This window comes from Mycolicibacterium vulneris, from assembly GCF_002104765.1.
Lineage (GTDB): Bacteria > Actinomycetota > Actinomycetes > Mycobacteriales > Mycobacteriaceae > Mycobacterium > Mycobacterium vulneris.
The window spans coordinates 55274-95801 of the sequence record NZ_NCXM01000028.1 but is presented as its reverse complement, the minus strand read 5'-3'; the positions used below and the strand labels follow the sequence as shown (position 1 = coordinate 95801).

Sequence of the window (40528 nt, the reverse complement as noted above, 5' to 3'; positions counted from 1 at the left end):
GGGCTTGGGGGCGTTCTCCCACCAGGGCGTCGCCAGCTCGCGGCGCTGGCGCCGGGGCTGTTGTTCGGCGGCCGGGGCGGGGACCGCGGGAACTTCGGTGATGCCGCTGGAACCCGGGTTGCGGCGCGGCAGCAACGTGACGGACGGGCCGGTACGCGCCGCCGGCTCGAGCGTGCCGTCGTCCTGCCCAGCCTCCTCGGCGGGGGCGGCGTCCGCGCTGGCGAGCTTGGCGCTCGGCGAGGAGACGGCGCGGATGTGGCGAGGCGCCGCCGACTCGTCGACGGCCCGGGCGGCGAGCACCGTCGGCGGCAGGTAGATCTCGGCGGTGGTACCCGAGCCCGATTCGTTGGCCGCGGGGCCGCGCAGCCCCACCCGGATGCCGTGCCGGGCCGCGATCCGGCCGACCACGAAAAGTCCCATGTGCCGGGCGTTGTCGGGGGTGACGTCGCCGCCGGCCTGCAGCCGCATGTTGGCCATCCGCCGGTCGGTGTCGTTCATCCCCAGACCGGAGTCGGCGATCCGCACCACCACTCCCCCGTCGCGGCCGCGTGACGCGGAGATCTGGGCGGACGTCGTCGGCGGCGAGTAGCGCAGGGCGTTGTCGACCAGCTCCGCGAACAGATGAATGGCACCGCCCGCGGCCGACCCGATCAGCTCGCACTCCGGCAGCCCGGCGACCTCGACGCGGCGGTAGTCCTCAACCTCGGACACGGCGGCATTGATCACCGTTTCCAGCGGCACCGGGTCGCGCTGGTCGCGGGCGAGCTGCGACCCGGCCAGCACCAGCAGGTTCGCGCTGTTGCGGCGCAGCCGGGCCGCCAGGTGGTCGAGCCGGAACAGGCTGTCCAGGCGTTCGGGGTTCTCCTCGTTGCGCTCCAGCCGGTCGATGAGCGCCAGCTGCTGGTCGACCAGCGAGCGGCTGCGCCGCGACATGGTCTCGAACATCTCGTTGACCAGGAGCCGCAACCGCGCCTCATCGCCGGCCAGCAGCAGCGCCTGCGTGTGCAGCTCGTCCACCGCGTGGGCGACCTGGCCGATCTCCTCGGTCGTGTACACCGGCAGCGGGGTCGGAATCGGTTCGGCCCCACCGGCTTTCACCGAGGCGATCTCCTCTACGAGATCGGTGTGGGCGACCTTGAGCGCGCCGTCGCGCAGCATACGCAGTGGCCGCACCAGGGCGCGCGCCACCAGCAGCACGACGCCCAACGCGATGACGATCGCGGCTAGTACCAGGACGGTGTCCAGGATCGCGGCCGAGCGCCGCTCGTCGGCCTGGGCGTGCACCGACTTGGTCACCAACGCGGTGGCGTTCTTGATGACCTGGTCGGCGATGTCGTCGGTGGTCTGGATGGAGCGCAGCAGGTCGGCGTTGTCGACCAGCACGCTGGCCGGGTCGGACATGATCGCCATCCGCCTCACCATCTGCTGCTGCAGCGTCTTGGCCTCCACCGATCCTGCGCCCAGCACCTCGCTCATGCCGAACAGCGTCGACGGTTCGGTGCCCGCCAGGGTGGCCATCGAGGTCCGCAGCTGCGGCTCGGGAAGGTCGGCCCCGCGGGTGACCAGGATCTTCTGCATCGTCATCTGCCCGCGGGCACCGACCGCCCGGCTCAAGCCCTGCGCCTGCGCGCGGATCTTCTCGTCGGCAACGCGCACCAAGGCGTTGATGACGTCCTCGGCCGTCAGCAGGATCGGCGCGTAGAGCGTCACCCGCTCCCGCAAACCGAGGCCGGCGTCGGCCGCCTTATTCACCAACATCTGGCCGCCGTCGAGCAGGTTGTTCACGCCGGAGCGGACGTCGGGGCTGACGTCGGTGTCGTCCAGCCTGGTCTGCAGTTCGCCCTTGCGCGCCTCGTAGTTCTTCTTGGCCCCGTCGACGTCGTGCCCGGTGGAACTGGCCAGCAGCGCGACGTCCAGCGCCGACATGTACTTGGTGATCACCGGAACCATGTCGGCGCGGGTGGCGGCCAGCCGCAGGTCGGCCGAGTTGGCCATGGCACCGTGGATGCGCAGCACCCCGAAAACCGTCGCCAAAATCAGCGGGACCAGCACGATCGCCAGCACCTTCCAGCGCACCGGCCAGTTACTCAGCGACCAGGTCGGCGGGCGCTTGGCCGGCGCGGCATCGGCGCCGGGCTCCGGTGCGGGCTCTACGACATCCGCCTCGGCCGGGTTGGTCGGGCGGGTGAACATGGTCACGTCATCGCGGCCGGACGACCGGCCGCTGCGCTGACCCTGAGCGCTGAGTGAAACGAGTAACTCATGAAACTTCCTGCTTTATTTCGCCCACCCCGCGCCAGACAGGCGTGTGCGTGTAGGTGTGGCAATCCGACGAGTATGCCAGCCCGCGGCGCATGCCACCACAATCGTTACTGAGCAGACAGGTCCCTCCAAGGTGGCGCCGCCCCCGCGCGGACACCCCTGGCAAACACCATCGAGCGCAAAGGCCTAGGCGGGCCGAAGGAGCGCGACGAGGAAATCGGAGCCCTCGGTGAAGGGCCGCATGTCCCACGTCGACAGCAGCAGATCGGGCGCGAAGTCCGCGTCGACCGCGTCGTTGAGAAACTCGTCGAACTGGTAATCGCGGCCGGCGCCGAAGCCGATCGCCGCCCGCCCGTCGTCGGCGACATGGGCCCGCAGCCTGCTCAGCACCCGGAGACGGGTGCTCGGGGCCAGAAACGCCATGACGTTGCCGGCGGACACGATGACGTCGAACGGTTCGGCGATGCCGCGCGCCGGCAGGTCCAGCTCGGCCAGGTCGCCGACCAGCCAGCGCGGGCCGGGGTAGTCATGCTCGGCCGCTTCGATCAGCGCCGGGTCGACGTCCACGCCGACGACCCGGTGGCCCACGGTGGCCAGGTATCCGCCCAGCCGCCCGGGCCCGCAGCCGGCGTCGAGAATCCGCGCCCCGCGCGGCGCCATGGCGTCCACGAACCGGGCCTCGCCGGCCAGGTCGTCGCCCGCGCGGGCCATGGCGCGGAAACGCTCGATGTACCACTGCGAATGCCCCGGATCGGCAGCGACCTTCTGCATCCAGTAGCTCTGCTCGACCATGCGACCATTATCGGCGTTGTGTTCAAGCTGATGTTCGTGTCCCCGCGGATCCCGCCCAACACCGGCAACGCCATCCGGACGGCGGCGGCGACGGGCTGCGAATTGCATCTGGTCGAGCCGATGGGGTTCGACCTGTCCGAACCCAAGCTGCGCCGGGCCGGGCTGGACTACCACGACCTCGCGTCGGTCACCGTGCACGCCTCGCTGGCGGCCGCCTGGGCGGCGCTGTCACCGCAGCGGGTGTTCGCCTTCACCTCGCACGCGCCCACCTCGTTCGCCGACGTGGACTACCGGGCCGGCGACGTGCTGATGTTCGGCCCCGAACCCACCGGGCTGGACGCGGCCACGCTGGCGGACCCGCACATCACCGCGCAGGTGCGCATCCCGATGCTGGCGGGCCGTCGCTCGCTGAACCTGTCCAACGCCGCGGCGATCGCCGTCTACGAAGCCTGGCGCCAGCACGGCTACGCCGGGGCGATGTAGGCCGGCGACGATGCGCGCCGCGATGCGGCGGGCTGAGGAGCCGGACAATTTGATGTAGTCACCAGGTGTCCCAGTGCGTCACCCGGTCGGCGGGCAGCCGCTTGGCCGGGCGGAAGTCGGTGCCCTTGGTGTAGGCGATCGGGAACAGCCCGCCCTGGCTGTACCGGCCATGCGGGATGCCGAGCACCTCGGCGGCCTGCTTGTCGCCGTCGTTGATCAGGTGCAGCGTGGTCCAGCAGGTGCCCAGCCCGCGCGAGCGCAGCGCCAGGCAGAAGCTCCAGGCCGCCGGGAACAGCGATGCCCAGAACGACGCGCTGAGCCCCAGCGGTGCCTTCTCCACCCGCCCCTCCAGGCAGGGGATCATCAGCACCGGCGCCTCGTGCATGTGCTCGGCGAGGTATATCGCGGAGTCCTTGACCTTGGGCATCCGCTCGCCGCGGGTGTCGCCCTCGGGGTACTCGGCCGACGGCAGGCTCAGGTAGCTGCGGGCGTTGGCCAGGTAGATGTCGGCGATCGCCTTCTTCTTCTCGGCGTCCTCGACGAAAATCCATTGCCAGCCTTGCGCATTGGAGCCGGTGGGCGCCTGCAGCGCCAGTTCGAGGCATTCCATCAGCACGTCGCGGCCCACCGGCTTGTCGAAGTCGAGACGCTTGCGGACCGAGCGGGTGGTGGTGAGCACTTCGTCGACGGACAAGTTGAGGGTCATGTGTGGAGACTACCGAGACGGCGGATCGATCAGCGGAAGTCGCGAGACTTGGAGCCGACCGCCAAGGTGATGCGGCCCAGCCGTTCGGCGACGACGGTGATCGCGCCACTGGCGTTTTGGACCTGCCCGCGCACCAGCAGCGCCGGGGCCGAGTTCGCCAGCTTGCGATGCCGCGCCCACACCCCCGGCACGCAGAGCACGTTGACCATCCCGGTTTCGTCCTCGAGGTTGATGAACGTGACCCCCTGCGCCGTGCCTGGCCGCTGCCGATGGGTCACCGCGCCCGCGATCAGAACGCGGTCGCCGTCGGGCACCGAGCCCAGCTTCGCGGCGGGCACCACCCCCATCGCGTCCAGGTCGGCCCGCAGGAACTGCGTCGGGTAACTGTCCGGCGAGACGCCGGTGGCCCACACATCCGCGGCGGCCAGTTCCAGCTCGCTCATCCCGGGCAGCGCCGGAACGTGCGATGACGACCCCACCCCGGGCAGCCGGCCCGGCCGCTGGGTGGCCGCGGCCCCGGCCGCCCACAATGCCTCGCGCCGGGACATGTCGAAACAGCCCAGCGCCCCGGCCGTCGCCAGCGCCTCTGTCTGCGGCACCGAGAGCTGCAGCCGGGTGGTCAGGTCAAGCAGAGAAGCGAACGGGCCGTTGGCTTTTCGCTCTTCGACGAGTCGTTCTGCCAGGTCGTCGCCGATGTGGCGGACCGCGCCCAGGCCGAGGCGGACCTCGGTGCCGGCGTTCTCCAGCGTGGCGCGCGCCAGGCTGGCGTTGACGTCCGGGCCGTGCACCGTCACGCCGTGCCGGCGCGCATCGGCCACCAGCGACTGCGGCGAGTAGAACCCCATCGGCTGGGCGCGCAGCAGCGCCGCGCAGAACGCTGCCGGGTGGTGCAGCTTGAACCACGACGAGTAGAACACCAGCGACGCGAAGCTCAGCGCATGGCTTTCCGGGAAGCCGAAATTGGCGAAGGCTTCCAGCTTTTCGTAGGTGCGGTCGATCACCTCGTCGTCGGCGCCGTGCAGCGCGCGCATGCCCTCGTAGAACCGGCCCTGCAGCCGTCGCATGCGTTCGGTCGAGCGCTTGGACCCCATCGCGCGGCGCAGCTGGTCGGCCTCGGCGGCCGAGAATCCGGCGCAGTCGACCGCGAGCTGCATCAGCTGCTCCTGAAAGAGCGGCACTCCCAACGTCTTTCGCAGCGCCGGTTCCATCGACGGGTGGTCGTAGACCACCGGGTCCAGCCCGTTGCGCCGCCGGATGTAGGGATGCACCGACCCGCCCTGGATGGGGCCGGGACGGATCAGCGCGACCTCCACCACCAGGTCGTAGAACACCCGCGGCTTCAGCCGCGGCAGGGTGGCCATCTGCGCGCGCGACTCCACCTGAAACACGCCGACCGAGTCGGCGCGGGCCAGCATCTCGTACACCGCGGGCTCGGAGAGGTCGAGGCGGGCCAGGTCCACCTCGAACCCCTTGTGCTCGGCCACCAGGTCGATGGCGTAGTGCAGCGCCGAGAGCATCCCCAGCCCCAGCAGATCGAACTTCACCAATCCGATTGCCGCGCAGTCGTCTTTGTCCCACTGCAGGACACTGCGGTTCTCCATGCGCGCCCACTCCACCGGGCACACGTCGGCGATCGGGCGGTCACAGATCACCATGCCGCCGGAATGAATGCCCATGTGCCGCGGCAGGTTCCGGATCTGGTTCGCCAGGTCGACCACCGGGTCGGGGATGCCCTCGACATCGGGCGAGTCGGCCAGCCCGCTCCAGTGGCTGATCTGCTTGCTCCACGCGTCCTGCTGGCCCTGCGAGAAGCCCAGGGCGCGGGCCATGTCGCGCACCGCGATCTTTCCCCGGTAGGTGATGACGTTGGCGACTTGGGCGGCGTAGTCGCGGCCGTATTTGTCGTAGACGTACTGGATGACCTTTTCCCGCTGATCGGACTCGATGTCCATGTCGATGTCGGGCGGCCCGTCGCGGGCCGGTGACAGAAAACGCTCGAACAGCAGCTCGTTGGCCACCGGGTCGACGGCGGTGACACCCAGGGCGTAGCAGACCGCGGAGTTGGCCGCCGATCCCCGGCCCTGGCACAGGATGTTGTTGTCCCGGCAGAACCGGGCGATGTCGTGCACCACCAGGAAGTAGCCCGGAAACGTCAGGTGGGCAATGACTTTCAACTCGTGCTCGATCTGGGCATACGCGCGCGGCGCGTGCTCGGCCGACCCGTAGCGGTCGCGCGCCCCGGCCATGGTCAACTGGCGCAGCCAGCTGTCCTCGGTGTGCCCGGCGGGCACGTCGAACGGCGGCAGCTGCGGCGCGATGAGCGCCAGCCCGAACGCGCACTGCTCGCCCAGCTCGGCGGCCGCGGTCACCACGTCGGGCCGCTGCCCGAACAGCCGGGCCATCTCCTCACCCGAGCGCAGGTGCGAACCGCCCAGCGGGGCCAGCCATCCGGCGGCCGAATCCAGCGACTGCCGCGCCCGGATGGCGCCCATCGCCATGGCCAGCCGGCGCCGCGACGGCCCCGCGAAATGCGCGCCGGTGGTGGCGACGACGCCGACCCCGAAGCGGGGGGCCAGCGCGGCCAGCGTCGCGTTGCGTTCGTCGTCGAGCGGCTGACCGTGATGGGTGAGCTCGATGCTGACCCGATGCGCTCCGAACCGGTCCACCAGATCGGCCAGCGCTCGCTCCGCGGCCGTGGGACCGCCGGTGGAAAGCGCTTGGCGGACATGACCCTTGCGACAGCCCGTCAGAATGTGCCAGTGCCCGCCGGCGGCCTCGGTCAGCGCTTCGACGTCGTAGCGGGGTTTGCCCTTCTCGCCGCCGGCCAGATGCGCCGCGGCCAGTTGCCGCGACAACCGCCGGTACCCCTCCGCGCCGCGGGCCAGCACCAGCAGGTGCGGGCCGGGCGGATCCGGCTGCTCGGTGCGCGCACCCGTGCCCAGCGACAGCTCGGCGCCGAACACGGTACGCATGTCGAGCTCGGCCGCCGCCTCCGCGAACCGCACCGCCCCGTACAGGCCGTCGTGGTCGGTGAGCGCCAGGGCGCGCAGGTCCAGCCGGGCCGCCTCCTCCACCAGCTCCTCGGGCGTGCTCGCCCCGTCCAGGAAGCTGAACGCCGAATGCGCATGCAGCTCGGCATATGCGACCGACGAGCGGGACGCCCGGCCGTCGCCCGGCGGCTGGTACGTCGCGCGCCTGCGCGACAGGGGGCCCTCCTGCTCCGGGCCCGCCGACCCACCGGCATGGCGCGGCTTACTGTCGAGCACCCGCTCCATTTCCGCCCAGCTCGGCGGCCCGTTAAACCAGCCCACCATCCGAGTATATCGAACAAATGTTCGATTAAACCGCGGCTCAGTACAACCGTTGTTAAACCGATCTTCAACTCTTAAACAAGGTCTTAACGCTGCGGCACTATCGCGGATCGCGAGCTCCACAGATACTGGTACAAGTTCAAAAAAGCGGACTACAGCGGGGGCCGGCATGGCACAGACACTGGACACGGCGTTCCTTCAAGCCCACGATCCGGATCAGCACGCGAGCCTGGCGATCGGCGCGGTCGCCATCGTCGACGGCACCGTACCCGACTATGAACGGCTCAAAAGCCTTCTGGCCGAACGTATCCAGCCGATCAAGCGATGCACGCAGCTGCTGCGGGCGCATCCGCTGAACCAGGAGTGGATCGACTGCCCGGACTTCGACCTGGCCCACCACGTGCGCCGGGTGGCCATCCCCCGCCCCGGCGACGAGTCCGAGCTGTCCCGGGCCATCGCCTACGCCCTGGAACGGCCCCTCGACCTGGACCGCCCCCCGTGGGAGTGCTGGGTCATCGAGGGCCTGCAGGGCAACCGGTGGGCGATCCTGATGAAGACCCATCACGGCCTGCTCGACGGCAACTCGCCCGCGCGCCTGATCAGCAGGCTCTGCGACGACGCCGACGCGGACACCTTCGCCAACGGCGCTGCGGCCAAACCGATTTCGCCACCGGCCGCGGGCAAGCTGGGCTGGGTCGACGCGTTGTGGCGGGCTTCGTCGGCCGCCGGCGCCCTGGTCGGCGCGTTGTGGCCGACGGTGCGCACCGATGCGGTCACCGCCTCGCGGCGCTACAGCACGGTGCGCGTCCCGATCGCCGATGTCGACAGCGTCTGCCGCAAGTTCGGCGTCAGCGCCGACGACGTCGCGCTCGCCGCCATCACCGAGGGGTTCCGCACGGCGCTGCTCGGCCGCGGCGAGGAACCGCGGGCGGACTCGCTGCGCACCCTGGTGCCGATGCCGGTCCGCTCGGCGATGCTCTCGCACCTGCCCGTCGAACACGACGACCCGGTGCGGCGGTTGCAGACGGTGCACACCAGGTGGAAGGCCAAGCTGACCGCTCAGCCGCCGGGCATCGTGGAGTCGGCGATCGGCTTCCTGCCGACGGTGTTGCGCAGCAACGTCTTACAGCTGCTCTCCCGCCTTCCGCAGCGCGCCATCGTCACCTTGGCCACCAACGTGCCCGGGCCACGCCGGCGGCTGCGGGTGATGGGCCAGACGCTGGAACGCCTGCTGCCGATCCCCCCGACGGCCGCGGCGCTGCACACCGGCGTCGCGATGCTGAGCTACGGCGATGAACTGGTCTTCGGCATCACGGTCGGACACGGCGACGCGTTCGACGTCAAGCAGCTGGCCGCCGGGATCGAGCTGGGCATGGCGCGGCTGGTGGCCCTGGGCGACGATTCTGTGCTGCTGTTCAACCGCAGGCGCCCCGCGCGCCCGGTGGTGCGCCCCGTGCCGCCGACGCACCCGTCGGCGCCGGGGCACGCGCGCCGCTGACCCGTTCCGCCGGCGGCCGACCACCGTGAGAAGGTTGGTCATGGGCAAGTTGGGGCCGGTCATCATCGATCCGCGCCGCCACGACGCGGTGCTGTTCGACGACGACGGCGCGCTGGGCTCCGCGCTGGCCGCGCGACTTCGCGAGACCGGGGTGGGCACCGGCGTCATCTCGGCGGACGGCCCGGTGGAGGCGGCCAACCGGCTGCGGGTGCGCCCGGGCCGCTGCGTCGTGGTCGCCGGGGACGCCGCGGGCATCGAGGCCGCACGCGCCGCGGGGTTCGCGCTGGTGATCGCTGTCGACCCGGCCGGGCACGACGACAAGGCGTGCGAGGCGGGGGCGGACGCGGTGGTCGCCGACCTGTGCGACGTCACCGTGCGGACCGGCGACCGCCGGATGTCGCAGCTGCCCGATGCGTTGCAGGCGTTGGCCGATGGGCTCGCCGACCGGCGACCGGCCGTGTTCTTCGACTTCGACGGCACCCTCTCGGACATCGTCGACGACCCGGACTCGGCGCGACCCGTCGCCGGGGCCGCCGAGGCGCTGGACAGGCTGGCCGCGCGGTGCCCGGTCGCGGTACTGTCCGGCCGCGATCTCGCTGACGTGACGAAACGCGTTGGGGTGCAAGGTATCTGGTATGCGGGCAGCCACGGTTTCGAGCTGACCGCGCCCGACGGCACCCATCACCAGAACGACGATGCGGCCGCCGCCGTCCCGGTGCTCGAGCAGGCGGCCGGCCAGCTGCGTGACCGGCTCGGCGCGATTCCCGGTGTTGTGGTGGAGCACAAGCGATTCGGGGTAGCCGTGCACTACCGCAACGCCGAACGCGACCGCGTCGGTGAGGTGCTGGCGGCCGTTCGCGCGGCAGGACGCCGCGACGAGCTTCGGGTGACCACCGGCCGCGAGGTCATCGAGCTGCGCCCGGACCTGGACTGGGACAAGGGAAAAACGCTGCGCTGGGTGATCGATCACCTGCACGAGGCCGGATCGGGTGCGCTGACGCCGGTCTACCTCGGCGACGACATCACCGACGAGGACGCGTTCGACGCGGTGCGTGCCGACGGCGTGCCGATCCTGGTGCGGCACGGCGACGACGGCGACCGCGCCACCGCCGCGCTCTTCGCGCTGGACAGTCCGGCCAGGGCCGGCGAATTCACCGGCCGGCTGGCGGATCAGCTGGCGCGCTAGCGGCGGTCGCAAGCGCGGCGAAGCCGGGCGCAGCGGGCCGCCGCCATCGAGGCTAGCGGCGGTCGCAAGCGCGGCGAAGCCGGGCGCAGCGGGCCGCCGCCATCGAGGCTAGCGGCGGTCGCAAGCGCGGCGAAGCCGGGCGCAGCGGGCCGCCGCCATCGAGGCTAGCGGCGGTCGGGGCTAGGCGTATTCGACCGCGCCGTCGTCGAGCACCACCCGGGTGTCGGCCCCGTCGGGACCCGAAGCCTCGGTGCGGAACACGGCCTTGCCCGGCTCGGTGCGCCAGATCAGCGTGGTCAGCGTCTCGCCGGGGAACACCGGCGAGGTGAACCGCGAGGCGATCGAGGTGATGTTGGCCGCGACGCCCTGGCCCAGCTCGGACACCAGCGCGCGACCCGACACCCCGTAGGTGCACAGCCCGTGCAGGATCGGCTTGGGGAACCCGGCCAGCTCCCGGGCGAACCACGGGTCGCTGTGCAGCGGGTTGCGGTCACCGGAGAGCCGGTAGATCAGCGCCTGGTCCTCGCGGGTGGGCAGCGGGATGCGGGCGTCGGGCTCGCGGTCCGGGAATTCCGGCGCGACGGGCCGCTGGCCCGGCATGCCCCCGAAGCCGCCCTCGCCGCGGATGACCAGGGTGGTGAGCGTCTCGGCGATCAGCTGCCCGGAATCCGGCTCGGTGCCCCGGCCGCGCAACACCAGGATCGCGTTCTTGCCCTCGCCCTTGTCCTGGATGTCGGCGACCTCGGACACCACCGAGAGCTTGCCCGCGGGCGGCAGCGGTGCGTGCAGCCGGATGCTCTGCGATCCGTGTAACAGCATGGCCCAGTTGAACTTTCCGACCAGGCCGGCCGCGCCGAACGCCGGGCAGCAGATCACCGCATACGTGGGCAGCACCTGCTGGTCGATGTCGTGGCTGTTCTCGGTGGTGAACGGCAGGTCGTCGATCCCGGCGCCGACACCGAGCGCGTAGAGCAGCGTGTCCCGGTCGGTCCATTCGAACTGCACAGGTTCGGTCACCGCGCCGACGGCACTCGGATCAATCGCCATGGAAGTCTCCTGATCGTTGAGTAGTGATCCTCGGTCCACTCTGGCATCCGGCGAAACGTCGGTCTCCCCGAGGTCGCGCGGTAACAAACCGTCGCAAACCCTTCCCACCGGAGCCGTCGGCAAGGCAGGCTAATCGACATGCCCAAGCGCAGCATGATCCGGAAAGCCACGATGGCGCTCGCCGCGCTCACCGCCACGATGATCGTCGCCGGCTGCGGCGGCTCACCGCAGGCGCGGTCCATCACGGTGACGTTCATCCGCCATGCCCAGTCCGAGGCCAACGCCAGCGGCACCATCGACACCGAGGTGCCGGGCCCGGGCCTGACGCCGGAGGGCAAGGGGCAGGCCGAACAGCTGGCGCACCAACTCGGCCGCAAGGACTACGACAGCGTCTACGCCTCCACCATGACCCGGGCCCAGCAAACCGCCGCCCCACTGGCCGCCGAGCTCGGCAAGCAGGTCGAGGTCCTGCCCGGCATCCAGGAGATCAACGCCGGCTGGTACAACGGCAAACCCGAGTCGATGGCGAAGTCGACGTACATGCTGGCGCCGGTGAACTGGATCAACGGCGACGTGTCCGACAGCATCCCCGGCTCGGTCAGCGGCAAGGAGTTCAACGACCAGTTCACCGCGGCCATCAACAAGATCTACAACAGCGGCCACCGCAACCCGGTGGTGTTCTCGCACCGGAACTCGATCATGGTGTGGACGCTGTTGAATGCGCAGAACGCCAAGGACAGCCTGATGGACAGCCACCCGATTCCCAACACGGGCCGCGTGGTGATCAGCGGTAACCCGATGACCGGCTGGACGCTGGTCGACTGGGACGGGATCCGCGACTTCCACAACTAATGGCGATCGCAAGCGCGGCACATCCAACTAGCTCTCCCCTGCTGAAGACCGGCAGTTGACGTGCGCGGCTACCACCGCCACCATGTCTTCATGCGGTATGTCGTTACCGGCGGTACCGGGTTTATTGGTCGCCGTGTCGTGTCTCATCTTGTGGAATCGTGCCCTGACGCGCAGGTGTGGGTGCTCGTGCGACGGCAGTCGCTGGGCCGCTTCGAGCGGCTCGCGGAACGCTGGGGCGAACGGGTGAAACCGCTGGTCGGCGCGCTGCCGGAGCTGGAGCTGGGCGACGAGGTCCTCGCCGAGCTGGGCGAGATCGAGCACGTGGTGCACTGCGCGGCGATCTACGACATCACCGCCGGTGAACCCGAGCAGCGGGCCAGCAACGTCGAGGGCACCCGCGCGGTGATCGCGCTGGCGCAACGGCTGGACGCGACGTTGCACCACGTCTCGTCGATCGCCGTGGCCGGTGATTTCGCCGGCGAATACACCGAGGACGACTTCGACGTCGGCCAGCAGCTGCCGACGCCCTATCACCAGACCAAGTTCGAGGCCGAGCTGCTGGTGCGCTCGGCGCCCGGGCTGCGGCACCGCATCTACCGCCCCGCGGTGGTGGTGGGCGATTCACGCACCGGCGAGATGGACAAGGTCGACGGCCCCTATTACTTCTTCGGCGTGCTGGCCAAGCTGGCGGTGCTGCCGTCGCTGACTCCGATGCTGCTGCCCGACATCGGCCGCACCAACATCGTCCCGGTCAACTACGTCGTGGACGCCCTGGTCGCGCTGATGCACGCCGACGGCCGTGACGGGCAGACGTTCCACCTGACCGCGGAGAAGACCATCGGGCTTCGCGGCATCTACCGCGGCGTGGCCAAGGCGGCCGGACTGCCGCCGCTGCGCGGGTCGCTGCCGCGCTCGGTGGCCGCCCCTGTGCTCAAGGTGCGCGGGCGCGCCAGGGTGCTGCGCAACATGGCGGCCACCCAGCTGGGCATCCCCGCCGAGGTGCTCGACGTCGTCGACCTGGCGCCCACCTTTGTCAGCGAGAAGACGCGAAATGCCTTGAAGGGCACCGGGATCAGCGTTCCGGAGTTCGCCGATTACGCGCCCACGCTGTGGCGGTACTGGGCGGAGCACCTCGATCCGGATCGCGCGCGCCGCGACGATCCGCAGGGACCGTTGCAGGGCCGCCACGTCATCATCACCGGCGCGTCCAGCGGCATCGGCCGGGCCGCGGCCATCGCGATCGCCGAGCGGGGCGCCACCGTGTTCGCGCTGGCCCGCAACGGCGAGGCGCTCGATGCGCTGGTCGATGAGATCCGCGCCAAAGGTGGTGTCGCCCATGCCTTTACCTGCGATGTCACCGATTCGGCGTCGGTGGAACACACGGTCAAGGACATCCTGGGCCGCTTCGACCACGTCGACTACCTGGTGAACAACGCCGGCCGGTCGATCCGTCGCTCGGTGGTCAACTCCACCGACCGGCTGCACGATTACGAACGGGTGATGGCGGTCAACTACTTCGGCGCGGTGCGGATGGTGCTGGCGCTGCTACCGCACTGGCGCGAGCGCCGGTTCGGTCACATCGTCAACGTGTCGAGCGCCGGGGTGCAGGCACGCAACCCCAAGTACAGCTCCTACCTGCCGAGCAAGGCCGCGCTGGATGCGTTCTCCGACGTGGTGGGTTCGGAGGTGCTGTCCGACCACATCACGTTCACCAATATCCATATGCCACTGGTGCGCACCCCCATGATCGTGCCGTCGCACCGGCTCAACCCGGTGCCGGCGATCAGCCCCGAGCGCGCGGCGGCAATGGTGGTGCGCGGGCTGGTGGAAAAGCCGGCCCGCATCGACACCCCGCTGGGCACGCTCGCCGAGGCCGGCAATTACTTCGCCCCGCGGACATCGCGGCGCGTGCTGCACCAGCTCTATCTCGGTTATCCGGATTCGGCCGCGGCGCGCGGGCAAACCGCCGAACCCGCTCCGGCTCCGCGCACCGCACGCCGCAGGCCCCGCCGGCCGGTGCGCGCCGTCACTCGGGGCATCCGGACACCCCGTCCGATCAAGCGGCTGGTCCGCCTGGTGCCCGGCGTGCACTGGTAGTCACTTCTGCAGCGTGAACTGGTTGACGTCGATGTATCCGACCCGGAACGCGTCGGCGCAACCGGTCAGGTATTTCATGTACCGCTCGTAGACTTCCTCGGACTGCAGTGCGATGGCCTCGTCCTTGTGGGCCTGCAGCGCGGCGGCCCAGATGTCGAGCGTCTTGGCGTAGTGCGGCTGCAGCGACTGCACCCGGCTCACCGTGAAACCGTTCGCGGTGGCCCGCTCCTCCACCATCGGTATCGACGGCAGGCGCCCGCCCGGAAAGATCTCGGTGACCATGAATTTGATGAACCGGGCGAACGCAAACGAGATCGGCATGCCACGTTCGACCATCTCCGTCGGGTGCAGCCCGGTGATGGTGTGCAGCAGCATGACCCCGTCGTCGGGCAGCAGGTCGTGCGCCAGGGTGAAGAACGCGTCGTAGCGCTCGTGGCCGAAGTGCTCGAAGGCGCCGATGCTGACGATCCGGTCCACCGGCTCGTCGAACTTCTCCCAGCCCTCCAGCAGGACCCGGGCCGAGCGAGAGCTCCCGGACTTCGCGATCAGCTGCTCGACGTGCTCGGCCTGGTTGCGGCTCAGGGTGAGGCCGACGACGTTGACGTCGTACTTCTCCTGGGCGCGCATCATGGTGGCGCCCCAACCGCAGCCGACGTCGAGCAACGTCTTGCCCGGCTGCAGCCCGAGTTTGCCGAGCGCAAGGTCGATCTTGGCGATCTGCGCCTCTTCCAGCGTCATATCCTCGCGCTCGAAGTAGGCGCAGCTGTAGGTCTGGGTCGGGTCGAGGAATAGCCGGAAGAATTCGTCCGACAGGTCGTAGTGGGCCTGCACATCGTCGAAGTGCGGCGTTAGATCAGTTCCCTTGGGGGGCTCCGACGTGGTTGGCATCGTGCCAGCCTAGTCGCCGAATTGAGTATGTTGGAGTCGATGAACTCCCCCGTCTTCGTCGACGTCGATACCGGCGTGGATGACGCGCTGGCGCTGATATACCTGTTCGCCAGCCCGGACACCGAAGTGATCGGCATCGCCTCGACCGGGGGAAACGTTGGGGTGGAGCAGGTTTGCGAAAACAATCTTGGCCTGCTGGCGCTTTGCGAGCGCACCGGCATACCGGTCTCCAAGGGTTCCGGGGAAACCCTGACAGGACCGATGCGGCTGCCGTCAAAAGTCCACGGCCCCAGGGGATTGGGCTACGCCGACCTGCCACCGGGCTCCCACCGGCTCACCGACTACACCTCGGCCGACGCCTGGGTGCGCGCCGCGCGCGCCTGTCCCGGTGAGCTGATCGGCGTGGCGACCGGCCCGCTGACCAACCTGGCGCTGGCACTGCGCGCCGAGCCCGAGCTGCCGGCGCTGCTGAAACGGCTGGTGATCATGGGCGGGTCCTACGACCACCGGGGCAACACCACCGCCGTGGCGGAGTGGAACATCAGCGTCGACCCCGAGGCGGCGGCCGAGGTGCTGGCGGCGTGGTGTCCGGAAAACGTTGGGCGACAGCAGCTCCCGATTCTGTGCGGCCTGGATCTGACCCGCAAGGTGGCGATGACGCCCGATCATCTAGCGCGGCTGGCGGCGGCCGCGGAGTCGACGACGACGCGGCTGAGCGAACACGACGCCGCCGGAACCCGGTCGACGGCGTCCAACCCGCTGATTCGGGTGATCGAGGACGCGATGCGGTTCTACCTGGAGGCCTATCATGAACTCGGCCACGGGTATCAGGCACACATGCATGATCCGCTGGCCGCTGCCGTCGCGCTGGATCCCGGGCTGGTCACGACGCGTCCGGCGACGGTGGATATCGAGCTGACCGGAACCCTGACCCGCGCGATGACGGTGACCGACTGGTCGGACCGTCGAGAACCCAACGCGCTCATCGGGATTGACGTCGATGCGGCGGCATTCTTCGATCGGTTCATCGAACGGGTGGGGCCGTTTGCACGTCGAATAGGGGGCGACGGATGAAGATTCGTGCGATCGAGCTGATCCGGGCGGGGGCGGGGGGTGCTGCCTTTGGCCGCCCCCAACGAGGTGCTCGCGGCCGCGCACACTGTCGGTCCGGGCCTTTCCGGCGCGCAGGTGGCGGCCAGCCCAACCCGGCCCACGACGCCGCGACGAGGGCGTCGGTGACCCCACCGCGAGCGCGGCGCCGGTCGACCACGGCCAGGCCGAGCGCGGTCGCCGAGTGCACGGTGTCGACCCAGACCCCGGCCGCGAGCACCTCCGGGCTGGGGTTGACATCCACGGGGTGCAGGTCGACCGCAAGGCGCTCGTCGTCACCCGGATCCTGGGCGCACCGCGACCGGCTGGCCCGCACCGTGGTGGGCGCCCTGCCCGGCGGCTGAAGGCTGATGGCGCAAGCGGAACGAATTCGATTGAGTCCGCGGTAGCGAAAGTTCGGCCACCAAACGAAAAGTCGAAAGTTTATAGAGTGTCTGCGGCAGGAACGCTAGGTTGATATTTGGTAGAGAGGTGACGCGCAGGGGCGTCAGGCGTTAACGGGCTCTGAGCAGGGAAGGGTTTCGTGAGTCATGACGGAGCTGGTTACCGGTAAAACGCTGCCGAATGTCGTCGTCACCGGCGTCGCCATGACGACCGCGCTGGCAACTGATGTCGAAACCACCTGGAAGCTGTTGCTGGACAGCCAAAGCGGTATCCGCAGGCTCGAGGACCCGTTCGTCGAGGAGTTTGACCTGCCGGTGCGCATCGGCGGGCATTTGCTGGAGGAATTCGACAGCCAGCTCACCCGCGTCGAGCTGCGTCGGACCGCTCATCTGCAGCGGATGTCCATCATTCTGGGCCGGCGGGTTTGGGAGAACGTCGGGGATCCCGAGGTCGACGGCAACCGCTTGTTGGTGTCCATCGGCACCGGTATGGGTCCCTCGGAAGAGTTGGTCTTCAGCTACGACGACATGCGCGCTCGTGGCCTCAAGGCCGTCTACCCGCTCGGGATCCAGAGATTTATGCCCAACGGCGCCGCCGCGACGGTGGGGCTGGAGCGGCACGCCAGGGCCGGTGCGATCACCGCGGCGTCGGCGTGCGCGTCCGGCTCCGAGGGCATCGCTCGTGCCTGGCAGCAGATCGTGCTCGGCGAGGCCGACATCGCAATCTGCGGCGGCGTCGAGGCCAGGATCGAAGCGGTGCCGATCGCGGCGTTCGCCCAGATGGGCACCCTGTTGTCGTCCAAGAACGACGACCCGGTCGGCGCCTGCCGCCCCTTTGATAAGGACCGCGACGGCTTCGTGTTCGGCGAAGCCGGGGCGCTGATGGTCATCGAAACCGAAGAGCACGCCAAAGCTCGTGGCGCCGACATTTTGGCCCGCATCATGGGCGCGGGCATCACCTCCGACGGCTATCAGATGATGGCCCCTGACCCCACCGGCGAACGCGCCGGGCATGCGATGACCCGGGCGATTCAGCGCGCCGGGCTGACACCGGGCGATATCGACCACGTGAATGCCCACGCGACTGGAACCGTGGTTGGCGATCTCGCCGAGGCCAAGGCCATCAACAATGCGCTGGGCAGCCATAAGCCGGCCGTCTACGCACCCAAGGCCGCCCTGGGTCACTCGGTGGGTGCGGTCGGTGCGGTGGAATCCATCCTGACCGTGCTCGCCCTGCGCGACCAGGTGGTCCCACCCACGCTCAACCTGGAAAATCTCGACCCCGAAATCGACCTCGATGTCGTGGCCGGCAAGCCCCGTCCCGGCAACTACGAGTACGCGATCAACAACTCCTTCGGCTTCGGCGGACACAACGTGGCCATCGTCTTCGGACGCTATTGACGGCGGCGTAGGCGGCGGGGCCGGATCCCAGCGCTCGTTTGGTGATCCAGGCACGGGGAAGTCAGCGACTATGGCTTTCGCCGATTATCAAAACGAGCTGTACGACCAGTCGCTGCATGGCAATCAGCCCCAGTATCCGATCAGGTTCGAGGAGCTGGAGAAGAAGGCGTCGGCGGCGATGACCCCGAAAGTGCTGGGATACGTGGCCGGCGGCGCCGGCGACGAACACACCCAGCGCGCCAACTGCGAGGCGTTCAAGCGCTGGGGGTTGTACCCGCGGATGGGGATCGCCCCCGAGGAGCGGGACATGTCGATCGAGCTGTTCGGCATCAGGTTCCCCTCCCCGATCTTCATGGCGCCCATCGGCGTCATTGGGGTGTGCGACCGGGACGGCCACGGCGACATGCTGTGCGCGCGGGCCTCGGTCCGCACCGGTGTGCCGTTTTTCGTCGGGACGCTGTCCGCGGACCCGATGGAAGACCTCGCCGCCGAGCTCGGCGATACCCCGGCGTTCTTCCAGCTCTACACGCCGCCGGACCGCAAGATGGCCGCCAGCCTGGTGCACCGCGCCGAGGCGGCCGGCTTCAAGGGCATCGCCGTCACCCTCGACACGTGGGTCACCGGCTGGCGCCCCCGCGACCTGAAGGGCGGGAACTACCCGCAGGTGCCCAGCGGCTGCCTGGCCAACTACACCAGCGATCCGGTTTTTCGCGCAAACCTGAGCCGCGGCGAAGACGCCACCGAGGCGGCGGTGCGCAAGCTGCCGATCTTCGGCGGGCCGTTCCGGTGGTCGGACCTGGAATGGCTGCGGTCCGAGACCAGCCTGCCGCTGATGGTCAAGGGCATTTGCCATCCCGACGACGTACGCCGCGCCAAAGACATTGGCGTGGATGGCATTTACTGCTCCAACCACGGCGGCAGGCAAGCCAACGGCGGCCTGCCCTGCCTGGATTGCCTGCCCGCGGTGATCGAGGCCGCCGACGGGATGCCGGTGCTGTTCGACTCGGGAGTGCGTGGCGGCGCCGACATTATCAAGGCGCTCGCGCTGGGCGCGACCGCCGTGGGGATCGGCCGCCCCTACGCCTACGGGCTGGCCGTCGGTGGCGTGGACGGCATCGTGCACGTGCTGCGCTCGCTGCTGGCCGAAGCGGACCTGATCATGGCCGTCGACGGGTATCCCTCGCTCAATGACCTGACCCCCGACGTGTTGTGTCGCGTGTAATACGCTGTACCGCAAGACTATTCATAACTCCCCTCCACATACCAGCGTCGCTGGCGATAGCACAGCAGCAGCGCACGCTCGCTCTCCAGCAACACCTGGGCGCGGGCGGTGCGGCCCTTACTCAATTCGGGATCCCACCATCGCTCGTCGACCGGCCAGGGGCCGGACCACCAGCACAGCCGCTCGTCGCGACCGTGGGCGATCATGCGCGCGGGGTCGGCGGAGAACAGCCCCCGGATGGTCACCCGTACCGGGTTTCCTTGGGCGTCAAGCAGTTCCACCGGGTCGTCCAGCAACACCGCCGGTGACGGCTCGGGCAGCCGGCCGGGCCACGGCGGATCGGGATCGGCCCGCGGTACCGGCTCGTCACCGAGCGGGATCAGCGTGATGCGCTCGGCCGGGCCGCGCCCGCCGGACAGCACCGGCACGCGCACCGCCTCCGGGCCAAGCAGGCCCTGCACCCGCACCAGCGCCCGGCGGGCCCGCAGCCTGTCCTCCTCGCCCAGGCCGCCCCAGAGCGGCAACTGCAGCGCCTCGGCGGACACCACCTCAACCGCGTTGAGCCGCAACAGCGTCACCGCGGCCGTGGGGCGGGGATTGTGTGCGGTGCGGCTGCTCAGCCATCCGTCCAGCTGCCAGCGCACCCGGTCGGCGGTGGCGTCCTCGGTCAACGGCTCGGCGCACCGCCACACCCGGTGCAGTTCTTCGCCGTTGGCGGTGACGGCGTGGATGGCCAGCCGGGTGCATCCCACGCCGGCGGCCATCAGCGTCTGGTGCAGCCTGCCGGCCAGTGAGCGCCCGGCGAACGCCGCGGCATCGACCCGGTCGATCGGCGGATCGCAGTCCAGCACGGCCTCGAGTTCGGCCGGCGGCTCCCGGCCGGACGGCGGCCGCTCGGGTTCGCCGCGGGCCAACCGGTGCGCGGTCACCCCGTCGGCGCCGAACCGGGAAGCCACGTCGCTGCGCGACAGCGCGGCGAACTGCCCGATGGTGCGAATCCCCATCCGCCACAACAGGTCCGTCAGCTCTTCGCGGCCGGCGCCGGATAGGCTCGGCTCGGTGGCAAGTTGCCGGATGGACAGCACCGACAAAAACTTCGCGTCACCCCCCGGCTCGACGACCCGGCCCGCCCGCGCCGCGAAGACCGCGGTGGACAGCTGGTCGGCGACCCCGGCCTGACACTCGGCACCGGCCGCGGCAACCGCATCGATCAGCCGTTCGGCGGCGGTGGCCTCGGACCCGAAATAACGGGCCGCCCCGCGCACCGGCAGCACCAGGAGGCCGGGCCGCAGCACCTCGGCGCGGGGCACCAGGTCGTCCACCGCCGCGATCACCGCCTCGAAGAAGCGGGCGTCGCGGTCCGCGTCGGCGGCGGTGACGTGCAGCTGCGGGCACCGAGCCGCCGCCTCCCGGCGTCGCAGCCCCCGTCGCACACCCGCCGCCCGGGCCGCCGACGAGCAGGCGATCACCCGGTTGGCCAGCGTGACCGCGATCGGGGCGGTCGCGGACAGGCCCGCGGCCGTCGCCGCCGCGACCGCGGGCCAATCCATGCACCAGATCGCCAAAACCCTTGAGCCGGAAGGGCCAGAAAGACCAGCCACGATATTTAACCGGCTCGCGCCGGGGACATCACCCGTCGTCCCGCGCACGTCCCGCTGACCTGCAGCCGCACCCCGCCGATCCGGCCGAATCCGGGGCGGCCGTCCGCGGTGATGTCATAGCCACAGACCCGGGCGGCAAGGCGCGTCGGCGCCCCCTGCCAATCGCCGCCGGTGACCAGCAGGGTGCAGCCCTTGTTTCGGGCGCGGGCCACCACCGCCCGCGCCCGGGTGGGCGGCACCCGGCGCCCACCCAGCCCCAGGACCACCAGGTCCATGCCGTCGACGAGCACGGCGGCCACCTCCACCGGATCGGTGCCGGGATCCGGTATCACCGCGAGCCGGCTCAGGTCCGCCCCCATCTCCGCGGCGGCCAGCAGCCCGATGTCCGGCTGGCCGACGATTGCGGCGTTGCCACCGGCCGCCGTGACGGCGGCCACCATGCTCAGCAACAGCGACCGGGCACCGGAGAGCACCGCGACCGTTCCCCGCGGCACCGGGGTGGGCAGCAGGTTGGCCAGCCACGGCGGGAGGGCCAGCTGAGCCTCCGAGTCCGGCAGCAGGTCCCCGGCGGGCGCGGCGGCATGCGGCCCGGCCTTCTTCCCGGAAATGCTCGCCATCCGACGGCGAAGCGATTCTAGCTGCTCAGCGCGGGTTTCCTGGCTGGGGCTGGAGGCAAAAGCCGCGGTCATGACAGCCTCCTATCACCAGCTTTCCGGGAGCTTCCGGGGAGTGTATTCGAATGTATGTTCGATACATTTCGAAGTAAACACCCGCCCTCTGACAACCGTCAAGCGACGTGAGGGACAGCGTTATGCGATCGGTACTGGTGTGGCTGATGGGTGCCATGTGGCCGCATTTTTCGCTGAATACCAGGCCGAGCCGGCTACTCCCATTCGATGGTGCCGGGTGGTTTGCTGGTGATGTCCAGCACCACGCGGTTGACCTCGGCCACCTCGTTGGTGATGCGGGTCGAGATGCGCTCCAGCACCTCGTAGGGAACCCGGGTCCAGTCGGCGGTCATGGCGTCCTCACTGGTCACCGGCCGCAGCACGATCGGGTGCCCGTAGGTGCGGTTGTCGCCCTGCACGCCGACCGAACGGACGTCGCCCAGCAGCACCACCGGGCACTGCCAGATCAGGGTGTCCAGGCCAGCCGCGGTCAGCTCCTCGCGCGCGATCGAGTCCGCATGACGCAGGGTGTCCAACCGCGGCGCGGTGACCTCGCCGACGATCCGGATCCCCAGGCCGGGGCCCGGAAAAGGTTGGCGCGCAACGATTTCCTCCGGCAGGCCCAGTTCGCGCCCGACCGCGCGGACTTCGTCCTTGAACAGCAGCCGCAGCGGTTCGACGAGTGTGAACTTCAGGTCGTCGGGCAGGCCTCCGACGTTGTGGTGGCTCTTGATGTTCGCGGTACCGCTGCCGCCGCCGGACTCCACCACGTCCGGATACAGCGTGCCCTGCACCAGGAAATCGACGTGAGAATCCCCGTCTCCCACAATGTCTCGCACCGCGCCCTCGAAGGCCCGGATGAACTGGCGGCCGATGATCTTGCGCTTGCCCTCGGGATTGCTCACGCCCGCGAGCGCATCCAGGAAGGTGTCGGCCGCGTCGACGGTGACCAAGTGGGCGCCGGTGGCGGCCACGAAGTCGCGTTGCACCTGCGCGCGCTCCCCGGCGCGAAGCAGCCCGTGATCGACGAACACACAGGTCAACCGGTCACCGATGGCCCGCTGCACCAGCGCGGCGGCCACCGCGGAATCCACGCCGCCGGACAGTCCGCAGATCGCCCGGCCGTCACCGATCTGGGCGCGCACCTGCTCGATCAGCACGCCGGCGATGTTGGCCGCGGTCCAGTCCGCGCCCAGCCCGGCGAAGTCGTGTAGGAATCGGCTGAGCACCTGCTGCCCGTGTGGCGTGTGCATGACCTCCGGGTGGTACTGCACACCGGCCAGGCGGCGCTGCCGGTTCTCGAAGCCGGCCACCGCAGCTCCGGAGCTGCTGGCCACCACCTCGAACCCGTCCGGTGCGACGGTCACCGCGTCGCCGTGGCTCATCCATACCGGTTGCGAACTCGGCAATCCCGAATGCAGTTCGCCGCCAATCACTTTCAGTTCGGTGCGGCCATATTCGCTGGTGCCGGTGTGGGCGACGGTCCCGCCCAGCGCCTGCGCCATGGCCTGAAACCCGTAACAGATGCCGAACACCGGCACCCCCAGATCGAACACCGCCGGATCGATCTGGGGGGCGCCGTCGACGTACACACTGGACGGCCCGCCCGACAGCACCAGCGCCAGCGGGTCGCGGGCTTTGATCTCCTCGACCGTAGTGGTGTGCGGAATAACCTCGGAGAACACCCGCGCCTCGCGGACGCGACGGGCGATCAGCTGCGCATACTGCGCGCCGAAGTCCACGACGAGTACCGGTCGGGCCGGCGATCCAGACGCATCGGTTTCAAGAGTTTCGGTGGGGTCGGCCACGCAGGCGAGTCTAGTGGCTGCCCGCGTCGTCTTTGCCCCGCAGGGCTACAGCGCAAACGCGGCGCGCACCGCGCCGACCGCCAACGCGTCGCCGTGAAACTTGATTCGCCGTAGGGCGGCACCGCGCTCGGCGTCGTCGGCCCCCAGCCGGGCGGTGACGAGATCCGCCGCCGCGGCCGTGATCGTCACCGCGGGCTCGCCTCGCCCCGCGCCGAGCCGACCTTGCGTGACGGCGAATTCGAAACGGCGACCGTCGATCTCGACACGGCATGTCGTCTCCACTCCGGCGGCCCTACTTGACTGGAAGCCCAGCAGGATTCCGGCCAGAAACCCGTTGAGCGGGGACGCCGGCCCATCGTCGATCGGGTCCAGGTGGTCGACCCCGAACCACGCGACGCTTTGCAGGATCGGCAGCACCCGCTGCCAGCCGAGATCGCTGAGTGTGTAGACGGTGCGACCGATCGGGGCCGGCAATTCGCTGCGGTCAACGAGCCCGGCGTCCTGAAGCTCCTTGAGCCTTTCGGCGAGCAGATTGGTTGCGATACCGGGCAGTTCGGCCCGCAGGTCGCCGTAGCGACGCACGCCGCCGACCAGCTCCCGCAGGATCAGCAGGGTCCACCGCTCACCCAGGACATCGAGGCCGCGGGCGATCGGACAGTTCTGGTTGTAGTTCCTGCGGGACGCCACCATGCCAGCCTACCCGGCGGCAGACAATTTTTTCAACTGACCACTTGATTTGTTTGTCTTTAAGCTTTACCGTCTTGTTCATGCGTACCGAACCAGCGTTCCGGGATCACCCCATTGCCGCGCTCGCCGTCATCTGCCTCGGCGTCTTCGTGATCAGCGTCGACGCCACCATCGTCAACGTCGCGCTGCCCACGCTGTCGCGTGAACTCGGCGCCGATACCGCCCAACTGCAATGGATCGTCGATGCCTACACCCTGGTGATGTCCGGCCTGCTGCTCTCGGCGGGCAGCCTGTCCGACCGCTACGGCAGGCGAGGCTGGCTGAATTCTGGGCTCGCGCTGTTCGCCGTCACTTCTGCGGTTGCGGCACAAGTGAATTCGGCGGATGCATTGATCGCAGCGCGCGCGGCCATGGGAGTGGGCGCGGCGGTGATATTCCCGACCACCCTGGGACTGATCACCAACATATTCACCGACCCCGTACCGCGCGCCAAGGCAATAGGGCTGTGGGCGGCCATGGTTGGCGTCGGGGTGGCCGTGGGGCCGATCAGCGGCGGCTGGCTCCTCGAACACTTCTGGTGGGGGTCGATCTTCATGGTGAACATTCCGATCGCGGCGCTGGCCATCATCGGCACCACGTTGTTCGTTCCGAGCTCGCGCGACCCGGCGGCGCCCCGCGTCGACGTCCCCGGCTTGATCCTGTCCGCGACCGGGATCACCACGCTCGTCTACACCGTCATCGAGGCGCCGACCTGGGGATGGACCGACGGCCGGACCATGGCCGGATTCTCGCTCGCCGCAATCGTTCTCGCCGCGTTTGCGCGCTGGGAACTGCGCAGCCCCCACCCTATGCTCGACGTCTCGGTCTTTTTGAACCGCCGGTTCTCCGGCGGCAGCCTGGCGGTGACGGCGGGGTTCCTGACGCTGTTCGGCTTCATCTTCGTCATCACCCAGTACTTCCAATTCATCAAGGACTACACCGCCTTTGAGAGCGGCGTGCGACTGCTGCCGGTCGCCGCGTCGATCGCACTGGCCAGCGTTGCGGGCCCCCGGCTGGTGGAACGGATCGGCACCACCGCCGTCGTCTCCACAGGCCTGGCCGTGTTCGCCGCCGGCCTGGCCTGGGCGTCCACTGCCGACGCCGCCACGCCCTACACCCAGATCGCCACACAGATGCTGCTGCTCGGCGGCGGCCTCGGCCTGACTTTTTCGCCGGCCACCGAGGCGATCATGGGATCGCTGTCCGCCGACAAAGCTGGGGTCGGCTCGGCCGTGAACGACACCACGCGCGAACTCGGGGGCACGCTCGGAGTGGCCATCGCCGGCAGCATCTTCGCCTCGGTGTACTCGGGCCACCTCGGCGCATCCGCGCTGACGGGATTGCCCGCCGATGCCATGCGTCATTCGATGGCCGTGGCGCACACAGTCATTCAGCATTTACCCGCGCAGCAGGCCGCACATGTGCGCGCCGCGGTCGATCGCGCGTTCCTGGACGGGCTGCAGGTCAGCTCGCTGCTGTGCGCCGGCATCGCGCTGGGCGCGGCGATCGTCGTCGGCTGGCTTCTCCCAGCCAGGGAACCGGCGCGTCAACAGGAAAGGGCACTCCGATGAGCATCGCACCACAGGGCAGCACATACGTTCTCGGCCACGCCGACGCGGAGGTGCAGCGACTCCTCCTGCAGGGACGGCTTTACGACGACTACACCGAGCACGCGCTGCGGCTCGCTGGGCTGCGGCCGGGCATGCGGGTGCTCGACATCGGATCCGGGCCCGGTGACGTTTCATTTGTCGCCGCCCGGATGGTCGGCCCAACCGGGACCGTTCTCGGCATCGACGCCGAACCCGCGATGGTCGAGCTCGCTCGCGCTCGTGCCGCCGAAAAAGGCTTGGCTATGGTGCATTTCATGCAGTCCGCGGTGGACTCGATCGCACTGGACGAACCGGTCGACGCGGTAGTCGGCCGGCTGATTCTGATGCATTTGCCCGATCCGTCCGCAACGCTGCGGCACCTCGTCTCCTTCGTGCGCCCGGGCGGGGTCGTCGCGTTCTCCGAGAACGACATCACGGCGACGCACAGCATCCCGAACATGCCCCTGTTCGATCAGGTGACGGCGGGGATCGTGCGCGCCTTCGAGACCATGGGGCTCAGCGCCGCGTTCGGCAACACGCTGCACACCGTCTTCGCCGACGCCGGCCTGGGCGCCCCACGCCTCACCCAGGGCACGCCGATCGGTACCGCCGATGACGTCGACCTGCTGGCCTATGCCGCGGAAGTCTGGCGACTGGTGTCCCCGGTCGCCGAACAACACGGCTTCGCCATCGACGAGGTGACCGACATCGACGGTTTCGTTCCGCGATTCCGCGAGCAGGCGCTCGCGGTCAACGCGCTTATCGCGATGCCACCGATGATCACCGCATGGGCGGAGGTTCGGAAGTGAGCGAGACCATCGAAAACCAGTACTCGACGGGGCTTTCGCGGCCCAGCATCGAGCGGGCACTGCTCGACGCCGGAAAGGACCTCGACGACCTGGCGCCCGCGGACCTGGGCGCACTGGAGGACTTCCACACCATGGGCCGCTTCGCCACCGCCCAGTTGCTGGAGCTGACCGGAATCACCGGCGATAGCCGGGTTCTCGACGCGGGCAGCGGGATCGGTGGCACCGCGCGCTACCTCGCCGACCACTACGGCTGCGCGGTCACCGCCGTTGATCTCACCGCCGAGTACTGCGACACGCACCGCTGGCTCAATCGACTTGTCGGGTTTGACGATTCGATCACCGTCCGGCAGGGCGACGTCACCGCCTTGCCGCTCCCCCACGGCTTCGTCGACGTGGTGGTCAGTCAGCATGTGCAGATGAACGTGGCCGATAAGGCGCGTCTGTACGGCGAGGCCCGCCGGGTACTCACACCCGGCGGTCGGCTTGCGCTGTGGGACTTGACCATTGGCGACGGTAGCGCACTCGACTTCCCGCTGCCCTGGGCCGACGCACCCGCCCGCAGTCACCTGGTGACCCCCGACGAGCTGCGCACCCTGGTCACCTCCGCGGGGTTTGCGGTGCAGCACTGGAACGACCTCACCGAGACCGCGAGCTCGCTCATGCAGGCGTTGCTGGCGCAGCCGCCCCAACCACTGGGCCTGCACGCGTTCGTCACCGACTTCGGCCGCAAGGCCGAAAACCTCACCCGAGCGCTGGCCGACGGAAGACTTCGCGCGATTCAGGGCGTCGCGACGGCAATCGGCTCGTGAACCTGGCGATACGCATAGCGGGCATGGTGAAGTGGGTATCGGTTAAACCAGTCCCCGAGACCAGGAAGCGAGGACCGCCGGTGAGCTCAGCGCTGGGTCTGCCAGAGAAAGTGCGTGCCTGCCTGTTCGACCTCGACGGCGTGCTCACCGACACCGCCAGTGTGCACACCAAGGCCTGGAAGGCCATGTTCGACGCCTACCTGTCGGACCGGGCCAAGCGCACCGGCGACAAGTTCGTTCCCTTCGACGAGGCCGCGGACTACCGCGAATACGTCGACGGCAAGAAGCGCGAGGACGGCGTGCGCTCGTTTCTGGAGAGCCGCGACATCCATCTGCCCGACGGCAGCCCCGACGATCCCGACGACGCCGAGACGATCTACGGCCTGGGCAACCGCAAGAACGAGATGTTCCAGAAGGTCTTGAAGGAGGACGGCGTCAAGGTGTTCGAGGGATCGCGGCGCTACCTCGAGGCGGTGTCGGCCGCGGGGCTGGGCGTCGCCGTGGTGTCGTCGAGCGCCAACACCCGCGACGTCCTCGAGATCACCGGCCTGGACCGGTTCGTGCAGAAGCGGGTGGACGGCATCACGCTGCGCGACGAGCACATCGCCGGCAAGCCGGCCCCAGACTCCTACCTGCGCGGGGCGCAGCTGCTCGACGTCCCGGCCGACGCCGCGGCCGTGTTCGAGGACGCCTTATCCGGGGTGGAAGCCGGCCGGGCGGGTAACTTCGGGTTCGTGGTAGGTGTAGACCGGGTGGGCCAAGCCGAGGATTTGCGCCGCAACGGCGCCGACGTGGTGGTCACCGACCTCGCCGAGCTGCTGCAGTCATGATCACCGACGAATCGTTTCCCGTTGACCCCTGGCACGTGCGCGAGACCCAGCTCGACCTCAACCTGTTGGCCCAGTCCGAATCCCTGTTCACCCTGTCCAACGGGCACATCGGGCTGCGCGGCAACCTCGACGAGGGCGAGCCGTACGGCCTGCCGGGCACCTACCTGAACTCCTTCTACGAGATACGTCCGCTGCCGTACGCCGAGGCGGGTTACGGCTACCCGGAAGCCGGCCAGACACTCGTCGACGTCACGAACGGCAAGATCATCCGGCTGCTGGTCGAGGACGAGCCATTCGACGTCCGCTACGGCGAATTGCTCTCCCACGAGCGGGATCTGGACCTGCGCGCCGGAACGCTGACCCGCACCGCGCACTGGCGCTCCCCCGCCGGCAAAGAGGTCAAGGTGGTCTCCACCCGGCTGGTATCACTGGCCCAGCGGGGCCTCGCCGCCATCGAGTACTGCGTGGAAGCGGTCGGCGAGTTCGCCCGGGTGACCGTGCAGTCCGAGCTGGTCACCAACGAGGACCAGCCGCAGACCTCCGGTGACCCCCGGGTGTCGGCCATCCTGGAGAACCCCCTCGAAGAGATCGCCCACGAAAACACCGACACCGGAGCGGTTCTCATGCACCGCACGCGCAGCAGCGCGCTGATGATGGCCGCCGGCATGGATCACGAAATCGACGTCGAAGGGCGCGTGGAGTTCAGCACGGATGCGCGCGCCGACCTGGCGCGGACCACCGTCATCTGCGGGCTCCGCGAGGGACAGAAGTTACGCATCGTCAAATACATCGCGTACGGCTGGTCGAGCATGCGTTCGCGTCCAGCACTGCGCGACCAGGTCGCCGCCGCGCTGCACAGTGGTCGCTACACCGGCTGGCAGGGGCTGCTGGATTCGCAGCGGGCCTACCTCGACGATTTCTGGGATTGCGCCGACGTCGAGGTCGAGGGCGACTCAGAATCGCAGCAGGCCGTGCGATTCGGGCTCTTTCACCTGCTGCAGGCCAGCGCCCGCGCCGAACGCCGCGCAATCGCCGCCAAGGGACTCACCGGAACCGGCTATGACGGCCACGCCTTCTGGGACACCGAGGGTTATGTGTTGCCGGTGCTCACCTACACCGCGCCGCACACGGTGGCCGACGCCCTGCGCTGGCGCGCCTCCACCCTGGACCTGGCCAAGGAGCGGGCGGCCGAATTGGGCCTGCAGGGCGCCGCCTTCCCGTGGCGGACCATCCGCGGACAGGAGTGCTCGGCCTACTGGCCGGCCGGCACCGCGGCCTGGCACATCAACGCCGACATCGCGATGGCCTTCGAGCGCTACCGCATCGTCACCGGAGACCACGACCTGGAGGCCGAGTGCGGCGTGCAGGTGCTGGTCGAGACCGCCCGACTCTGGATGTCCCTGGGCCATCACGACCGGCACGGCGTCTGGCACCTCGACGGTGTCACCGGCCCCGACGAATACACGGCGATCGTGCGCGACAACGCCTTCACCAACCTGATGGCCGCGCACAACCTGCACGTCGCCGCCGACGCCTGCAACCGCCACCCCGATGTGGCCAAGGCGCTGGAGGTCACCACCGAGGAGACGGCATCCTGGCGCGATGCCGCCGAGGCCGCCAACATCCCGTACGACTCCGGCCTGGGGGTCCATCAGCAGTGCGAAGGCTTCACCACCTACGCCGAATGGGACTTCGAACGCAACACCACCTACCCGCTGCTGTTGCACGAGGCCTACGTGCGGCTGTACCCCGCGCAGGTGATCAAGCAGGCCGATCTGGTGCTGGCGATGCATTGGCAGAGCCACGCGTTCACGCCCGAGCAGAAGGCCCGCAACGTCGACTACTACGAGCCGCGGATGGTCCGCGACTCGTCGCTGTCGGCCTGCACGCAGGCGGTGATGTGCGCCGAGGTCGGGCATATGGACCTCGCGCACGACTACGCGTACGAGGCCGCCCTGATCGATCTGCGCGATCTGCACCACAACACCCGCGATGGCTTGCACATGGCCTCGCTCGCCGGCGCCTGGACCGCACTGGTGGCCGGGTTCGGCGGCCTGCGCGACGACGAGGGCATCCTGTCGCTGGATCCCCAACTGCCCGATGACATTTCACGGCTCCGGTTCCGGTTGCGCTGGCGCGACTTCCGGGTCACCGTCGACATCAACCACGACGATGTGACCTACACACTGCGCGACGGGCCCGGCGGCGAGCTGAGGATTCGGCATGCCGGCGAAGAGATCGAGTTGAACACCGAATCCGCGACCACGGTCGCGGTGCGGCCCCGCAAGCCGCTGCTGCCGCCGCCGCAGCAGCCGCCCGGCCGCGAGCCCATACACCGGCGGGCGCTGTCGCGGGGCAGCCTGTCCGGGGGTCACTGAGGGTCGGCGGGCCCGAGAATCCGCTGCACCTCGGCGCCGGTCGCCTCGCGTATCTCGTCATCCGTCAGGTCTTCGATCCCGGTGGCAGAGCGAAGGATTGGCGCGAACAGCCGCCAACCGAATTGCAGGGCAAGGGCATTGGCGACCGCGAGCCGGGCCTTGACCTCGTCGTCGTACAGCGGCCGCACCCCGTCGAGCAGCGTCGCGATGTTGGGAAAACGTTTCTGCAGCTGGCCGGCCGGATAGCCGTCGAGGACGGTGCGGGCCATCACCCGCATCTGCCGGTCCAGGGAACTCTGCAGCACGGCCGCCGGCGCATCCGTGCTCAGCAGGGCGTTCAGGTTGGCCCCCAGGTGATCGAGCACGGCGCCGACCAGTTGCTCCTTGGTGCCGAAGTGGCGGAACACCAGCCCGTGGTTGACGTTGGATCGCGCGGCGATGTCGCGGATGGATGTCGCGGCCGGACCGCGCTCGGCGAACAGGTCGGTGGCGGCCTCCAGGATCGCCGCGGCCACTTCCGCGCGCCCGGTGGGCATTTTCCCGCTGCCCGTTGCGGAAGTTGTAGTCATCTGACTACACTACCAAATGTAGTCACCTGACTACACCGGTTTTGAGCCAAGGAAGACGAAAATGACAGGTCAGATAACCGTCACCAAGTTGGGCAGCCGGATCGGCGCCCGGGTGGACGGGGTTCGCCTCGGCGGCGACCTCGACGAGGACGCGGTCGAGAAGATCCGCCGGGCGCTGTTGGCCCACAAGGTGATCTTCTTCCGTCATCAGCACCACCTCGACGACGAGCAGCAGCTCGCGTTCGCCGAGCTGCTGGGCACGCCGATCGGCCACCCGGCCGCCGGCGCACTGGCCGCCCGGCACGTCCCGGTGATCACCCCGATCGACTCCGAATACGGCAAGGCGAACCGCTGGCACACCGACGTCACGTTCGCCGCCAACTATCCCGCGGCGTCGATCCTGCGCGCGGTCACGCTGCCGACCTATGGCGGCTCAACACTGTGGGCGTCGACCGCGGCGGCCTATGAGCACCTGCCCGAGCCGCTCAAATGTCTGGTGGAAAATCTCTGGGCGCTACACACCAACCGCTACGACTACGTGACCACCGAAGCGGTGCTGTCGATGAGCGACACGCAGCGCTCGTTCCGGCAGGCGTTCGAAAAGCCGGACTTTCGCACCGAGCACCCCGTGGTGCGGGTGCACCCGGAGACCGGTGAGCGCACCCTGCTGGCCGGTGACTTCGTGCGCGGCTTCGTCGGCCTGGACAGCCACGAATCCAGCACCCTACTGGAATTGCTACAGCGCCGAATCACCTTGCCGGAGAACACCATTTGCTGGAACTGGGCACACGGTGACGTCGCGATGTGGGACAACCGCGCGACCCAACACCGGGCGATCGACGACTACGACGACCAGCCCCGGCTGATGCACCGCATCACCCTGATGGGCGATGTACCGGTCAACGTGCGCGGCGAGCGCAGCCGGGTGGTCAGCGGCGCACCGCTGCAGGCGATTGCCTGTTAGCTCGCGGAGCTGACCGGATTGATCGGCAGCCAGCGCAGCGCGCCCGGCGCCTCGGCCGGCACCACGGGCGCCTTGGGCGCGATCGGCTCCAGCCGGCGATACGGCTCGCCCTGCATCGGGCGTTGGTCGTTCTCGCCGTTGTTCGGCCACAACGACGCGGCTCGCTCGGCCTGGGCGGTAATTGACAACGAGGGGTTGACGCCCAGGTTCGCCGAGATGGCCGCGCCGTCCACCACGAACAGCGTCGGGTAGCCGTAGACCCGGTGGTACGGGTCGATGACCCCGTGGTCGGCGTTGTCGCCGATCACCGCGCCGCCGAGGAAGTGCGCGGTCAGCGGGATGTTGAACAGCTCTCCCCAGGTGCCACCGGCGACGCCGTCGATCTTGGCGGCGATGCGGCGGGTGACGTCGTTGCCGACCGGGATCCACGTCGGGTTGGGCTCGCCGTGGCCCTGTTTGCTGGTGTACCAGCGGATGCCCAGCTTGCCGCGCTTGGTGAACGTGGTGATCGAGTTGTCCAGGTGCTGCATCACCAGTGCGATCATGGTGCGCTCGCTCCACTGGCGCGGATTGAGCAGTCGCAGCGTGCCGCGCGGGTCCTCGCGCGCGGCCTCGATCAGCTGCTTCCAGCGGGGCACGTCGGTGCCTTCGGGGCCGTGTCCGTCGGTCATCAGCGTCTGCAGCAGCCCCATCGCGTTGGAGCCTTTGCCGTAGCGGACCGGTTCGATGTGCGTGTCCGGCGTCGGGTGGATCGACGACGTGATCGCCACCCCGTGCGTCAGGTCGAGGTTCGGGTCGACCTCGAGCTTTCCGGCGCCGACGATCGACTCGGAGTTGGTGCGGGTGAGCATGCCCAGCCGATTCGACAGCCGGGGCAGCAAACCCTGATCGCGCATGTTGAACAGCAGATGCTGAGTGCCCCAGGTTCCGGCGGCCAGGACCACATGCTTCGCCGTGTAGGTTTGCCGGTCGCGGCGCAGCCAGCTTCCGGTGCGCACCGTGCGAACCTCCCAGAGACCGTCGGGACGCTGCTCGAAGCGCTTCACCGTCGTCATCGGAATCACTTGCGCGCCAGATGATTCCGCGAGGGCGAGGTAGTTCTTCAGCAGGGTGTTCTTGGCGCCGTAGCGACAGCCAGTCATGCAGGCTCCGCACTCCAGGCAGCCGGTGCGCTCCGGTCCGACACCGCCGAAGTACGGGTCCGGCACCGTCTTGCCCGGGGCCTTGGTGCCGTCGGGACCGAAGAACACTCCGACGGGCGTCGGCACGAACGTGTCGCCGCAGCCCATCTCGTCGGCGACCTGTTTGACGATGCGATCGGCATCGGTGAAGGTCGGGTTCTCCACCACGCCGAGCATCCGTCGCGCCTGGTCGTAGTGCGGCATCAGCTCGTCGCGCCAGTCGGTGATGTGCTTCCACTGCTGGTCGTTGAAGAACGGATCGGGCGGCACGTACAGCGTGTTGGCGTAGTTCAGCGAGCCGCCGCCCACCCCGGCGCCGGCCAGGATCAACACGTTCTTCAGCGGGTGGATGCGCTGAATCCCGTAGCAACCCAGCTTCGGCGCCCACAAAAACTTACGCAGATCCCAGGACGTCTCGGCGAAATCTTCGTCGGAGTACCGCCGCCCGGCCTCCAATACGCCGACGCGGTAGCCCTTTTCGGTCAGCCGCAACGCGCTGACGCTCCCCCCGAAACCCGAACCGATGATCAGTACGTCGTAATCCGGCTTCATCGCACCAGTATGGCGTTGCCGGTTGGGTAACAAGCCAACGGCCTCCGGGTTAGCTACCGACGGTCAGGCCGACCTTCTGGAACTCCTTGAGGTCGCAGTAGCCCGCCTTGGCCATCGACCGCCGCAGCCCGCCGACCAGGTTGAGGCTGCCGAACGGGTCGTCGGAGGGGCCGTTGAGCACCTGGTGCAGCGGCGGGCGCTCGTCGACGGCGATCTGCAGCAGCGCCCCGCGCGGCAGCGACGGGTGTGCCGCAGCGGCCGGCCAGAACCACCCCTCGCCCAGCGCCTCGGCGGACTCGGCGAGCGGCGTGCCCAGCACCACCGCGTCGGCGCCGCAGGCGATCGCCTTCGCCAACTCGCCGGAGGTGTGGATGTCGCCGTCGGCCAGCACGTGCACGTAGCGGCCGCCGGTCTCATCGAGGTACTCGCGCCGCGCGGCGGCGGCGTCGGCGATCGCGGTGGCCATCGGCACGCTGATGCCCAGCACCTCGTCGCTGGTGGTCACGCCCCTCGTCGCGCCGTAGCCGACGATGACGCCGGCGGCGCCGGTGCGCATCAGATGCAGCGCGGTGCGGTGGTCTTGCACCCCGCCGGCGACCACCGGCACGTCGAGCTCGGAGATGAAGGTCTTGAGGTTCAGCGGTTCACCGTCGCTGGCCACCCGTTCGGCCGAGACGATGGTGCCCTGGATGACCAGCAGGTCGATGCCGGCCTGCACCAGCACCGGCGTCAGCGCCTGGGCGTTCTGCGGGCTGACCCGCACCGCGGTGGTGACCCCGGCCTCCCGGATCCGGGCGACCGCGGAGCCCAGCAGGTCCGGATTGAGCGGGGCCGCGTGGAACTCCTGCAGCAGCCGGATCGCCGCCGACGGCTCGGGCTCCTTGCTGGCGGCCTCGACCAGTTGCGCGATCTTGGACTCGACGTCGGCGTGCCGGCCGATCAGCCCCTCGCCGTTGAGCACGCCCAGGCCGCCGAGCTTGCCGAGCTCGATCGCGAACTCCGGCGACACCAGCGCATCGGTCGGATGCGCCAGCACCGGGATCTCGAACCGGTACGCGTCCAGCTGCCAGGCGGTCGACACGTCCTGCGACGAGCGGGTGCGCCGGGAGGCCACGATGCTGACTTCGCTCAGTTCATAGCTGCGACGGGCGACGCGGCCCATCCCGATCTCGACCATCTGGGCCTCAGCGTGCGTAGTAGTTGGGGGCTTCGACCGTCATGGCGACGTCGTGCGGGTGGCTTTCCCTCAAGCCCGCCGCTGTGATCCGGACGAACTGCGCCTGTTGCAGCGCCTCGATGCTCGGCGAACCGGTGTAGCCCATCGCCGCGCGCAGGCCGCCGGTCAGCTGGTGGATCACCGAGGACAGCGGGCCGCGGAAGGGCACCCGGCCCTCGATGCCCTCCGGCACCAGCTTGTCTTCGGAGAGCGCGTCGTCGGCGAAGTAGCGGTCCTTGGAGTACGACTTTCCGCTGCCCGACCCCCGGCCGGCCATGGCTCCCAACGACCCCATCCCGCGGTAGCTCTTGAACTGCTTGCCGTTGACGAAGATCAGCTCGCCGGGGGCCTCGGCGGTGCCCGCCAGCAGCGAGCCCAGCATGGCCGTCGACGCGCCGGCGGCCAGCGCCTTGGCGATGTCGCCGGAGTACTGCAGCCCGCCGTCGGCGATCACCGGCACGCCCGCCGGGCCGCAGGCCGCGACCGCCTCCAGAATCGCCGTGATCTGTGGTGCGCCGACGCCGGCCACCACCCGGGTGGTGCAGATCGAGCCGGGCCCGACGCCCACCTTGACTGCGTCGGCGCCGGCGGCGACCAGGGCCGCGGCCGCCGAACGGGTGGCGACGTTGCCGCCGATCACCTCGACCTTCTCGCCCACCTCGGCCTTGAGCTTGCCGACCATGTCGAGCACCAGCCGGTTGTGTGCGTGCGCGGTGTCCACGATCAGCACGTCCACCCCGGCGTCGACCAGCATCATGGCGCGCACCCAGGCGTCACCGCCGACGCCGACGGCCGCACCGACCAGCAGCCGGCCGTCGCTGTCCTTGGTGGCCAACGGGTGTTGTTCGGTCTTGACGAAATCCTTGACGGTGATCAGCCCGGTCAGCCGGCCGTGGCCGTCGACGATGGGCAGCTTCTCGATCTTGTGGCGCCGCAACAGGCCCAGCGCCGCGTCGGCGGACACACCCTCCTGGGCGGTGATCAGCGGGGCCTTGGTCATCACCTCGGCGACCTTCTTGGTCTGGTCGACCTCGAACCGCATGTCGCGGTTGGTGATGATGCCGACCAGCGCGCCCGATTCGTCGACCACCGGCAGGCCGGAGATCCGGAACCGCGCGCACATCGCGTCGACCTGGGCCAGGGTGTTGTCCGGGCGGCAGGTGACGGGGTCGGTGACCATGCCGGCCTCCGAGCGCTTGACCATTTCGACCTGGCCGGCCTGCTCGGCGACCGGCAGGTTGCGGTGCAGCACACCCATGCCGCCGGCCCGGGCCATAGCGATGGCCATCCGCGACTCGGTGACCGTGTCCATCGCCGAACTCACCAGTGGCACCTTGAGCCTGATCTTCCGGGTGAGCTGGCTGGAAGTGTCCGCGGTTGCGGGGACGACGTCGGAGGCCGCGGGCAGCAGCAGCACGTCGTCGAAGGTCAGCCCGAGCATGGCGATCTTGTGCGGGTTGTCACCTCCGGTGGGCAGCGGGTCGTCGACCAGGCCACCCACCCGCACATACGCACTGCCGACGAGGTCGGAGCTGTCTTCCAGGTGGGACGTGCCACGGGTCATCAGTGGGGCCCTCCATACGATGCGGCGTAAAAACCCATCCTATCGGCTCGCCTCTCGCTGTCGTTCGCTTGCTCGGGCGCGCCGCGCGCACTAAACGGCGCGGCATGGCGGGGCGGGCTCCCTGCTGGCGTTATCCCGGGCGGGCTGCGTAGGCTAGAGGGCGTGCGCGACCACCTCCCACCGGGTTTGCCGCCCGACCCTTTCGCCGACGACCCCTGTGATCCGTCGGCGGCACTGGAAGCCGTCGAGCCGGGCCAGCCCCTGGATCAGCAAGAGCGGATGGCCGTCGAGGCCGACCTTGCCGATCTGGCCGTGTACGAAGCGCTGCTGGCGCATAAGGGTATTCGCGGACTCGTGGTGTGCTGCGACGAATGTCAGCAGGATCACTACCACGACTGGGACATGCTGCGCGCCAACCTGCTGCAGCTGCTGATCGACGGCACCGTGCGTCCGCACGAGCCCGCCTATGACCCCGAGCCGGATGCCTACGTCACGTGGGATTACTGCCGGGGCTACGCCGACGCCTCGCTCAACGAAGCGACGTCAGACGCCGACGGTTTCCACCGCCGGCACTGACTCGGCTCACTGATTCGGAGTCAACGGCGCCACCGGGGGTGGCGTCTGGCCGTGATGGTGATGCTTGCCCACTGACGGGCTCGGCGGGCTGAGCGGCGCCGGTGTCGCGTCCTTCGACGGCGCGATCGAGGCGGCGGGCGGCGCCGCCGGGATCGCGGTGGCCGGCCCGGGTGGCGCCGCCGGCGGCGAAGCGACCGGCAACGTGGCATTCGGGTCGCGCGCATCGACCTTGGCGTTCAACAGCTTCAGCTGATTCATCAGGTCTTGTTTGCTGGCCGGGTCGTCGATCGACTGCACCAGGCTGCTCACCTCGATCAGCTGATTCTTGGCCTGGTCCCATTGACCCCGGTCGATCGATTCCTGGACCTTCGCCAGGTCGGCCTTGGCGGCCAGCATCTCCTGGCTTCCGTGCACCTGGGGCTGGTCGAAGAACATCGCGTGCAGCCCGTACAGGGTGCCGCCGGGCCGGGCCTCGACCACCATGGCACCGAATCCACTGAGCACCATCAGCGCCGCGGCGACCGAGCCGACGACGGCCAGGCCACGATGGCTGCCGCGGCGGCGCTCGGCCAATCCGGTGCGCAACGCGTTGACCGCCTCTTCGGGGGTCACCAGCGCGCTGGCCGGCGGCCACCTCAGGTTGTCGCGCCAGTCCTCCAGCAGGCCGGTCAGCACATCGATGTCGGGGTCCTCGACGTCCACCGGCCGGCGCTGGGCGAGCGCATCGAGCAGCAGATCGGTGCGGGCGAATTCATCCAGGGATTCAGGCACAGTCACCTGCCGCAATCATTTCGGACTTCAGCCGCGACAGCGCGCGGTGCTGGGCGACCCGGACCGCCCCGGTGGTACTGCCGACCGCGGCCGCGGTCTCCTCGGCGGACAGCCCGACGACGACGCGCAGGATCAGGATCTCGCGCTGCTTGGCGGGCAGGATCTCGAGCAGTTCGCTCATCCGGCTCACCGAATCGGCTTCAATCGCAAGCTGTTCGGGTCCAGCGTCGTTCGACCAGCGGTCGGGAATCGTTTCGGTGGGATAGGCGAGGTCGCGTCCGGCGGCCCGGTGGGCGTCTGCGACCTTGTGGGCCGCTATGCCGTACAGGAAGGCCAGGAAGGGACGCCCGCGATCGCGATAACGCGGCAGCGCCGTGATAGTCGCCAAGCACACCTCCTGTGCCACGTCATCCGCTGACAGGCCACCCCGATCGACGGTGCCGACACGCGCTCGGCAATATCGCACGACGATCGGACGGATGGTCTCCAGCACCTCCCTCAATGCGTTGTGGTCTCCGGTAACGGCTTGGGCGACCACAGCGTCGAGACGTTCCCCTGCTGGAATTGTCATCGACGGTGATATCTCCAACGTTACGAAGCGGACACATCGCGGGCCAACCGGGCTAACTAACGAAATGACAATAACGGGCGGAGGGCCGTTTTAAGCGGAACGCCACGTTCCACCGGCGCGCCGCACCTGGCCTGCGCAGACATCTCGGATTTCGTGCAGCTGATGTGCTGGAAACGTGACACTTTCGATATCGATCAGCAAGCAGGCCAGCGCCCAACGAAGTGGTAGCAGCCCTAATTCGCCGGTGGTCGCCAGCGCGGCGTCGGCGACCGTGCGGGCGCGCTCGAGGTTGCCCGCGCAGCACAGCGCGGCGGCCAGCACCACGTCGCTTTTGACCCGGTGCCGCGGCGACGCGACGGTCATGGCCGCCGCCAGCTCGACGCCTTCTCCGGCGTGCCGGACGGCGGCGGCGCCGTCGCCGCGGGCCATCGCGAGCTCGGCGGCCACCCAGCGCCGGCGCACCAGCAGCCGGTCGGGCACCGCGGATTTCGGCGACGCCAGCAGCGGATCGGTGCGCTCCAGCAGCGCCGCCGCGGCCGCGAAGCGCCCGACGCCCAACGCGTCGGCGGCCAGCCCGATGAGGGCGTCGGCGCGAGCCTCGGGGTCGTCGCCGGCCAGCGCCAGGGCGCGCCCGTCCCAGCCTCGGGCCACGCTGTGCCAACCGAGTTGGCGCAGGAACGACCCGTGGGTGCTCATGCCCAACGACACCAGCCGCCCGGCCGGCGCGCTGCGCCGCAGCACCGCGAGGTCGCGGAAGGCGGCGCCGTAGCGACCCTGTCCCCCGGCCGCGACGGCGCGCAGCCACAGCTGGGTCGGTGTCGTCGCCGACGGCAGCGGCCAGCTGCCGGGCAGACCCCCGAAGGCGACGTCGGCCAACCGCCGCCCAATCAAGGAAGTGTGACGAGTTTCAATCACAATGATGTAGTAAACAGTTTGTGGTCTTCATGTTACCGAACCGTTAATCACTATAGCCCATGGATAAAGTCGCCTTATCCCCCTCCCCGGCGCTGAGCTGGGAAATCTCGTTTCGGTCAACTGCCTGGTAGCACGGCATGGGCTTCACCATTTCCTTCGAGGTGAACGCAAAGTTAATTCTGCTCCATAGCGCACATACTTTGCCGGGCTAAGTGCCTATTGACGGAAATTCACCGTCCGCCCTAACGTCTACGCATGACGGGTAGTCATCGGTGACCCCACTCCACTTAATTTAAGTTGCACCCAACCGCTTTCACGAACCTGACCTCGAGCGAGCGGTACAGAGAGGGAACGAACCAATGCCACAGCCGGAACAGCTACCTGGACCCAACGCCGACATCTGGAATTGGCAACTGCAGGGCTTGTGCCGCGGCGTTGACTCATCGATGTTCTTCCACCCCGACGGTGAGCGCGGCCGGGCCCGCATGCAACGCGAGCAGCGCGCGAAGGAAATGTGCCGGAAGTGCCCGGTGATCCAGGAGTGCCGCTCGCACGCCCTCGAAGTCGGTGAGCCCTACGGGGTTTGGGGCGGTCTGTCGGAGTCCGAACGCGACCTGCTGCTCAAGGGCGACATCGGGCGCGGTCGCACCATCCGCCGCTCGGCCTGAGAACGCTTACGGCCCAACGGCCGCCGAAGGGCGACCTGACTGCCTTGCAGGTGCGCTCCGACGGCTCCGCGAAACTGGTCACCACCAGTAATGCGTTCACCTCCGCCGACCTGAGGAACAGCTCGGGCACCGCGCTGATCATCCACCAGACCGCGGACAATCTGGGCAGCACCGCCCCCACGGCAGAGTCCGGCAAGCGGTTGGCCTGCGGTGTGATCGCGGCGTCCTCGTCGACGACCTCGTCGACCACTCCGCTCAGTCTTGGTCCGCAAGGATGGCGGTGGCTTGAATCTCGACGCGCATCTTCGGACTCGCCAAAGCGGCGACGCCGATGCATGTCCACAAGGGCGCGCGGTCGCCCATGCGCCGACGGAACTGTTCGACCATGGTGTCCAGGTGCTCGGACCCGATCTGGCCGTCCGCGTCCGGCAGGTGGTAGGAGTGCACGTGCACCACGTCGCGCCAGGAGGCTCCGGCTGTCGCCAATGTCCGTTCGACATTGTCGAAGGCCTGAACGACTTGGTC

35 protein-coding genes and 1 pseudogene (1 of these 36 only partly in view) are annotated in these 40528 nt (G+C 69.0%); 18 read left to right on the top strand and 18 right to left on the bottom strand.

The window, feature by feature from the left end; genetic code table 11:
- On the bottom strand, positions 1–2193 hold a 2193-nt coding region (locus B8W69_RS23175; RefSeq protein WP_181447465.1), incomplete at its 3' end, for a sensor histidine kinase.
- Between the two features lie 255 nt (positions 2194–2448).
- Entirely contained in the window at positions 2449–3054 is a 606-nt protein-coding gene (locus B8W69_RS23170) for a class I SAM-dependent methyltransferase (protein WP_085292091.1), read from the bottom strand.
- Between the two features lie 18 nt (positions 3055–3072).
- Between B8W69_RS23170 and B8W69_RS23165 the strand changes: the two genes are divergently transcribed.
- Entirely contained in the window at positions 3073–3537 is a 465-nt protein-coding gene (locus tag B8W69_RS23165; protein WP_085292090.1) for a tRNA (cytidine(34)-2'-O)-methyltransferase, read from the top strand.
- Between the two features lie 58 nt (positions 3538–3595).
- Here B8W69_RS23165 and B8W69_RS23160 read toward each other — a convergent pair whose 3' ends face one another.
- The gene (locus B8W69_RS23160; protein WP_085292089.1) at positions 3596–4243 is read right to left on the bottom strand and encodes a nitroreductase family protein; all 648 of its coding nucleotides are present in this window, start codon (positions 4241–4243) and stop codon (positions 3596–3598) included.
- Between the two features lie 29 nt (positions 4244–4272).
- Entirely contained in the window at positions 4273–7554 is a 3282-nt protein-coding gene (locus B8W69_RS23155) for an error-prone DNA polymerase (protein ID WP_085292100.1), read from the bottom strand.
- Positions 7555–7723: 169 nt separating this feature from the next.
- On the opposite strand from B8W69_RS23155, the gene B8W69_RS23150 reads away from it, so the two are divergent.
- Complete coding sequence (locus B8W69_RS23150; RefSeq protein WP_085292088.1) at positions 7724–9052, top strand: wax ester/triacylglycerol synthase domain-containing protein; 1329 nt, start codon at positions 7724–7726, stop codon at positions 9050–9052.
- A 40-nt stretch (positions 9053–9092) separates the two neighbouring features.
- Positions 9093–10238 carry a trehalose-phosphatase gene (gene otsB, locus B8W69_RS23145; protein ID WP_085292087.1) on the top strand — a complete coding sequence of 382 codons (1146 nt, stop codon included), beginning with the start codon at positions 9093–9095 and terminating at the stop codon, positions 10236–10238.
- Positions 10239–10418: 180 nt separating this feature from the next.
- Here the strand turns inward: otsB and B8W69_RS23135 are convergent, their stop codons facing one another.
- Complete coding sequence (locus tag B8W69_RS23135; protein WP_085292086.1) at positions 10419–11285, bottom strand: MaoC/PaaZ C-terminal domain-containing protein; 867 nt, start codon at positions 11283–11285, stop codon at positions 10419–10421.
- 138 nt (positions 11286–11423) lie between these two features.
- On the opposite strand from B8W69_RS23135, the gene B8W69_RS23130 reads away from it, so the two are divergent.
- Both B8W69_RS23130 and B8W69_RS23125 read left to right on the top strand, forming a co-directional pair.
- Positions 11424–12137 (top strand): histidine phosphatase family protein, encoded by a 714-nt coding sequence (locus tag B8W69_RS23130; RefSeq protein WP_085292085.1) that lies wholly within the window; start codon positions 11424–11426, stop codon positions 12135–12137.
- A gap of 90 nt (positions 12138–12227) precedes the next feature.
- Positions 12228–14234 carry an SDR family oxidoreductase gene (locus tag B8W69_RS23125; RefSeq protein ID WP_085292099.1) on the top strand — a complete coding sequence of 669 codons (2007 nt, stop codon included), beginning with the start codon at positions 12228–12230 and terminating at the stop codon, positions 14232–14234.
- On the opposite strand, the gene cmaA1 is transcribed toward B8W69_RS23125, so the two are convergent.
- Positions 14235–15122, bottom strand: coding sequence for a cyclopropane mycolic acid synthase CmaA1 (gene cmaA1 / locus B8W69_RS23120; RefSeq protein WP_085292084.1), 888 nt, complete (start codon positions 15120–15122; stop codon positions 14235–14237).
- Between the two features lie 39 nt (positions 15123–15161).
- On the opposite strand from cmaA1, the gene B8W69_RS23115 reads away from it, so the two are divergent.
- From B8W69_RS23115 to B8W69_RS23100, 4 genes are all read left to right on the top strand, one after another.
- Positions 15162–16196, top strand: a complete 1035-nt coding sequence (locus B8W69_RS23115; protein WP_085292098.1) for a nucleoside hydrolase — start codon at positions 15162–15164, stop codon at positions 16194–16196.
- Between the two features lie 161 nt (positions 16197–16357).
- Positions 16358–16576: a hypothetical protein gene (locus B8W69_RS30965; RefSeq protein WP_181447467.1), complete on the top strand. Its 219-nt coding sequence runs from the start codon at positions 16358–16360 to the stop codon at positions 16574–16576.
- A gap of 186 nt (positions 16577–16762) precedes the next feature.
- Positions 16763–18016, top strand: a complete 1254-nt coding sequence (gene kasB / locus B8W69_RS23105; protein ID WP_085292083.1) for a 3-oxoacyl-ACP synthase KasB — start codon at positions 16763–16765, stop codon at positions 18014–18016.
- A gap of 70 nt (positions 18017–18086) precedes the next feature.
- Positions 18087–19238 (top strand): alpha-hydroxy-acid oxidizing protein, encoded by a 1152-nt coding sequence (locus tag B8W69_RS23100; RefSeq protein WP_085292082.1) that lies wholly within the window; start codon positions 18087–18089, stop codon positions 19236–19238.
- 17 nt (positions 19239–19255) lie between these two features.
- On the opposite strand, the gene B8W69_RS23095 is transcribed toward B8W69_RS23100, so the two are convergent.
- From B8W69_RS23095 to B8W69_RS23080, 4 genes are all read right to left on the bottom strand, one after another.
- The gene (locus B8W69_RS23095; RefSeq protein ID WP_085292081.1) at positions 19256–20788 is read right to left on the bottom strand and encodes a DNA polymerase Y family protein; all 1533 of its coding nucleotides are present in this window, start codon (positions 20786–20788) and stop codon (positions 19256–19258) included.
- A gap of 56 nt (positions 20789–20844) precedes the next feature.
- Positions 20845–21528: a DnaE2-dependent mutagenesis accessory factor ImuA' gene (gene imuA', locus B8W69_RS23090; RefSeq protein ID WP_085292080.1), complete on the bottom strand. Its 684-nt coding sequence runs from the start codon at positions 21526–21528 to the stop codon at positions 20845–20847.
- 194 nt (positions 21529–21722) lie between these two features.
- Positions 21723–23315: a glutamine-hydrolyzing GMP synthase gene (gene guaA / locus B8W69_RS23085; RefSeq protein WP_085292079.1), complete on the bottom strand. Its 1593-nt coding sequence runs from the start codon at positions 23313–23315 to the stop codon at positions 21723–21725.
- A gap of 45 nt (positions 23316–23360) precedes the next feature.
- The gene (locus tag B8W69_RS23080) at positions 23361–24005 is read right to left on the bottom strand and encodes a winged helix-turn-helix transcriptional regulator (protein WP_085292078.1); all 645 of its coding nucleotides are present in this window, start codon (positions 24003–24005) and stop codon (positions 23361–23363) included.
- Between the two features lie 77 nt (positions 24006–24082).
- Between B8W69_RS23080 and B8W69_RS23075 the strand changes: the two genes are divergently transcribed.
- Genes B8W69_RS23075 through B8W69_RS23055 form a run of 5 tightly spaced genes read left to right on the top strand, consistent with a single transcriptional unit; the run spans position 24083 to position 30456 of the window.
- Complete coding sequence (locus tag B8W69_RS23075; protein WP_085292077.1) at positions 24083–25612, top strand: MFS transporter; 1530 nt, start codon at positions 24083–24085, stop codon at positions 25610–25612.
- Positions 25609–26439 carry a class I SAM-dependent methyltransferase gene (locus B8W69_RS23070; protein WP_085292076.1) on the top strand — a complete coding sequence of 277 codons (831 nt, stop codon included), beginning with the start codon at positions 25609–25611 and terminating at the stop codon, positions 26437–26439. The genes B8W69_RS23075 and B8W69_RS23070 overlap by 4 nt, the downstream gene beginning before the upstream one ends.
- Positions 26436–27248 carry a class I SAM-dependent methyltransferase gene (locus B8W69_RS23065; protein ID WP_085292075.1) on the top strand — a complete coding sequence of 271 codons (813 nt, stop codon included), beginning with the start codon at positions 26436–26438 and terminating at the stop codon, positions 27246–27248. The genes B8W69_RS23070 and B8W69_RS23065 overlap by 4 nt, the downstream gene beginning before the upstream one ends.
- 23 nt (positions 27249–27271) lie before the next feature.
- Positions 27272–28078, top strand: a complete 807-nt coding sequence (locus B8W69_RS23060; protein WP_245843346.1) for a beta-phosphoglucomutase family hydrolase — start codon at positions 27272–27274, stop codon at positions 28076–28078.
- Complete coding sequence (locus B8W69_RS23055) at positions 28075–30456, top strand: glycoside hydrolase family 65 protein (RefSeq protein WP_085292073.1); 2382 nt, start codon at positions 28075–28077, stop codon at positions 30454–30456. The genes B8W69_RS23060 and B8W69_RS23055 overlap by 4 nt, the downstream gene beginning before the upstream one ends.
- Here the strand turns inward: B8W69_RS23055 and B8W69_RS23050 are convergent.
- Positions 30450–31025 carry a TetR/AcrR family transcriptional regulator gene (locus B8W69_RS23050; protein WP_085292072.1) on the bottom strand — a complete coding sequence of 192 codons (576 nt, stop codon included), beginning with the start codon at positions 31023–31025 and terminating at the stop codon, positions 30450–30452. The genes B8W69_RS23055 and B8W69_RS23050 overlap by 7 nt on opposite strands.
- A 61-nt stretch (positions 31026–31086) precedes the next feature.
- Between B8W69_RS23050 and B8W69_RS23045 the strand changes: the two genes are divergently transcribed.
- Complete coding sequence (locus tag B8W69_RS23045) at positions 31087–31989, top strand: TauD/TfdA dioxygenase family protein (protein ID WP_085292071.1); 903 nt, start codon at positions 31087–31089, stop codon at positions 31987–31989.
- Here B8W69_RS23045 and B8W69_RS23040 read toward each other — a convergent pair.
- From B8W69_RS23040 to guaB, 3 genes are read right to left on the bottom strand one after another with little or no spacing between them, the layout of a single operon-like run.
- Positions 31986–33722: a GMC family oxidoreductase N-terminal domain-containing protein gene (locus B8W69_RS23040; RefSeq protein WP_085292070.1), complete on the bottom strand. Its 1737-nt coding sequence runs from the start codon at positions 33720–33722 to the stop codon at positions 31986–31988. The two genes, B8W69_RS23045 and B8W69_RS23040, sit on opposite strands and share 4 nt — an antisense overlap.
- A 49-nt stretch (positions 33723–33771) precedes the next feature.
- Positions 33772–34899: a GuaB3 family IMP dehydrogenase-related protein gene (locus tag B8W69_RS23035; protein WP_085292069.1), complete on the bottom strand. Its 1128-nt coding sequence runs from the start codon at positions 34897–34899 to the stop codon at positions 33772–33774.
- Between the two features lie 7 nt (positions 34900–34906).
- Positions 34907–36502 (bottom strand): IMP dehydrogenase, encoded by a 1596-nt coding sequence (gene guaB, locus B8W69_RS23030; protein WP_085292068.1) that lies wholly within the window; start codon positions 36500–36502, stop codon positions 34907–34909.
- Positions 36503–36664: 162 nt separating this feature from the next.
- Between guaB and B8W69_RS23025 the strand changes: the two genes are divergently transcribed.
- A complete protein-coding gene (locus B8W69_RS23025; protein WP_007773416.1) occupies positions 36665–37078 on the top strand; it encodes a DUF5319 domain-containing protein in 414 nt (137 codons plus the stop codon).
- Positions 37079–37084: 6 nt separating this feature from the next.
- Here the strand turns inward: B8W69_RS23025 and B8W69_RS23020 are convergent, their stop codons facing one another.
- The 3 genes from B8W69_RS23020 to B8W69_RS23010 all read right to left on the bottom strand — a co-directional run bounded on the left by B8W69_RS23020 (position 37085) and on the right by B8W69_RS23010 (position 39335).
- Positions 37085–37855: an anti-sigma-D factor RsdA gene (locus B8W69_RS23020; RefSeq protein ID WP_181447464.1), complete on the bottom strand. Its 771-nt coding sequence runs from the start codon at positions 37853–37855 to the stop codon at positions 37085–37087.
- Entirely contained in the window at positions 37842–38420 is a 579-nt protein-coding gene (locus B8W69_RS23015) for a sigma-70 family RNA polymerase sigma factor (protein ID WP_040630965.1), read from the bottom strand. The genes B8W69_RS23020 and B8W69_RS23015 overlap by 14 nt, the downstream gene beginning before the upstream one ends.
- Before the next feature lie 90 nt (positions 38421–38510).
- Positions 38511–39335: a hypothetical protein gene (locus B8W69_RS23010; protein ID WP_110882030.1), complete on the bottom strand. Its 825-nt coding sequence runs from the start codon at positions 39333–39335 to the stop codon at positions 38511–38513.
- A gap of 359 nt (positions 39336–39694) precedes the next feature.
- On the opposite strand from B8W69_RS23010, the gene B8W69_RS23005 reads away from it, so the two are divergent.
- A complete protein-coding gene (locus tag B8W69_RS23005; RefSeq protein WP_085292065.1) occupies positions 39695–40003 on the top strand; it encodes a WhiB family transcriptional regulator in 309 nt (102 codons plus the stop codon).
- Between the two features lie 20 nt (positions 40004–40023).
- A pseudogene (locus B8W69_RS23000) lies at positions 40024–40257 on the top strand (superoxide dismutase family protein); the annotation flags it as partial.
- A gap of 1 nt (position 40258) precedes the next feature.
- Here B8W69_RS23000 and B8W69_RS22995 read toward each other — a convergent pair.
- Positions 40259–40528, bottom strand: partial view of a Rid family hydrolase gene (locus tag B8W69_RS22995; protein ID WP_085292064.1) — the 3' portion only. It continues 153 nt past the right edge of the window; the window shows 270 of its 423 coding nt (coding positions 154–423); its start codon lies off the right edge, out of view — the gene reads right to left on this strand; it ends in the stop codon at positions 40259–40261.

Coding starts and splice junctions, on each gene's coding strand:
- B8W69_RS23060 (WP_245843346.1), top strand. CDS start 27,272: ATGGTGAAGTGGGTATCGGTTAAACCAGTCCCCGAGACCAGGAAGCGA.
- B8W69_RS23045 (WP_085292071.1), top strand. CDS start 31,087: ATGACAGGTCAGATAACCGTCACCAAGTTGGGCAGCCGGATCGGCGCC.
- B8W69_RS23170 (WP_085292091.1), bottom strand. CDS start 3,054: ATGGTCGAGCAGAGCTACTGGATGCAGAAGGTCGCTGCCGATCCGGGG.
- guaB (WP_085292068.1), bottom strand. CDS start 36,502: ATGACCCGTGGCACGTCCCACCTGGAAGACAGCTCCGACCTCGTCGGC.
- kasB (WP_085292083.1), top strand. CDS start 16,763: ATGACGGAGCTGGTTACCGGTAAAACGCTGCCGAATGTCGTCGTCACC.
- B8W69_RS23095 (WP_085292081.1), bottom strand. CDS start 20,788: ATGGATTGGCCCGCGGTCGCGGCGGCGACGGCCGCGGGCCTGTCCGCG.
- B8W69_RS23080 (WP_085292078.1), bottom strand. CDS start 24,005: ATGGTGGCGTCCCGCAGGAACTACAACCAGAACTGTCCGATCGCCCGC.
- B8W69_RS23055 (WP_085292073.1), top strand. CDS start 28,075: ATGATCACCGACGAATCGTTTCCCGTTGACCCCTGGCACGTGCGCGAG.
- B8W69_RS23160 (WP_085292089.1), bottom strand. CDS start 4,243: ATGACCCTCAACTTGTCCGTCGACGAAGTGCTCACCACCACCCGCTCG.
- B8W69_RS23015 (WP_040630965.1), bottom strand. CDS start 38,420: ATGACAATTCCAGCAGGGGAACGTCTCGACGCTGTGGTCGCCCAAGCC.
- B8W69_RS23050 (WP_085292072.1), bottom strand. CDS start 31,025: ATGACTACAACTTCCGCAACGGGCAGCGGGAAAATGCCCACCGGGCGC.
- B8W69_RS23125 (WP_085292099.1), top strand. CDS start 12,228: ATGCGGTATGTCGTTACCGGCGGTACCGGGTTTATTGGTCGCCGTGTC.
- B8W69_RS23075 (WP_085292077.1), top strand. CDS start 24,083: ATGCGTACCGAACCAGCGTTCCGGGATCACCCCATTGCCGCGCTCGCC.
- cmaA1 (WP_085292084.1), bottom strand. CDS start 15,122: ATGCCAACCACGTCGGAGCCCCCCAAGGGAACTGATCTAACGCCGCAC.
- B8W69_RS23005 (WP_085292065.1), top strand. CDS start 39,695: ATGCCACAGCCGGAACAGCTACCTGGACCCAACGCCGACATCTGGAAT.
- otsB (WP_085292087.1), top strand. CDS start 9,093: ATGGGCAAGTTGGGGCCGGTCATCATCGATCCGCGCCGCCACGACGCG.
- B8W69_RS23040 (WP_085292070.1), bottom strand. CDS start 33,722: ATGAAGCCGGATTACGACGTACTGATCATCGGTTCGGGTTTCGGGGGG.
- B8W69_RS23115 (WP_085292098.1), top strand. CDS start 15,162: ATGAACTCCCCCGTCTTCGTCGACGTCGATACCGGCGTGGATGACGCG.
- B8W69_RS23150 (WP_085292088.1), top strand. CDS start 7,724: ATGGCACAGACACTGGACACGGCGTTCCTTCAAGCCCACGATCCGGAT.
- B8W69_RS23100 (WP_085292082.1), top strand. CDS start 18,087: ATGGCTTTCGCCGATTATCAAAACGAGCTGTACGACCAGTCGCTGCAT.
- B8W69_RS23035 (WP_085292069.1), bottom strand. CDS start 34,899: ATGGTCGAGATCGGGATGGGCCGCGTCGCCCGTCGCAGCTATGAACTG.
- B8W69_RS23130 (WP_085292085.1), top strand. CDS start 11,424: ATGCCCAAGCGCAGCATGATCCGGAAAGCCACGATGGCGCTCGCCGCG.
- imuA' (WP_085292080.1), bottom strand. CDS start 21,528: ATGACCGCGGCTTTTGCCTCCAGCCCCAGCCAGGAAACCCGCGCTGAG.
- B8W69_RS23070 (WP_085292076.1), top strand. CDS start 25,609: ATGAGCATCGCACCACAGGGCAGCACATACGTTCTCGGCCACGCCGAC.
- B8W69_RS23135 (WP_085292086.1), bottom strand. CDS start 11,285: ATGGCGATTGATCCGAGTGCCGTCGGCGCGGTGACCGAACCTGTGCAG.